The organism is Streptococcus uberis, from assembly GCF_900475595.1.
Taxonomy (GTDB): Bacteria; Bacillota; Bacilli; order Lactobacillales; family Streptococcaceae; genus Streptococcus; species Streptococcus uberis.
Genome location: NZ_LS483397.1, coordinates 1477463 through 1535133 on the forward strand (window position 1 = coordinate 1477463; position 57671 = coordinate 1535133).

The window sequence follows — 57671 nt, forward strand, 5'->3', positions numbered from 1 at the left end:
TCCCTTTCGACTACGGATCTTAGCACTCGCAGTCTGACTGCCGATTATATCTACTTGGCATTCGGAGTTTATCTGAGATTGGTAATCCGGGATGGACCCCTCACCCAAACAGTGCTCTACCTCCAAGAGACTTAACATCGACGCTAGCCCTAAAGCTATTTCGGAGAGAACCAGCTATCTCCAAGTTCGTTTGGAATTTCTCCGCTACCCACAAGTCATCCAAGCACTTTTCAACGTGCCCTGGTTCGGTCCTCCAGTGCGTTTTACCACACCTTCAACCTGCTCATGGGTAGGTCACATGGTTTCGGGTCTACAACATGATACTATGACGCCCTATTAAGACTCGGTTTCCCTACGGCTCCGTCTCTTCAACTTAACCTCGCATCATATCGTAACTCGCCGGTTCATTCTACAAAAGGCACGCTCTCACCCATTAACGGGCTCGAACTTGTTGTAGGCACACGGTTTCAGGTTCTATTTCACTCCCCTCCCGGGGTGCTTTTCACCTTTCCCTCACGGTACTGGTTCACTATCGGTCACTAGAGAGTATTTAGGGTTGGGAGATGGTCCTCCCAGATTCCGACGAGATTTCGCGTGTCTCGCCGTACTCAGGATACTGCTAGGGCTAAAGTCAATTTTAAATACGAGGCTGTTACTCTCTTTGGCTTACCTTCCCAGGTAATTCTTCTATTAACTTTATGTCCCACTTCGCAGTCCTACAACCCCGAGGAGTAAACTCCTCGGTTTGCCCTCCTGCCGTTTCGCTCGCCGCTACTAAGGCAATCGCGTTTGCTTTCTCTTCCTGCAGCTACTTAGATGTTTCAGTTCACTGCGTCTTCCTTCTCATGACCTTAACAGTCATGGATGACATGCATTACATGCCGGGTTCCCCCATTCGGACATCTCTGGATCAGCGCTTACTTACAGCTCCCCAAAGCATTTCGTCGTTAGTCACGTCCTTCTTCGGCTTCTAGTGCCAAGGCATCCACCGTGCGCCCTTATTAACTTAACCTTATTTCCAGTCCTTAGACCTTCTTGATTTTTTTTAATATGTTCGCGTTTATCTTTTTTTCGGTTTATTTCTTGTTACTTTTCTACAATCATTTTCATGATCGTGGAATTTGATATAGATATTCAATTTTCAATGGACTATACTAAGATACAATGAAACTTCACTTCTATTAAGGTCAGTTGAACTGTATCCTATGGAGCCTAGCGGGATCGAACCGCTGACCTCCTGCGTGCAAAGCAGGCGCTCTCCCAGCTGAGCTAAGGCCCCACAGTTTGTCTCTGCGTCTTGCAAGACCTCTCAAAACTAAATAAGACTTAACCAACGTGTTCCTTATCCTTAGAAAGGAGGTGATCCAGCCGCACCTTCCGATACGGCTACCTTGTTACGACTTCACCCCAATCATCTATCCCACCTTAGGCGGCTGGCTCCTAAAAGGTTACCTCACCGACTTCGGGTGTTACAAACTCTCGTGGTGTGACGGGCGGTGTGTACAAGGCCCGGGAACGTATTCACCGCGGCGTGCTGATCCGCGATTACTAGCGATTCCGACTTCATGTAGGCGAGTTGCAGCCTACAATCCGAACTGAGATTGGCTTTAAGAGATTAGCTTGCCGTCACCGGCTTGCGACTCGTTGTACCAACCATTGTAGCACGTGTGTAGCCCAGGTCATAAGGGGCATGATGATTTGACGTCATCCCCACCTTCCTCCGGTTTATTACCGGCAGTCTCGCTAGAGTGCCCAACTTAATGATGGCAACTAACAATAGGGGTTGCGCTCGTTGCGGGACTTAACCCAACATCTCACGACACGAGCTGACGACAACCATGCACCACCTGTCACCGATGTACCGAAGTAAAGCTCTATCTCTAGAGCGGGCATCGGGATGTCAAGACCTGGTAAGGTTCTTCGCGTTGCTTCGAATTAAACCACATGCTCCACCGCTTGTGCGGGCCCCCGTCAATTCCTTTGAGTTTCAACCTTGCGGTCGTACTCCCCAGGCGGAGTGCTTAATGCGTTAGCTCCGGCACTAAGCCCCGGAAAGGGCCTAACACCTAGCACTCATCGTTTACGGCGTGGACTACCAGGGTATCTAATCCTGTTTGCTCCCCACGCTTTCGAGCCTCAGCGTCAGTTACAGACCAGAGAGCCGCTTTCGCCACCGGTGTTCCTCCATATATCTACGCATTTCACCGCTACACATGGAATTCCACTCTCCCCTTCTGCACTCAAGTTTGACAGTTTCCAAAGCGAACTATGGTTAAGCCACAGCCTTTAACTTCAGACTTATCAAACCGCCTGCGCTCGCTTTACGCCCAATAAATCCGGACAACGCTCGGGACCTACGTATTACCGCGGCTGCTGGCACGTAGTTAGCCGTCCCTTTCTGGTTAGTTACCGTCACGTAATGGATTTTCCACTCCCATTACCGTTCTTCTCTAACAACAGAGCTTTACGATCCGAAAACCTTCTTCACTCACGCGGCGTTGCTCGGTCAGGGTTCCCCCCATTGCCGAAGATTCCCTACTGCTGCCTCCCGTAGGAGTCTGGGCCGTGTCTCAGTCCCAGTGTGGCCGATCACCCTCTCAGGTCGGCTATGTATCGTCGCCTTGGTAAGCCGTTACCTTACCAACTAGCTAATACAACGCAGGTCCATCTCATAGTGAAGCATTTGCCCCTTTTAAATAGGGTACATGTGTACCCTATTGTCATGCGGTATTAGCTATCGTTTCCAATAGTTATCCCCCGCTATGAGGTAGGTTACCTACGCGTTACTCACCCGTTCGCAACTCCTTAGACCAGTGCAAGCACCAGTCCTCAGCGTTCTACTTGCATGTATTAGGCACGCCGCCAGCGTTCGTCCTGAGCCAGGATCAAACTCTCATTTTAGTTTGAACTTACTCGTTCGTTTCTGTCGCTGACAGATTTATTGTGTTTCTTAATTGACAGGTAATATGCGCTAACATATCACCCTCACGTTTGGTTTCTTTGTCTTATTCAGTTCTCAAAGGTCTTTGGTCTCTTGCGAGACAACTATTATATTCTATCAGGTCAAATAGTTCTTGTCAACAACTTTTTAAATTTTCTTTTCTTTTTCAGAAAAGCTATTAATTGACAACTTCACTAGTATATATTAAAGAGAAAATACTGTCAATAATCTTTTACTATTTTTTCAAAAAAAATCCCCTATATAACCATACATGTTATATAGGGGCTATTCAATTAGTTATTTTATTTTGCTTCAATAAGACCTAAATCTCCATCTTCACGACGGTATAACACATTTGTCTCGCCATCTTCTGAATCAGTATAGATAAAGAAATCGTGTCCTAGAAGTTCCATTTGAAGTCGTGCTTCTTCAACATCCATCGGTTTAAGAGTGACATTTTTTGTACGAACAACTTTAACTTCTGATCCTTCTTCGACTTCTTCTGTTTCAAATTCACTTCTGAAAACTTGACCCGTCGGAACTTTTTCACGATGTTTTTTGGCTATTTTTGTCTTATTTTTACGTATTTGTCTTTCAATTTTATCAACAACTAAATCAATAGAACCATACATATCTTGAGAAACATCTTCTGCTCTTAATATCATTGAACCAAGAATAATAGTAACTTCTACTTTCGCAGTTTTCTCACGATAAACTTTTAAATTGACACGAGTATCTATTTCATTATCTTCAACAAAATATTTTTCAATTTTTGCTAATTTTGCTTCCACATAATCGCGAATAGCTTCGGTTACTTCGATATTTTCTCCACGAATACTGAATTTAATCATAAGATACCTCTTTTCTTGCGCTTGAAGCGCTTTCCTTACTATTATTATACCGTTTTCATGAAAATTTGCAAGTTTTTATCGTGCAATACTGATGCTTTTTATCTTTTGACAACCAGCTTTTTCTAGTAAGGAATAAATATGATAAATCGTACTACCTGTAGTATAGATATCGTCAACAATTAAAATGTTTTCTGGAATGGTTTTCTCAATTTTATTTAAGTAGAAGGGATTTTCGCTTTGTTCTCTTTCACGTTTATTGAGGTGTGAGTGTCTTTTCCCTTCTCTTTTTAATACAAGATCGGTGTAAGTAAGTTTTTCAGACTTTAAGATTTCCTCTACCTGATTATACCCTCTTTCATAGTATCTCTTTTGACTAATTGGAACTGGAACAAGTACATAACCTTTATAGTCATTCTTGATTATTTTAGCTATTTTTTTGGAAAAGACTGACTTCAAGATATAATCACCTTGAAACTTGTATTTTGCGAAATAGTCTTTCATTTTGTCATTATAAACATACAAAGCTCTATGGTTGACTTGGTAACCTTTTTCAGACCATTTTAGACAATCATGACAAATTGATTCTTCACCAACTTTATAGCATCTTGGACAAAATTGTGATTTGATTGGTTGTAGTGCCCATTCACAATCCTTACAAAGTAAGAATTCCTTTTGTTGAAAACATAAGATTTCCAAAAGACTTAGTTCTTGTTCTATCCATTGGTTACAAATAAGACAGCTATTGTCCATATGCCTCCCTATTCATCCTGATAATTTCTTTTTTGGCTTTTAACATATCTATGCTAATTCCTTGATGTAAGAAAAATAGCTGCCCCGTTGGGCGATCAAGAGATCTTCCAACGCGTCCCGAAATTTGTATAAGGCTAGACGCATTAAATAATTTGTGATGAGACAAAAGCACAAACACATCTACACCTGGAAAGGTTACGCCTCTTTCTAGGATTGTTGTCGTGATTAAAATAGATATTTCTGATTTCCTAAATTGTTCAATTATCTGCTTTCTATGATCGGATTGACTTGAAACATAGGCAATCTTTTCATTCCTCAGTTTAGTTGCTAATAAACGAAAAAACTCCTCACCCTTATCTATAATGGGATGAAAAATTAATAGTGGGTAATTTGTTTTTCTTTGCCTTCGAATCATGTTCAATAACGGAATAGGGAGACGCTTTTTTTGTAATGATTCTTCCAAATTAAGGATAAGTTTAAATTTAGGGACAATCAAGGGTTGATTATGGAATCGTCTAGGTAATGTTAGTTTCTCAATATCACCTCTTTTCACTTTCAAATCAAGCTCTTTAGTCGAGGTAGCCGTAAGATAAAGGATTTCACCCTCCTCTTTTAAAGCTGAAGTAACAGCCCGACTCAAGATGCTATTCCCCACGAACGGGAATGAATCAACTTCATCAATAACCATTAAATCAAAGGCCCGATAAAACTTTAACAACTGATGCGTCGTAGCAACGATTAAGGGACTTTTGTGATAGACTTCTGATTCTCCATGCATCAGCGTAATTGGACAGGTAAAATCATTTTTTAAGCGACCGTACAGTTCAATACAAACATCAATACGCGGACTAGCTATACAAACCCATTTTCCTTCATTAAGATAAGAAGTTATTAATCCATAAATCATCTCCGTTTTGCCTGCACCAGTAACAGCATGCACCAGTCGCTTTTGTTTTTTCTTTGATTCTGAGACAAGCTGACGCGATATTTTTTCTTGAAATGGTGTTAATTGTCCCATCCACTTTAGAGCCTGAGTGTTAGGAAATGGCCTAGCCGGAAAAGTATAAAGGTGAGAATGACTCTCATTTCGACCGAAAATAATACATTCCCTACAATAGTAGTGACCATTAGGTAACTTGTTTTTATTTGAAACAGGCATATGACATCTGCCACAAAACCACTTAGAACCCTCTTTGTACATACTATCTTGAACACTTGCATACTGCAATAACTGTTTTGGAACTTGGTAAGGAGTGAAGCGACGACCATCGTAAACATTTAATTCATCCATATCTATATATACGAAAAATTTTGCTAAAATATAAAATTTTCGGTAAAATTTTTGTTATGGAATCCTATAAAACAATTAAAACAAACGGCCAATCCGAAGATATCATTAAAAAATCTCGCTTTATTTGCGATATTTTTCGAATCCAAAGCGAAGAAGAAGGCAAAGAACTCCTTTCATCTATAAAAAAAGCACATGCTAAAGCAAACCATTCTTGTTCAGCAATGATAATTGGTGAACAATCGCAAATCAAACGTTCAAGCGATGACGGCGAACCTTCTGGCACAGCTGGCATTCCTATTTTATCTGTTCTCGAAAAGCAAGAACTAACCCAAATACTTGTAGTCGTAACACGTTATTTCGGTGGTATCAAACTAGGTACTGGTGGTCTGATTAGAGCATACTCATCCGTAGCAGCAAATGCGATCAAAAAACTTCAAATCGTGGAAGTAAAGGAACAAGTAGGCATCCAAGTAACCTTAACCTATTCACAATATCAAAGTTTCCCCAACTTTTTACAAGAGCATGACCTAAGTGAACACGAGACTAGCTTTTCTGAGCATATTAGCACAAATCTATATTGTGATCCTGATAAAAAAAATGAGCTCATAGAACACTTAGTCAATTTTTATCAAGGTAAGATAACTTATAGTGATCTGCCTAGCAGAATTATTGAGGTTCCTCTTTAGGCCAATGATAAGCCTTTCCTATCACGCCAATAAGATTAAACTATTTTACTTTTTCATCTTAAGAGACTATACTAAACTTGAAAACTATAGCTGACTTAAGGGGGGAATATGATATACAATAACATCACTGATTTAGTTGGGAAAACACCCATCATCAAACTAAACAACTTGACAGATAAGAATGCTGCAACTGTCTACGTCAAATTGGAATCCTTTAATCCAGGTTCAAGTGTCAAAGACCGTATCGCACTCGCAATGATTGAAGCAGCAGAGAAAGAAGGTAAAATTAAACCTGGCGATACCATCATCGAACCAACAAGTGGAAATACAGGTATTGGATTAGCTTGGGTTGGAGCTGCTAAAGGCTACAAAGTCATCATTGTAATGCCAGAAACCATGAGCCAAGAAAGACGCCAGTTAATCCAAGCTTATGGCGCTGACCTAGTCTTGACACCTGGTAGTGAGGGGATGAAGGGGGCCATTGCCAAGGCTGAAGCCTTAGCAAAAGAAATTGGAGGATGGGTACCTTTACAGTTTAGTAACCCTGCCAATCCAAAAATCCATGAAGAAACTACTGGTCAGGAAATCCTGGAGGCCTTCGAAGGTATTGGTTTAGATGCATTTGTAGCCGGTGTAGGAACTGGTGGAACAATCACAGGTGTCTCTCATGCACTGAAAAAACATTTACCACATCTTGAGGTTTATGCTGTTGAAGCTGATGAATCTGCTATCTTATCTGGTGAAAAACCAGGACCTCATAAAATTCAAGGCATCTCTGCTGGATTTATTCCTGATACTCTAGATACTTCTGCTTATGATCATATCATTCGCGTCTCTTCTACCAACGCTTTGAAAACAGGACGACTTGTTGGTGGAAAAGAAGGTTTCCTTGTTGGTATTTCTGCTGGGGCAGCAATCTATGCCGCAATAGAATTAGCCAACGAATTAGGGGCCGGAAAAAATGTGTTAGCACTTTTACCAGATAATGGTGAACGTTATTTATCAACTGACTTATATCAATTTGATAACAAAAAAGCTTAAAGGATAATTATCCTTTAAGCTTTTTTAAATGTCTCCAGACCTTCTTGTATCCAAATTGGCAATTGTTCCTCTAAGGGTTTAAAGCCAATTTTTAATTTACTATTCGAAAAACGATGTCTATGTGATGTTTGTTGCTTCTCTGCTTCAAGAGTTCTCAGTGAAAGACTTGCTTTTTGATTATATTCATCATAATCCACAACTTGCACTAAGACTTTTTGACCGACTTTTAAGAGGTTATTGATATTATCAACATAGCCTGTTTTTATTTCTGAGATGTGAATAAGTCCTGTCGTATTATTTTCTAGGGCAACAAAAGCACCATACGTTTTAATCCCAGTTATTGTGCCATGTAACTTGTCGCCAATTTTCATTAATCAATCACCTCAATGGTTTCAATGACAACATCTTCTTTTGGCTTATCTTGTGGCCCAGTTTCAACTGAAGCAATCTGATCAAGCACTACAAAAGAAGCTTCATCTAACAATTGACCAAAAACGGTATGTCTTCTATCTAAATGTGGTGTGCCACCATTTTCAGCATAAGAGGCTGCTATAGGACTTGGCCAACCACCACGTTCTAATTCTTTCTTAGCATATGGTATTTTGGAGTTTTGAACAATAAAGAACTGACTTCCATTGGTATTCGGACCTGCATTTGCCATTGAAAGTGCTCCTCGCAAGTTGTATAGTTCTTCAGAAAATTCATCTTCAAAACTGTCACCGTAAATAGATTGTCCACCCATTCCAGTACCTGTAGGATCTCCGCCTTGAATCATAAATTCTGGAATGATACGGTGGAAAATAATACCATCATAATAGCCCTCTTTGGCTAATCCAATAAAGTTAGCAACTGTTTTTGGAGCTTGTTCTGGAAAAAGTTGAAGTGTCATTTGACCATGATTGGTTTTTATAATGGCTTTTGGTCCTTCAGCATTTTCTAATTGTAATTGTGGGAATTGTAACTCTTTTTCAATCAATCCTAGTTCCTCTAAGGCATATTGAATGCCATCTTCTTCTACTTTTTTTGTGATAAAATCTGCTTTTTCTTTTGTTAAGGGGTGAGAAATTTCCATGGCTACACTGATGCCAGCATAATCAAATAATTCTAAATCATTACGTTCATCCCCAAAGACTAGAATATTTTCAGGTTTCAGCCCCAAGTGTTCTACTACTTTAGAAACTCCCAAGGCTTTAGATGTCCCTTTCAAGACGACATCTGATGAATTATCATGCCATCTGACTAATCGTAGATGCTCAGCTAAATCATCAGGTAACTGTAAAGCATCCCCTTTTTCTTCGAAAGTCCACATTTGATAGATATCATGTTTTTCATTGTAATTTGGGTCAACTTCTAGACCTTCATAAACATGATCAATGGTGTTGCTCACCAAGTCATTTCTTACTGAAAGAACTGCTTCATGGCGACCAGCCATTCCATAGTGGATACCAACAGCGTCAGCCCATTCCTTATACCTGACAACAATTTCGTCTGGAATTGGCGCTTGGAAAATGATGTTTTTCTGATTATCTTTCGCATAAGCACCATTTAACTTTACGCAATAATCAGCGTTTAAATCTTGAACTTCTTTTGGAACACCATAACGCGCTCTTCCTGAAGCTATGCCTGTCAATATCCCTTTTTCTTTTAATTTTGCAAAAACGGTTTTGATCGATTCTGGCATATAGCCTGTGTCTTTTACGCGTAAGGTATCATCTATGTCAAAGAAAACCATTTTGATTTTTTTGGCTTTATATTTTAATTTTGCGTCCATTTTAACCTCCACTTGATAGCTAATATTATACCATTAATTATCATCTTGTGGCACTAAGTGGTGTCTGAAAGCATAGACGACTGCTTGTGTTCGATCGTCGACTTCTAATTTGGACAAGATATTGGAGACGTGTGTTTTGACTGTTTTTAATGATATAAACAGTTCATCAGCAATGGTTTGATTATCATAACCCTTTGCTAACAGGTAGAGAATATCATACTCTCTTGCAGTTAATTCATCATGTAAATTTGGTTTTCTGTCATGAGCCTTTATTTTCTTGTCGACTTCTGTCTCAATAGCTAGCTGACCTTTAGCAACTTTTTGAATAGCATTTAATATTTCAGCGGCACTTGATGTTTTCAACATATAACCCTTGGCTCCCGCATCAATGACAGGGTATATTTTTTCATTATCAAGGTATGACGTCAAGACTAAGATTTTAGCCTCAGGCCACTCTTTTAATATTTCTAAGGTTGCTTCAACACCACCTAATTCTGGCATGACCAGATCCATGACTAAAACATCTGGCTTTAGCTCTAATGCCAGTTCGATTCCCTGTCTTCCATTGGATGCTTCAGCAATGACTTCAACATCTTTTTGCATGTTCAGGAAACTTTTTAAACCTAACCGAACCATCTCATGATCATCAACAAGTATCACTTTTATTTTATCCATTGCTTTCCTCCGACATTATAGGTAATCGAATATCCATCGAAACTCCTTTTCCCTTTTGGCTAATTAAGTTAAACGTCCCAGCTAAGTCATCTACACGATCTCCAATATTTTTAAGACCATAACTTAAATCTCTAACTTCATCCATGTCAAAGCCAACACCATTATCAATCATTTTGAGTTGCACTTCGTTTTTTGTTTGTTTCAAGTATACTTCCAATTGACTTGCTTTGGCATGTTTTAAGGTATTACTGATGAATTCTTGTGCTATTCTAAAGAGATTGTCTTCAACTGCTTTAGGTAGTTTACTGATATTCTCCTTATAAATAACCTCAATATCACTTTTATCTGTCAACTCTTTTAGAATCATATCAATACCTTCTCGTAGTGTTCTATTCGCTAACTCTGTTGGACGTAAGTGTAGTAATAAAACACGAAGGTCTTTTTGAGCATTCTGTAACATAGCTTCTACGGTTAGGATTTGATTGTTCAACTCCTCTTTTTCTAAATGATCCAGACTCATTGAAATACCTGATAAAATCATAGAGGATGCAAAAAGCTCCTGACTCACGGTATCATGTAGGTCTCTGGCAATTCGTTTTCGTTCGCGTTGAACAATTTTTTGGGTATCTAAAATATAAGCACTTTCTTTTTTTTGAAGACTGTTCGTCATATGAAACATCTTTTTAGAAAGCCTTATTAAATTAATATTTAATTCAGAGGTCTCTTCCAGTTTTATTGGTTGATTATTTAAGATTCTACGTAAATTTTGATTAATGCCTCGTTTGCTAATATCTTCTAGTAATATCCACAATAAAAGTAACAAAAGGGTAACTGAGACAATCAATAACAGTATCGAAAAAAACAGTTTTTCAAAGCGCCAAAGATTTAATTTCAAATACTGAAAATCAATCCCTAAATTGTCCATAACGACAAAGACAATAGATAAGATTGTGATAGTCGAATATAACCAAACAAGGAGATAATAATGTTTTTTCATCTTCGTACTACCTCAACATTTCCAGCAATCGTATTCACTATGATTTTTACTTTTTTATGAGCATCACAGGATCCTTCATAACCTAACTTGATTGACTCATTCCGTAAATCATATTCTTGGCAACCTAAGAAAACAACAGATGCATAGATTGAAGAGACATCTAATTGAGCCGAGACATCAATAGGTATAACAACTTTTGTATTTCCAAAGATTTTCCGTATGATAATGACATTATCCTGTCCCGTCACAATAACATTACTCAGATCAATGGTATCATTCCCACTAATTCTGATAATATTAATGTCATCGAATGCATAATAATCACTTTCATAGGCAGCAGCCCCAATCCACTGGTGTTTTGTTTTTTTGACATCAATACCTTCTTGACTAAATCGAATCAGAGCGAAGCGATTCTTTTTTTTCACTTGTGAGAAATGATTGATAAAAACGTAAATAATGGCAAAAAGAACTGCTAAAATGATGTAGGGATTCAACATAAAAATGAGAAACAGCAACAATAAACAAACGGTCAGTATAAAATTATTGCGATCATCCCGATTGTAAAAGCGTAAGGCCGATAAAATAATAACAACAATAAAAATAAAGCTAGCAACATCATTTGCTAGTATGGTCATTATTCCCATTGCCAATAAGATACATTCGACCAATAAAAAAAATTGAAATTTTTTCATGCGACTCCTTCCACTATTCCCTTGTCATTTTATCAGAAAAAACTAAAAAATTCATCCTATAAAACAAATAAAAACCACCACTAAAGCATCTTATTACTTTAATAGTGGTTTACTTTTTTATGGATTGTGATTTGGATCAAGTCCCGCATTTGTCGAAGAAGAAGAACTTGATGGTGTTGTTTCTGAAGAAATTCCTGAATCATATGTCGATGAACTACTAGAAGATGAAACTTCACTTGAACTTGATGGTGTTGAGCTGTTCGACGTTTCTGTAGCGGCATATAATCCTAAACTAATTTCACTAGAATCAGAAAGAGAAATGCTTGAATAAGCGTAAGGGGTTTGCTCTGAGACAATCATGGATTTCTTTTCACCACTTGAACCATTAGTATAGTAAGTCTTGATCCGGTTTGTGTTAATGCCTAAAGCAGTCAATTCGTTTAATGCTTCTTGGTAAGTATATCCTGTTAAATCTGGCATTGTAACAGTTCCACTTGATGCCACACTTAAGGTAATTTTTGACTTACCATCCGGATTGAATTTTTCACCTTTATCCGGCGTTTGGCTAATAACTGTATCTGCTTGATAGTCATTTGTGTTGATTCGTTTAATTTTGATTTTAGAACGAGAAACACCATAAGTAGTCATCAGATTAGAAATAACATCTTGGTAATTTTGTCCTGTGTAATCTTCCATGACAAAACCTTTTTTCCCTGATGATACAAATATATCAATAGTGGCTCCTTCACGTTTTGCTGTACCAGCACTAGGATCTGTTTTAACAACATGACCTACCGCAACAGTTCCACTTTCTATTTTTTTGATATCTCCAACTTTAAATCCCATTGTTTTCAATTCAGCTTTAGCGACAGATAAAGTTGAACCATTTAAATTAGGAACTTTGACCGTTGATGGTTTCGTCAAAATAAGGAAGGTAAAGATTGCCACACCTACGACAAAGAGGGCAAAGAGAATTTTGAATAAAGTGCCTAAAAAACGACCTCGTTTTCTCTCTTTTTGTGGTTTTTGCAAGTAGTCTTGTTTTGCAGGCTCATTTGCCTTAGTTGCTGAAACTGTTGGAGATGATTTAGGGGTTACATTTGGTGTTGGAGAAACTTTTGGTAATGGCTTTGTACTGTCGCCATCCTCAAACACTAATTTTTTCTCACGGCTTCTATTATAGCTTAGAGCCGTCATTAAATCCCTGCTCATGTCAAATGTCGAAGCATAGCGATCACTTAGCTTCTTAGCTGTAGCTTTTATGACCACATTTTCCAAAGCTTGTGGCACCATTTTATTTTCATCTAAAATAGATGGTAATGGTTTTTGGAAATGTTGTAAAGCAATGGTAACTGCACTATCTCCATCATATGGAATATGTCCAGTCAACATTTCATAAAGCATGATACCCATTGCATATATATCGCTCTGAATAGTCGCTTTTGAGCCACGAGCTTGTTCTGGAGATAAATAATGCACACTTCCTAACATGGAGTTTGTTTGGGTTAAACTCGTTTCAGCAAATGCAACAGCTATACCAAAATCAGTTACTTTAACGACTCCAGATTTGGTTAATAAAATATTTTGAGGTTTTAAGTCCCTATGAACAATGCCCTTTTGGTGAGCAAGTGTCATTGCAGAGAGAACTTCCTCCATAATTCTAACAACTTCGTTGTTAGACAATGGAGCATGATCTTGAATGTATTTTTTCAAGTCTGCACCATCGACGTATTCCATTACTAAAAACTGCTGTCCGTCTTCTTCACCTATATCTCGTATGGCTACAATGTTCGGATGATTTAATTCTGCCATCGCACGCGCTTCTCGTTGAAAACGTGCAACTGCAACCTGATCTGTTTGATAATTTGTACGTAATACCTTAATAGCTACGTCCTCATTATCTAATATCAAGTCATTTGCTAAATAAACATCCGCCATACCACCGCGGCCAATTGATTTTAAGATGCGATAACGACCAGCAAATAATTTGCCAATCTGTATCATTCGGAGTCCTCACTTTCGTAATGAACCAAAGCGATGGTGATATTATCCAAACCTCCTCTAAGGTTAGCTAATTTAACAAGTTCTTCATTCTTTTCGTCTAGACTAATATCACGGGAAAGTATCTCAGCAATTTCTGCATTAGAAACCATATTCGTTAAGCCATCAGAATTGATGACCAAATAGTCATTTTTTTCTAGAACTTTTAGTCCCAAATCAGTTTCTAAAGGAGAAGCTTGACCAATTGATTGGGTGATAATATTTTTTTGAGGATGTCCAGTGGCTTCTTCTTCTGTGATTTGACCAGCTTTGACTAATTCATTGACTAAAGAGTGATCACTAGTTAATAAGGTATATTGGCCATCTTTTACTAATCCTATTCGAGAATCACCAACATGAGCAAAGATAGCATTATTATCAACTAGGACGACAGCTTCAACCGTTGTTCCCATCCCTTTATAATCTTCCTTTTGCCCCATTTCATAGACACGCTTATTTTCAGATTCAATTGTGGTTAACAACCAATCTCTAATCTCACTTAATTCAGTTAATTCTGTTTGAACCCACTCTCTCCCAAGATCAGTTACTGTCATTTCGCTAGCAATATTTCCGGCACGATGCCCCCCCATACCATCAGCTAAGACAACAAGGGTTATTCCCTTTTTATTATCAAATTTATTGATAAAATCTTGATTATTTGAGCGTTTTTGCCCAATATCTGTAATTAATGAAATTTTCATATATGTGTTTCTGACTGAGTCAGTCTCCTTCTAAATACTACAAGACTCTTCTGATTTGAGCGATAAAAAAGCCATCAGTTTGAAATTGCTCAGGGGTAATCACTAAACAACCGTCCTTCACAATTTCAGCTTGTGTATGTTTCAGTTTTATTTGTTCAAAATTAGGATGTTCTTTTAAAAAACGTTTAATAACTTGAACATTTTCTTCATCAAAAATAGTGCAAGTGCTATAGGTTATTATACCACCTTTACGTATTGTTTGACAAACACTAGACAGTATCTCTAATTGAACCGCTTGTAATTGCTTCAAATCTTGCAAATCTTTGTTATATTTTATATCCGGTTTTCGCCTGATTAAGCCAATACCTGAACAGGGGGCATCTACCAAAATCTTATCAAAAGAATCCGGCCCAAAAACCTTATGAACTTGTCGAGCATCCAACAAACGAGTTTCAATTTTTTCGGAAAGTCCTAATCGTTCCGCATTTTCTCTCACTAAATCCAGTTTATGTTCATGAATATCTAAAGCAACAACTTTTCCTGTTTTTAGATATGAAGCCATATGACTCGTTTTGCCACCTGGAGCACTGCAAGCATCTAAAACGATATCGTTTTCTTGAATGGCTAAAGTTGGTGCAACTAGCTGACTACTTTCATCCTGAATAGTAATATCACCCCTTTGAAAAAAGTCATGCAAGGCCATATAACCATTTTCTTTTGTTAACCCACAAGGTGATAAAAGAGACATTTCTGCATCCAAGGCCTCTTTTATGATTTCCATTTTATCAAGATTTATTACACGAAGACTTATTTTACTATTCAGAGACAAGCTTTCCATTATTTTTAATGCTCTTTCTTCTCCAAATTGATCAATTAACTTAATAACTAACCATGTTGGAATGGAGTAAAGAATGGAGTAGCGTTTGTTTTTCCTTTTAATAAGGCTTGGATCCGGTAAAGGGTGGTTCGTTAGTTGTCGCAAAACAGCATTGACAAACTTCTCAGCACCACGGTTATTTCCACGGTTCTTTGCAATATTGACAGCATCGTTTACGATAGCATGTTGCGGAACCTTGTCTAAATAAAGCAATTGATAAAGACTAATCATTAGCAGATAGTAAACCCACTTATCTAAACGATTTCGGTCTTCAATCACGTGTGACAAATGCCATTCCAAAGTTAATTTACGAGAAACAGTCCCATAAACAATTTCGGTAATTAAGGCCTTATCTTTAGCATTTAAAGCTTGGTGGTTTAAGTGTTGATTCAGAGCTAAGTTAGAATAAGCCCCGTTATCAAAAATATCTTCAATTGCCATCAAAGCTTTGCCACGTGCTTCTCGTTTCCAATTATTGGCCAAAATAATCTCCTACTTTAATATCTCTTCCTAAACCATTTAGGTAATCTTTAATCGTCATCTTCGGTTTTCCAGAAGGTTGAACAACTCTCAAAGATACAGCCCCACTTCCTGTTGCAACAATAAGACTATCTTTAGTTTTTTCAATAACTTGACCTGGTGCACCCTGCCCTTCAATCGCCAAAAGTTCATAGATTTTAAAGCGCTCGCCATTGAAATAGGTATGGGCAATAGGCCATGGATTCATCCCTCTTACCTGATTAAAAATGGCTCTAGCAGATTTTGTAAAGTCTAGTTTTTCCTGTTCTGATGTGATATTGGGTGAAAAAGTAGCTTCTGCATGATTTTGTGCAACTGGCTTCAATTGTCCAGATAAGTAGTCTGGTAAAGTCTTGATAAGCAAGTCTCTGCCCAAAATTGCTAATTTATCAAACATGGTTCCCACATTATCATCTTCTAATATCGGTGTTGAAGCTTTAGCAATCATATCTCCTGCGTCCATTTCTTTCACCATTTCCATAATGGTAACACCCGCTTCTTCTTCGCCATTGATGAGAGCGTAATGAATCGGCGCACCACCTCGGTATTTGGGAAGTAAAGAGGCATGGACATTAACAGCAAATGTAACGGAATCCAACAATTTAGTTGGTAAAAATTGACCGAAGGCTGCTGTAACAATACCATCAGCATCCAAAGACATGATACTTTCTAACTCCTGTGACCCAGACAATTTTTCAGGTTGATAAACAGGTATATGATGCTCTAATGCCACTTCTTTTACTGGCGACATCTTAATTTCTTTTTTACGTCCGACTGCTCTATCTGGCTGTGTCACGACAGCTAAGAGTTGATAAGAAGGATTTTCAATCAACCCTTTTAAGACGGTAGCAGAAAAGTCGGGAGTTCCCATAAATATGATTTTTGTCATGATATTCCTCTGTCGTTTTTCATTTTTTTCATTATATCATAGATTAAACAAACAAGACTTTATTAGCATCACATGAAGTGTTGGGGTTCTTGATCAATGATAACTTTCAGCTGTTTTTGACTAGTTTCTTGGCTCCAATCAAGTATTTGATTTAAAGTGGCTTCAAGATGTTCTTCAAAACGATATTTCAATAGAATTTGATAGTGATATAAACTGTGGGTTCTCGAAATAGGTTTGGGTGTTGGTCCTAAGATTTGGATTTTATCACTCAATCCTTCTTTTAAAATGGAAAGAACCTGATAGGATTGTCTCATCACTTCTTGCTCGTCCTTGTGGGATAAGGTTATTCCAACAGTGAAAAAGTACGGCGGATATGCCATTTGATGGCGCATTTTCATCTCATAATGATAAAAAGCTTCGTAGTCTTGTTTTTGTGCTAATTGAATGGCGTAATGCTCTGGATTATAAGTTTGAATCAAAACTTCACCATTTTTCTCAGCCCTACCAGCACGACCTGAGACCTGAGTGAGTAATTGAAAGGTTTTTTCAGAAGATCTAAAGTCTGGTAAATGTAGGGAGGTATCAGCATTCAAAACGCCTACTAAAGTGACATTAGGGAAATCCAAACCTTTAGCAATCATTTGAGTTCCCAATAAAATATCTGCTTCTTGACGACCAAATGTTTCTAATAATTTTTCATGACTACCTTTTTTTCGAGTCGTATCAACATCCATTCTTAGAATTCTAGCTTCTGGAATAACTTCTTTCAGCTCATCATATGCCTTTTGTGTTCCTGTTCCATAGTAACGAATGCTCGAACTTTGACAATTAGGACATTTCCTTGGAATGGCCTTTTGAAAACCACAATAATGACAATTCATCGTTTTCGTATCCATATGCAAAGTCAAGGAAATATCGCAATTAGGGCATTCGTCTACAAAACCACAATCCCGACACATAATAAAACTTGAATAACCTCTCCGATTTAACATTAAAACGACTTGTTCTTTCTTTTGGATCCGATCCCGAATTTTATCAATCAAAAGAGGCGTATAATTACTGACTTCTTGCTTACCAATATAATCTCTAAAATCTACAATCTCTACTTTAGGGATGCGAGCCAAGGGATTTGCTCGTTGACTTAAGCGTAAGAAATGATAGACACCTTTGCTGGCTCTAGCCCGACTTTCGATACTTGGAGTTGCAGACCCTAAAACCAGTACGGCTTTATGGTATTGAGAACGAATTAAAGCAACATCCCTTGCATGATACCTTGGGTTTGACTCTTGTTTGTAAGTCGACTCATGTTCTTCATCAATAATAATGGCTCCAATGTTTTCTAAAGGAGCAAAAATAGCTGATCTTGCACCAACAACAACTTTAGCTCTGCCATCTTTCACCTTCTGCCATTCGTCAAATTTCTCTCCATCGGAAAGGCCTGAATGCATAATGGCCACCATTTTCCCAAAGCGAGAAATAAAACGATTGGTCATTTGAGGCGTTAAGGAAATTTCCGGTACAAGAACAATTGCCGTCTTTCCTTGTTTCAAAACTTGATCAATAATATGCAAATAAACTTCTGTTTTCCCAGATCCTGTTATACCTTCTAAAAGGAAGGGTTTGCTTTCTTGCCCAATTTTTCGGCAAATAGCTTGCGCTGCTTGAGCTTGCTCCTCGTTTAAACTTAAAAATTGACTACTTTCTACCTTGTTAAAATAGGCTTCGCTTCGTTGGACTTGTACCTCATAGATATCCAAAAGTCCCTCGTCAAGAAAATACTTTAGAGTCTCTCTCGAATAATCCTGAAGCAGGTCAGCCACTTTTCCGTCCTTAGCATCTGATAACAAAGCATCTTTCAAAGCCTGCTTTTTCTTTGCCCTAGCTGGAATAAGGTGTTCTTCTAGCCGAACTTTGTTTACTTTATACCATTTTTCCGTTTTAATGTTTTTTCTGTCATTAGCAAGATAAGTCAAGGCTATCTTCTTTTGCTTATGTAAGGAAATGCTTTTCTTGATTTGTTCTTCTGTCAATTGAGAGTAAAGAATTCTTTCTTTTTCACCAAAAATAAAGATTCTTTCATCCTCAGATAATAATGGCGTCGCGCTTAATTCTTTATCATAATTGGAGTTAAGGAGATTAGGAATCATTGCTTTGAGCAGTGAAATTTTGTATGAAAAGACGGTTTTTCGTAATTTATCTGCTAATTGAAGTTGTTCCTTGTTTAGGACTGGTTCGACATCTAAAAGTGAATGGATTTCTTTTAGATGACTTGTTTCATCAGTTTCTGAAAAACCAATAACAAAACCTTGTAGCAGGCGATTCCCATTTCCAAAGGGAACGTGTACTCTTGAACCCAGATTAATAATCTCCTGAAAAAAATCTGGAATGCTATAAGTAAAGGGTTTATCTGTCTGCATTAAAGGGACATCAACAATAATTTGTGCAGTTTTTGGCATTGCGTCCTTCTTTCTATTGACATTTGCTTTGGAAAAGTAACATATGAAAAAACCTAAGATTTAATAACCTTAGATTTTCTCTCCTTCTTCTTCTTTTTCTTTAGCGATTTGTTCTTTTATTTTACGCTCTTCTTCTTCTTTTGCCAAACGATCCGCTTCAATTTTCGCTCTAACAGCCGCACGTTTTGCTGATGGATCTGGGTGAATCACAACATTACCAGATTCTATTTCTTCTAATGCTCGTAAAGTGGATTTAACAGATTTAAAACTTTGTGTCGCTTTCGCGCCTGCTTCTAACTCATGAGCTCTTTTTGCTTGAAGTATCACTAGTGAATACTTTGAAGGCACTTTATCAAGTAAGGTATCAATGGAAGGTTTTAACATCATAATGGTTTACTCTTTTCTATTTTTAACGAATGGGTTTTGTTTGTTTAATCATTTTATCGTAGCGTCCAATGACGCGCTCAACTCGAAAATGTTCTGTTTCGATAATGCGCTTCACACGTTCAGCGGCTAAGGGAACTTGATCATTAACAACCGCATAATCGTATTCGCGCATCATTGCAATTTCTTCTTTAGCTTTTTCAATCCTTTGAGCAATAACTTCTTTGCTATCAGTTCCTCGGCCAACTAATCGATCTTGTAATTCTGCCAAATCTGGAGGTGTTAAAAAGATGAAAACACCATCTGGAACTTTAGATTTTACTTGGAGAGCACCTTGTACCTCAATTTCAAGAAAAACGTCAATGCCTTTATCCAAGGTTTCATTAACATATGATAATGGAGTACCGTAATAGTTCCCTACATATTCAGCATACTCCAACATTTGACCTTGCTTTATTAACTCTTCAAATTCTTCACGTGTCCGGAAGAAATAGTCAACACCATCAACTTCACCTGGCCTCTGTGCCCGTGTTGTCATTGAAACAGAATATTCAAATTTATGATTTGGTGTCGAGAAAATTTCTTTCCTAACCGTCCCTTTACCTACACCTGATGGCCCCGAAAAGACGATCAACAAACCACGTTCAGACATTATACTCTCCTTAATAATTGCTTTCTAATAGTTTAACAAAATCATATCTGTTTTTCAAGATAATATTACAGTTAAGCCTTCTAAGAATCAAAAAAGAGGATAGTATCCTCTTTTCTTATTTGGCATAATCGATTGCTCTCATCTCACGTATTACGGTCACTTTAATATTACCAGGGTAATCTAAATTGTTTTCAATTTTTTCACGTACTTTATGAGACAGGATAACGACTTCATCATCTGAAACTTTTTCCGGTTGCACCATAATGCGAATTTCTCTACCAGCTTGTAAAGCAAAGCTATTTTGAACGCCGTCAAAGCTTGTAGCAATCTCTTCTAAATCACGGAGACGTTTAATGTAATTCTCCATGGATTCATTACGCGCACCAGGTCTAGCTGAACTCAAAGCATCTGCTGCTGCAACAATAACTGCAATGACAGATTCCGGTTCTACATCTCCGTGGTGACTGGCAATCGTGTTGACAACAACTGGATGTTCCTTGTACTTGCGTGCAAATTCCATACCAATTTCGACATGGCTACCTTCAACTTCACGGTCAATGGCTTTACCCATATCATGTAAGAACCCAGCTCGTCTTGCCAAGGCAACATTTTCACCTAGCTCACCTGCAAGAATACCAGCAAGTTTACCAACTTCGACTGAGTGTCGAAGAACATTTTGACCATACGATGTTCTGAATTGCAATCTACCCATAATCTTAATTAAATCGGGATGTAGATTAGGAGCTCCGATTTCATAAGCAGCAGCTTCGCCATACTCACGAATGCGGTTATCCATTTCCAGACGATTCTTTTCGACTAATTCTTCAATTCGAGCAGGATGAATCCTTCCATCTGAAATGAGAGACTCGAGGGTCATTCGGGCAATTTCACGTCGAATTGGATCAAATCCTGATAAAACAACGACTTCTGGTGTATCATCAATGATAACATCAATACCAGTTAAGCTTTCTAAAGTACGAATATTACGACCTTCTCGGCCAATAATACGACCTTTCATATTGTCATCTGGTAAATGGACACTGGTAATGGTTTGCTCTGTGACATACTCGCCTGCCACCCTTTGCATGGCTTGAGATAGCAAATCTTTAGCTGTTTTATTAGCTCGATCTTTGATTTCTCTTTCGGCATCACGAATTCTGCTAGCAATTTCCTGAGTGAGTTTAGTCTCAGTTTCCATCAGAATCACTTCTCTTGCTTCTGCAATGGTCATTGCCGCAACACGTTGTAATTCTTCTTTTTTTACTTCTTCGAGTCGTTCGACTTCTGTTTGACGCTCATCAATATGTTTAGATTTATCGGTCAGACTTTGTTCTTTACTATCTAGAACTTTTTCTTTACTTGTTAAATTCTCATCTTTTCGGTCAAGAGAAAAGGCACGCTCATTAAGTCGTGTTTCTAATTGTTTTAGCTCTTGTCTTTCAGATTTAAATTCTTGCTCAATTTCTTCACGATATTTTCTTGCCTCTTCTTTTGCTTCTAACAGCAGTTCTTTACGATTCGCTTTGCTTTCACGCTCTGCTGATTCTCTAATATGATCAGCTTCAGCAACAGCTTTACCACGAATATTTACCGCATCCTGCTCAGCATTTAAAAGAGTCAAGTCAGCACTTTCTTTCGCTTTTTTTAATTTAAGCGAAATCATTGCATAACCTATGATCAAACCAATGAGGGCACAAACAATTAATAAAATAATATTAATCATCTTTTTACCTCAATTTATAATTAGTTTTCCTTTATAGAAAGCTACATTTAGTTTATCACAAATTAAGCTTTTAGACAATTATGATTCTTAAACTTTGACAGCCTTTTCAATTTTAAAAAAAGTTACTTGATAAAGGATTGAACCAAGGAATCCATGATGTATGCTTCTAAATCAGAATAGTTGTTCTTTTTTAATCGAGTGAGTACAACACGCCAAGAAATTGGGTGTTCCATTGGTATGGAAATAATATTTTTCATAGGGTATAAATCCATGATTGGTTTAGGACATATTGTTAATATCTTATGATTGATCATAGTTGAATTAATCATAAAATCCCAGGAAGCAGATGTCAGAACAATATTGGGTCTCACATGTTTGCGTTCACAAGATTCAAGAACCAAGTGATGAACCATAAAAGATGAGTCAAACAAGGCTATATTTTCCATATTTAAATCTTCCCAGGTTATGACATTTTTTTGAGCTAATTTGTGTTTTGGCGAAAGACAAACACATAATTCGGAACGTTGAATTTCGTTAATTTCTACCAAATTATCTGCAATTCCAGTCGGTGAAAGCAAGACAGCTATGTCAACATTTCCTAATAACAACTCATTTTTTAAATTATAGGCACCTATTTCCTTAATATTAAATTGAATTCCAGGATTTGAAAGAATCATTTCAGGCATCACTTTAGAAAAAACCACAGACAAAATTAAAGGAGGAATTCCTATATTAATGCTACCTTTTGGCGTTTTTGTGACATTATGAAGATTATTAAACATTTGATCATAAGATTCAAGTACTTTTTTGGCATCCTGATAATAGCTTTCTCCTAGATAGGTTAAGCCAGTAATTCTCCCTCTAGTTCTTTTAAAAAGTCTAACATTTTCTCGTTTTTCAAATTCTGTGATCATCATACTTAGTGTGGGTTGCGAAATATATAACATCTCAGCAGCCTGGCTGAGATTAAATTGGCATTCAACTATTGCTAAGAAATATCTAATCTGTTTAATGTCCATTTGACTTACAGTATACCTTTCAATAAAGAATTTAAAACTGATTATGACATAAAAAATCTTAAAAAACTAGCTAGACACTATCAAAAAATTTTATATCCCTATAAAAATTCCATATTTCACTTCTCATAAAATTATTGATATCTTAGAAATGAAGAAAGCACTTTCTATTTATGCAAAGGAGTCGTCATATTATGGATAAAGTCGTTATTGTCCAAGCTCTAAGAACACCAATTGGTGCATTCGGAGGAGCTTTTAAAGATGTTAATGCCGTTACATTAGCTACCACTGTTATAAAAAAAATGTTGGATAATACCCAGCTCCCTCCTCATCACATTGATGAGGTTATTATTGGCAATGTTCTTCATGCAGGTCTCGGCCAAAATATCGCCCGTCAAATTGCCATTCACTCCGGAATTCCAAACGAAAAAACAGCTTTTACAGTTGATATGGTTTGTGGTTCTGGTCTAAAAGCAATACAATTAGCAGCCCAGAGTATTTTATTAGGTGATGCGAAAATCATTATAGCAGGTGGCGTCGAAAACATGTCCCAAGCACCCTACGTTTGTCAAAGTAACCGATTTGGCAGTCGACTGGGAAATAGTGAATTAATCGATACACTTGTTCACGATGGGTTAACGGATGCCTTTAGTAAAACCCATATGGGGATTACAGCTGAAAACGTTGCAAAAAAATACCAAATTAGTAGAGAAGAACAAGATCAGTTTGCATTCAATAGTCAACAAAAGGCAGCTGAAGCACTTAAAAATAATCGTTTCAAAGAAGAAATTGTTCCAGTTACAGTAACTCAAAGAAAAGGAGACCCTTTAATCGTCTCACAAGATGAGTATCCAAAACCAAATTCGAGTTTAGAGAAACTCAAAAAATTAAGACCAGCATTTATGTCTTCTGAAGGGACTGTTACAGCTGGAAATGCCTCAGGCATTAATGATGGTGCTGCAATGGTCATGTTAATGACTGAAAAACATGCTAAACAATTAGGTTTAGAGATTTTGGCTTCTATCACTTCCTACGCTAGTGCAGGTGTTGATCCTGATATTATGGGAACAGGACCAATCCCAGCAACTCAAAAAGCCTTAGAAAAAGCCAATTTAAAAATATCTGATATTGGCTTAATTGAATCAAACGAGGCATTTGCTGCTCAATCTCTCGCCGTAATGATGTCATTAGAATGTCAAGCAGACAAGGTTAATGTTAATGGTGGTGCAATTGCATTAGGGCACCCAATTGGTGCAAGTGGAGCTCGTATTCTTGTCACCTTACTTCATGAAATGAAAAAACAAGATGTAACAAATGGATTAGCAACCCTTTGTATCGGAGGCGGACAAGGAACAAGTCTGATCGTAACTCAGGAAAAGTAAAGAGGAAAGTAGGTAAGTAGGATGTCAAAAGAAATTACAATTAAAGAAGCCATCACTCATATCAATGATGGTGATACGTTAATGGTTGGCGGCTTTATGACAAACGGAACAGCCGAGAGACTCATTGATGCTCTCGTAGAAAAAGGGGTTAAAAACCTAACCCTAATCTGTAACGATGCTGGTTTTCCAGACAAAGGGGTTGGTAAGATGATTGCCAAAAAACAATTCAATACTATCATCGCTTCACATATTGGATTAAACCGTGAGGCAGGTCGACAAATGAATGAGGGTGAAACAACCATTCACCTTGTTCCTCAAGGAACACTGGTTGAAAGAATTCGTTCAGGAGCTTTTGGCTTAGGTGGAGTTTTGACACCTACAGGTATAGGAACACTTGTCGCTGAAGGAAAAAAAGTCATTTCGGTTGATGGGAAAGAATATCTTTTAGAAACACCACTCTATGCTGATGTCGCCTTAATTTTTGCAGATAAGGCTGATAAATACGGTAATCTTCAATATAGAGGTTCCGAAAATAACTTTAATCACCTCATGGCAGCAAACGCAAAGAAAACCTTTGTTGAAACTAGACAACTCGTTGAAATCGGAGAGATGGATCCAAACTTTATTCATACACCTGGTATATTTGTTGACTATATTATAAAAGGAGAAACAGCATGACAGTAAATGACATTACCCTTTCAAAAGAAGTCATTCAAGAAAGAATTGCCCGCCGAGTTGCTCAAGAGTTAGAAAATAACTCTTTGGTAAATTTGGGTATCGGTTTACCAACAAAAGTAGCTCATTATATTCCAAAAGATGTTACGATCACCTTACAATCTGAAAATGGCTTCATCGGTTTAACAGGACTAAAAGACAAGGAGATTGATCCTACGATTGTTAATGCAGGTGGGCAACCCATTGGAATTGCTCCCGGTGGAGCCTTCTTTGATAGTTCAACTTCTTTTGGTATTATTCGAGGTGGGCATGTAGCAGCAACTGTTCTTGGTGCACTCCAAGTGGATAAAGATGGTAATATAGCAAATTATTTAATACCTGGCAAAATGGTACCAGGTATGGGGGGTGCCATGGACCTTTTAGTCGGTGCCAAAAAAGTTATTGTCGCCATGGAACATACCAATAAAGGGAAGGCAAAAATTTTGAACCAATGTACCCTTCCATTAACTGCAAAAGGAGTCGTTGACCTTATTGTAACCGAATTAGCTGTCATGGCTTTTCGTCCAGAAGGGCTATGTGTCCTCGAAATTCATCCAGATTACACCTTTGACTATGTCCAATCAGTTACAGAAGTAGCACTAATTGATAAGACACAAGAAGAACTATTAGCATAAAAAAGGAGAAATGAAATGAAAAATTCAAAACAAGTGGTTTTCGTTACAGGTGCCGCAAGTGGCATTGGCAAACAAATAGGTGAAACCTTCTTAAGAGAGGGAAAGACAGTTGTATTCACCGATATTAATCAAGAAAAACTGGAAAAATTGGTATCAGACTATCAGGAACAAGGATTAGATGCCGATTCAGCCTTATGCGATGTAAGCAGTGAAGAAGCAATTAACCAAGCCATTGATCATGTCATTCAAAAATACCAAAGATTGGATATCTTGGTTAATAACGCAGGACTTCAACACGTTTCGCTTTTAGAGGATTTTCCCACAGATAAATTTGAGTTCATGGTAAAAATTATGCTAACCGCGCCATTTATTGCTACAAAACGCGTCTTTCCAATAATGAAAAAACAAGGCTTTGGTCGTATTATTAATATGGCTTCCATAAATGGAGTCATTGGATTTGCTGGTAAAGCAGCCTATAATTCGTCAAAACATGGACTTTTAGGATTAACAAAGGTTAGCGCATTGGAGGGGGCATCTTCAGGAATTACAGTTAATGCTGTATGCCCAGGTTATGTAGACACTCCTCTTGTAAGAGGACAATTTCAAGACCTTGCTAAAACACGTCAAATTCCTTTAGAAAATGTCTTAGAAGAAGTCTTATATCCACTTGTTCCACAAAAAAGACTTATTGATGTCCAAGAAATTGCAGATTACGTTTCTTTCTTAGCTAGCGATAAGGCTAAAGGCATTACCGGACAAGCTTGTATTTTAGATGGTGGCTACACTGCCCAATAACAGTTTGTGACAAGAGGTGGAAACGGTTCTATCCATCTCTTTCTTTTTACAAATGGAGATAAATTATGACAGAAATTATTGCTTCATTAGGTGTCCTTTTAGGAGTTGCTCTCATCGTCTACTTCTCATTAAAAGAGATTAATATCGTCATTGCCGCCCCCATTGCAACAAGTTTTGTAATCCTTTTTAACCAGATGGATCCGCTACTGTCTCTATTAGGCAAAGAAAACAATCACTATATGGGAGCTTTAACAACTTATATCCTCAACTACTTCGCTATTTTCTTGTTGGGTTCCATTTTAGCCAAATTAATGGAAGGTAGTGGTGCTACAACAGCCATCGCAAATGGAATTCTCCTTAAAATTGGTCATGACAGTCCTTATAAAGTTCTTCTCGCTATTTTTATGATTAGCTCCCTTCTTACATATGGCGGTATCAGCTTATTTGTTGTTATGTTTGCCGTCATCCCCCTAGCAAGAAGTTTATTTAAAAAGCTTGATTTAGCCTGGAATTTAATACAAATTCCCTTATGGTTAGGTATTGCAACATTTACAATGACTATCCTACCTGGAACACCTGCTATTCAGAACGTCATTCCCATCCAGTATTTAAACACTTCTTTAACAGCAGCCGCCATCCCTAGTTTGATTGGATCTTTAGCTTGTATTTTATTTGGTTTATTTTATATGAAGCTTTGCTTAAAAAGGAGCTTAGAAAAAGGAGAACATTACGCCACTTATGCTAAGGACGGTGAGACAAGTCTAACAGAAAAAGTTCTCCCATCATTTCTAGCCAGTATTGCACCACTTGTTTTACTTATTCTGATTGCCTTGTCTGGAAGTATTTTGGGTGGAGAATTTTTAAAGAAAAATATTATTTATTTGGCTTTATTAGCATCCATTTTATTAGCAACTTTTCTATTTAATCCCTATATTAAAGATATGAAAGCAATCATCAATCTTGGGGCAAGTAGTTCGATTGCACCTATATTTGCAACAGCATCTGCTGTCGCCTTTGGTGCTGTTATCATGGTAGCTCCAGGTTTTAAGCTTTTTTCAGATCTGATTCTGAATATCCCTGGAAATCCACTCATTAGCTTGACTGTTTTAACCTCCGCCATGTCAGCCATAACAGGTTCTTCTTCAGGTGCATTGGGTATTGTCATGCCAAATTTTGCTCAATTTTATTTAGATAAAGGCGCAGACCCTGAAATGATCCATCGTGTTGCTGCCATTGCTTCTAACATTTTTACGATTGTCCCTCAAAGCGGTGTTTTTCTAACCTTTTTAGCTCTAACCGGACTCAATCATCGCAACGCCTTTAAGGAGACTTTTATTACCGTTTCTGTTGGCACTTTGCTAGCACAAATTTGTGTCATCTTATATGGTGTCCTCTTCTCATAACTTTTTTAAACAGAACAATCAAAAAGAACTTTCAATTTTTAGAGAATCCTCAATTTTTCTTCTGTTTTATGTTAAGATGGATGGAGAAGAAAAAAGGAGATTAACTATGACTAAAGAAGTAATTGTTGAAAGTTTTGAATTAGACCATACCATTGTTAAAGCCCCTTATGTACGATTAATTTCAGAAGAGTTTGGTCCTAAGGGAGATATTATCACTAATTTTGATGTTCGCTTGGTTCAACCAAACCAAAATTCCATTGAAACAGCTGGATTACACACCATCGAACATCTCTTAGCAAAACTGATTCGCCAACGTATTGATGGCATGATTGATTGTTCTCCCTTTGGTTGCCGAACAGGTTTCCATTTAATCATGTGGGGAAAGCATAGTTCAACAGAAATTGCAAAGGTCATCAAATCAAGCTTAGAAGAAATTGCTAACGGCATTTCCTGGGAAGATGTTCCAGGTACTACCATTGAATCTTGTGGTAATTATAAGGACCATAGCTTATTTGCTGCAAAAGAATGGGCAAAACTAATCCTATCTCAAGGCATTTCGGATCAAGCTTTTGAACGACATCTTGTTTAACATATCAAAAAGAAGTTGATAGTCCATCAACTTCTTTTTTAGTCACTCAGTAATCGAGTTTGCCTCAGAAACTAATCGATATTTTTTAGCAAATTGTTTTGCAGATAATATTTTGAAGTTGGTTGCATCAATGTAGTCACCTAAATAGGCATTTTGATACATGTGGTAACCCGCAAAACCTCCGCCAGCCGCTGAACCTACTAATCCAATTTTGACATTATTTTCAAGACTGGGATTATAGCCAACCATTAAAACGCGAACATGGTTATCAATCCATTGAAAATAGTTTTTTTCAAAAGCAGACTTGACCCATTGGGGTTGACTACCTTCCTTTGAAACTTGCCAAACCTCAACCATCTGATTCTTAAAGATTGCTTTCATACTATACTCCTACCCATTAATCAAATAGTTAACATGCATTTGATGTTCCACCAGTACCATAAGGTGAGCATGATTTTGGCTTTGGTAACTTAGTACCATTTAATTGTTCTAAAGTGGGCGAATTAGCAAACCCTCCAAAAAGTCCTTGGAGAGCTGCTCCAAGATTTCTACCTCCCGTAATTAAAGACAAATCTTGCTCATTCAGTTTTTTATCCTTTGACAATTGCACTATAGTTTCTCCTTTCAAATTACTTTTTACCATCACAAACAAATAGTATCAAAAAATGGGCCATGTTTTTCATTTTTGCCCAAAAGGTTGAAATGTGACCTGAATGGTAATAAATGTATTGTTTATTATTATTTTATTAACCATTTTAGAATTTGCATTCACTAAAAAAAACATACAGTTCAAACTGTATGTTTTTCAATTTTTTAATATTAATAATCTAAACCATCAGCATAACCACTTGCATTTCCAACAAAATATCCTGTTTTACAGTTGATTGAAAAGAGGTAGGTCCCATCAGATTTAAACATATTGTAGTAACCATTGCCATTGATAATATTGACTGGTTCTAAGTAATAGTTATTGCCAGTAAAGTAGCCTCTTGCCTGAGAAGTAGCGATAATTTTCTCCAAAACACCAGGATTAAATAACCAAGCAGCATTAGTACTATCTGCAATAGCAGTATTATTGTAAGGAACGCGTGATAAATTTCGTTGAATACCTGACGCTGCAGTGCCATAAGTGCCACCAGTAGCAGGTGCTTGAGCACCCGTAGTTGCTCCTGAGGTAGTAGTTGCAGACTGAGCCGCATTAGCTTGTTCTGCTGTCGCAGCATCCTGAGCAGCTTTTTGTTCAGCATCTGCTTTTGCTTGAGCATCCGCCTTCTCTTTTTCGGCTTTGTTTTTGTCATCAACCTGTTTACGACCATCAGAAACCACTTCTTGAAGCAACTTATCCAGAGTTGCATTGCCTGTCTTAAGGCTATCAGCAGTCAAATCGTCAAAATTGGCATCAGACTTAATGGTTGCAGCAGTTTTCTGGCCGTCTTTAATGGCTTCTGTTGAAAATTTGCCATTCACCGTTTGAATAGCAGTAATTTGTTTTTTCAATGACTCCCATTTTTCCTTAGCCTTATCATAATAGGTAGTGTTTTTTAAGGCATCAAGTTTCTTTGTCAAGTCATCAAGATGAGTCATTTCACTATTCTTTAATTTAGTCATCTCATCGTCCAGATAAAATGCCTTCAAGCCCTTATCAAATGCTTTATAAGCTTTTTTAGCAAGACTAGCTTTTGAATCCTTTGAACTACTTTGCTGACTAGAAGCCTTAGTATTTGTAGTGCCTGAATCGTTTTGTTTAAGGACATTTAGGCCAAAAGCTCCGCCAACAAGCAATAAAAGAAGGGATAACAGAGCAAGCAAAAATTTCTTTTTAGATTTCTTGTTGCCACTTCTCTCAGAATCAAGAAAAGCAACCTGATCATCCTCTCTCGAAGAATCCACAATTGGCACCACAGGTTCAACCTGATCGAAAACCGGTTTTTGATCTTCCTTTATCTCATCGGTAATGCCGTGAGACACATGATCATTCCTTTTAGAGGATAAAGCAAGATCCTCCTCAGCCTCAGTTTCTAACTTTTGTTCCTCTGAAGTCTGGTTAAAAAAACCAGTTTTTGCTAATTCCTCACGTTGCTTTTTGATAAAATTATCCAAGCTAGCCGTATCTAAAGACTCTACCTCAGAAACTTTAGTTTCAAATTTTTGAGAAGCCACTTCTTGACGGTGTTGTTTAATATATTTATCAAGAACACTATCATCTTCTGTGATACCAGCCTTTAACTCTGTATCCTTGCGGACGGCTTCTCCCACAGTCATCTGCTTAGCTTTATCAATAGAGATACCTTGTTCTTCATTTTGCAGTTCAAAATCTTTATTCTCTTCTGACACGTTTTTACCTCTCAGTGTGATTTCGTTTGATACGTTCACCAAAAAATTGATATAATTCAACTTTCATCGTTCCATTATAAAGCTTTCTTTTTTTGTCAGCTTGCCGACCAAATTTCTTTTCAAAAGCTTCATCACTGGTCAAAATAAATTGACTCCATGTTTTCAATGGTTTAAAGGTTTGACCCATTTCATTATACAAAATGTCAACAGCTTTGTCATCAAGCAACCGTTCTCCATATGGTGGGTTTGATACAATGACACCATTAACCTTATCCGTTCTGAAATCTTGAAGGCGCATTTGTTTAAAGGTAATAACATCTGCAAGACCTGCTTCTTCAGCATTCTTTTTAGCAATCTCAACCATTCGACCATCAATATCAAATCCAGAAATATCTAATTTTATATCATAATTGGCCAATGATTCCGCCTCATCTCTTACACTATTGATGTCGTCTTTATCAACCCAACTCCATTCTTCGAATGCAAAAGAACGGTTAAATCCTGGAGCGATATTCATTCCAATCAAGGCAGCTTCGATACAAAAAGTCCCTGAACCACAAGTAGGATCAACTAATGGCTTATCTGGATACCAATTACTCAATTCTAAGATGGCCGCAGCCATATTTTCTTTTATTGGTGCACCACCCTTTTGAGAACGGTAGCCTCGTTTAAAGAGACTGGATCCCGTTGTATCAATCATAATAGTAGCTTGATCTTTTAAAATGGAAACCTCAATGTTGAACTCTGAACCAATTTCCTGAAGGGGAACACCTTCAGGTCTATGATAATGTTTTTGTAATTTTTTAACGACAGCCTTTTTAGAAATAGCTTGAACACTAGGTTCATTATGCAATTTTGATCGAACGCATCTCGCTTTAGAAATTGGAAATTTTGCCCCCAGTGGCAAATAGTTTTCCCAGTCTAATGCATAAACTCCTTGAAAGAGTTCTTCAAAGGTTCGAGCGGGAAATTGCCCTACAATAATTTTAATTCTATCAGCTGATCTTAACCAAAGATTTGTTTTAGCAATGGCCTTAATATCACCTTCAAAATAGACTTTACCATTGTCAACCTGGCAATCAAAACCAAGCGCTCTCATTTCTTTACCAACAACGGACTCAAGTCCCGCAGCCACTGTTGCTACTAATTTAAAGTGTTTTTTCATATGATCATCTTTCTTTTTAATCAAATAAAAGCTAGCATGAGCTAGCTTAACCTATTATGCAATTTTCTATAAGCCATGTTTTGTTCCAGAAATAACTAGGGATTATTTCCTTCGATAATCATCTGTCTACTGATTAAACAGTCAGGATAGTTCGTTCGTTTCCAAACTATCCCATGCCCCGACCAAAGTTTGGGTTGCTAGCTTGAGGGGTTTACCGCGTTCCATTTTTTACGTTTCCATAAAAACTTCGTCACTGTGGCACTTTCAAGGTTACTTTAGCATATCAAAAGACTTAGCTATTTTACCTGCCGTAATGTATTTTACATCCCTAGGCTTATTGTTTCGCCTAGCACAAACACTACTGGCATCACAGCCAGTGCTAGCATGGACTTTCCTCATAGTATTACAATACTACGCGATTATCCAAAAATTGCATGGAAAATGTTATTCCGTAATTTGCTTACCAAAAACTTCTTTTTCTAAACGACTAATCCGTTTTAAAATATCAAAATTGGTAGCTGATTGAGCTACGCGAGTGGGTTGAACCATAGCATGTCTATTTTCAGTCGATGGGGACTTTGGATGAGTATTTTGATTTTTTAGGCGTTCGATTTCAGCCTTTAGTTCTTCTATCTCAGAAATATAGGTTTCGTAATCTTGAATCACATTATCTAAAAATTCATCAACTTCCTTTTTATTGAAGCCACTCATACTTGTTTTAAATTCTTGTTCAAAAATGTCCTTTGGACTGTAAATTATACTTGCCATTCTCTTTTCTCCGACCGGTAGTTCTTTTTATATCAACAAGGTGATATCATTATTAATGATACAGAAAAAAAGAGTAAAAAGCAAGTATTAAGATAGGAACAATTCTTTAGAAATCGTTACCTTCCTCGTAGATTTCATTTAAACGATCAAATGTTAAATAATGTATACGATACTGTGGCAATTCTTTCATTTTCATCACTAAATACTTCAAATTGGTTTCATTTTCACTATCATAAAAAAGATAAGCACCTTCTGTATTTGCCATTAAAAACTCATGATAAGATTTAAATTGAGAAGGATTTTCGTATTGGGGGTATGAATATTTGACAAAGTCAACTGTTTTAAAGGCAGCTAACTTTTCTAGATTTGACTCATTCCAGTTTTCCCCATGGTTTTCAAAGGCAAAAATGGTTGCTACACTAATAGGATAGGCTTTTTTTAAATCTTTCAAAACTTCTAAAGCCCAATATTCAAATCCTAAATTGCCAGTTAATATAAACCAATCAACACCCTCTTCAATCATTTTGACCATGTCTTTTTGAATGGCTGCTTTAATCACTTTTATGCGCGGATCTTTATCTGAGAAAAGTCCCAATTCGAAACTCTTGTAACCCGTTACCAGAATCGCAGTCATATTGTGTTTTCCTTTCAAAAAATATGTTATAATAGTGATGCTTAAATTTTTCATTAAGTACATGCATCTATAGGAGAAAAATGGTAAATTATCCTCATCAACTTAAAGGAAAAAAAGCAAATCCAACTCCATTTAAAACAAAAAAATCAACGGTGGACTTTGCCAATCGTGGCATGTCCTTCGAAGCAGCAATTAATGCAACAAATGATTATTATTTGTCGCGTGGAATTGCTGTTATTCATAAGAAACCGACTCCAATTCAGATTGTAAAGGTTGACTATCCCAAAAGAAGTCGAGCCAAAATTGTCGAGGCTTATTTTAGACAAGCATCAACAACAGATTATTCTGGAGTTTATAAAGGTCTCTATATTGATTTTGAAGCCAAAGAAACGCGTCAGAAAACGGCTATGCCAATGAAAAATTTTCATTTGCATCAAATTGAACACATGGCCTCTGTTTTAGATCAAAAAGGGATTTGTTTTGTCCTTCTTCATTTTAGCACTTTAAAAGAAACCTACTATCTCCCAGCCAAGGCTTTGATTGATTTTTTTCAAATCGATAAAGGTAATAAATCAATGCCTCTCGATTATATCAAAAAAAATGGCTATGAGATTATTCAGGGGGCATTTCCTCAGGTTCCTTATTTAGATATTATTGAACAAAATTTTTTAGGCGGTGATTACAATTAAAAATCCAACAGTACAAAAATGGTTAAAATATGCCCTTGCAGCAATCCTTAGCCTAGTTATCTTCACTATTATTATCGGTGGACTTTTATTTCTATTCTATGTAGCAACAGCTCCTAAGTTATCTGAAACTGAGCTAAAATCTACTAATTCGAGTTTAGTATACGATGCAAACAATGAATTGATTGCTGACCTTGGCTCTGAAAAAAGAGAAAATGTCACAGCAGATAGTATACCATTAAATTTAGTCAACGCCATAACCTCAATTGAAGATAAACGTTTCTTTAATCATAGAGGTGTTGATTTGTATCGTATCCTTGGTGCTGCTTGGCACAACCTTACAAGTAACAGTACTCAAGGAGGGTCAACATTAGATCAGCAGTTGATAAAACTAGCTTACTTCTCAACGAAAGAATCTGACCAAACATTAAAACGTAAAGCACAAGAAGTTTGGCTCGCTTTACAAATGGAAAGAAAATATACGAAACAAGAAATATTAACTTTCTATATCAATAAGGTTTATATGGGTAACGGCAATTATGGCATGTTAACTGCTTCAAAATCTTATTTCGGCAAAGATTTAAAAGATTTATCATTTGCCCAATTGGCTTTATTAGCAGGTATTCCACAAGCACCATCTCAGTATGACCCTTATACACAGCCGGATTCTGCTACAAAACGCCGAAATGTTGTTCTTCAACAAATGCTTTCAGAGAAAAATATTTCTAAAGCCGATTATGATGCAGCTATCGCAACACCTGTAACAGATGGCTTACAACCACTAAAACAAACATCAAGTTATCCAAAGTCAATGGATAATTATTTGAAACAAGTGATAGCCCAAGTCAAATCTGAGACTAATAAGGATATCTTTACAGCTGGTCTAAAAGTTTATACCAATATCCTTCCTGATGTACAACAACGTCTTTATGATATCTACAATACCGAAGACTATGTTTACTACCCTGATGATCAAATGCAAGTTGCTTCAACTATTGTTGATGTCACTAATGGTCATGTCATTGCTCAATTGGGTGGGCGACATCTGGATGAAAATGTTTCCTTTGGAACAAACCAGGCCGTTTTAACGGATAGAGACTGGGGTTCAACAATGAAACCAATCTCCGCTTACGGACCTGCAATTGAGAGCGGTTCCTATAACTCAACTGCTCAATCCACTAATGACTCCATCTATTACTGGCCAGGAACAACAACTCAATTGTATAACTGGGACCGTAAATATAACGGTTGGATGACTATTCAAACAGCTATTATGCAATCACGTAACGTCCCTGCTGTTAGAGCTTTAGAAGCAGCCAGTCTAGATTATGCCAAATCATTCCTTAGCGATCTTGGCATCAACTACCCTCAAATGCATTATTCTAACGCCATTTCAAGTAACACTACAAGTAGTGAACAGAAATATGGCGCTAGCAGTGAAAAAATGGCAGCTGCCTATGCTGCTTTCTCAAATGGTGGTATTTATTACAAACCTCAGTATGTTAATAAAATAGAATTTAACGACGGTACCACAAAGGTTTTCGAAAATAAAGGCAAGCGTGCTATGAAGGAAACCACTGCCTACATGATGACTGATATGTTAAAAACTGTTTTAACATACGGAACAGGTACTGCAGCTCAAATTCCTGGTGTCGCTCAAGCTGGTAAAACAGGAACTTCTAACTATACAGACGATGAACTGGTTCAAATTGGAAATACTCTCGGCTTATACACTGATTATGTTGGAACAATGGCCCCAGATGAAAACTTTGTCGGATATACCAACAAATATGCTATGTCTGTATGGACAGGTTATAAGAATCGTCTGACTCCAGTATATGGAGATGGCTTATTGGTGGCATCAAAAGTCTATAAAAATATGATGACCTACCTAACAAATGGATATAGTGAAGACTGGATAATGCCTAGTGGTTTATACCGAAGTGGTGGTATGCTTTACCTAAGCGGTGGCACTTATACAAGTGGTTATACTAATAGCTCCGTTTACAACAATATCTACAGCGGAAATAGCAGTTCAGCCAGCCTTTCAAATGATACAAGTGCTTCAAGCAGTGATGAAACGTCTTCAGCATCTTCAGATGCAAGTAGTTCAGCTACTGGCGGAAACGGAAATACAAATGGTAACAGTAATTCCAATTCTACTCCTGCCAATAACGGTAATGGTAATGGAAACAATAAAATTAACTAAAAAAAATCGGATGTATTTCCGATTTTTTTTAGTTGGCTAAGGCCCCCATTGGATCCCAAGGTGCTAATACTTGTGGTTGAGACTGGTATGCTGCTAGTTCTTCTGCTGAGAGAAGGTCTTTTCTGACAACGATTTGATAGGTATACTGATCCATCCAGTCATCAGAGGCCACAAAGTAACCCTTTTCTCCAACTTTCTCACCCCATGAATTTTCAACTTTCCATTTTATGGCTTTGCCTTCTTCATCTAAATCAACCCCTGTAAGGACCATCGCATGGGTCATAAGGCTTTCGCTATAGTCTAAACGTCCGGCTTTATCTTGAGTCAATTCGATGTCCATACTTGATGAAAAATCATAGGTATTTGTGGCTAAGATGCCATTTTGTCTATCGGATACCTGACCGACGTCAGAACCAAACCAAACACTCTCACCCAATTGCATTTGTTTGATGGCAAGTTCTTTCAAACGATCCATTTCTAAATTTAAATAACGTACCTGCGGTCCACCAACAACATTTCCTAACATATCGACAGTATATGATTTACCAAATGGTTTATCAGCTGTTGGCGCATTGATGACTGATACGTAATCTTCTAAATGGAGTCCAACATATTTTTGATAAAAAGCCTGAGGCGTCATCCCTTTTTCACAATGGTAATGATTATCCTTATCTCGATAGGCGAAGTCTACTGTTTGGGGCGGCAAACCAAGATTCATGGCTAAAAAGTTGAAAATTTCTTGAAGAAATGATTCTTTTTTCTCCTGAATCTCATGCTGACTAGCACCACTTTGAATAAGTTCACGCAAGACTTGGGCATCTTGACGAAGTAATTTATTGAGTAAATTATTAAGTTCTCTACTGTTACTTGAAGAAACAGATTCCGGATATTGCGATTTTGGCACAACCCCATATTTTTCAAATAAGGCTACAACCATATCCCACTGACCACCATCTTGTTGAGGGGTATCAAGTAAAAATTTAACCTTTCGACTCTTTAAATCTTGATCAGCGGTTGCAATAATTTGCTCCATAAACCAGTTTGATTTCTCGTATTTATCCCAAAAAAAGGTGTGGGCTTGAGATAACTCAAACTGATCTAAATGAAAATCTGAAATCATCTTATGACGAAAAGTATTTAAAGCTGCAAACATCCAGCATCTGCCTGACGCTTTTTGATTAGAGACTTTATCCTTTGTCAAATCTAGGGAAAATGTAAAATCATTGTCGATATCAGCTTGTCTGGTTTTCAAAGATTTCAACAAGCCGTTATGAGTAATGGCATTTTCAACTGCTTGATATTTAGCAGTCTTTCGATAGTTTTCATATAATTGGTCTGTAAATTCGTTACTGATTTCCAAAACAAATCCTCCTTTTTCATTCTATTATAACGCTTCAAGCATTTTCTTCAACCAAAAAAGTTAGGCTAGCCTAACTTTTCTATCTGTCCTGTTATTTCCAAAAATCATCAAATATAGTGATAGGGAGATGACGCTTATGGAGTCCTTTATACCACCAAGATTCGATTTTTTCTTGGGCTTCTTTAGAGATTTCTTTCCCTTCAAGATAATCATCGATATCATTATAGGTGACGCCGAGTGCAACTTCGTCAGCTAGACCAGGTTTATTTTCTTCTAAATCAGCTGTTGGAACCTTCTCATATAAAGAGGCATCTGCACCCATCTCTCTCAACAAAGCTTTTCCTTGTCGCTTATTAAGACGGAAAAGAGGTAAAATATCGGCGCCACCATCACCAAATTTTGTAAAGAATCCAGTGATATTTTCAGCAGCATGATCGGTCCCAATAACTGCTCCGCTTGTTTGACCGGCAACAGCATATTGACTAATCATACGCTGACGAGCTTTAATGTTACCTTTATTAAAATCAGTAATCTCTATTCCTGCTGCTTTTAAGGCTTCAACTTGACCATCGACAGCAGCCTTAATATTGATTGTTAATGTTTGATCCGGTCTGATAAAAGCTAATGCTTTCTGAGCATCTGCTTCATCTGCTTGAACACCGTATGGCAAACGAATGGCAATGAAGCGATAGCTCTGATCACCTGTTTCTTGACGTAATTCTTCAACAGCGAGTTGCGCTAATCGACCGGCTAAAGTAGAGTCCTGACCACCGGATATCCCTAAAACTAAGGTTTTTAAGAAAGGATGTTTTAAAAGATAGGCTTTTAAAAATTCAAGGGAACGACGAATTTCTTCCTTAGGAACAATAGTAGGCTTAACCCCAAGTTCCTTAATAATGTCATTTTGTAGGCTCATTTAAGACTCCTTCTCCCAGTATTTTTGTCTTTTGACGAATATTAGCAATTAAATCCATCTTATTTTGCCAAACATCACGTGCTAAATCCACTGGATAATCTTGCGGATTTAAGACACGTTTGTACTCGTCCCAAAGCTTATCAAATTCTTTTCTTGCATAAGATTGAATCTCTTTTAGTTCAGGAAGTTGATAAACGAGTTTCCCTTCTACAAAAATATCAACTAACAATGGCACAGCTTCGAAGTTTTTAACCGTTTTATTAATATAAGTGTAGGTTGGATGAAACATCTCAATCTCATCCAAGTCATTGACATTGATATCAGTAAAGGTAATATAGTCCCCTTCTGACTTGCCTTTCTCCAAACTTGTAATACGCCAAACTTGTTTTTTTCCAGGTGTTGACACTTTTTCAGCATTATTAGACAGTTTAATGGTATCAACCATTTGACCATTCTCATCTTCCATGGAAACCATTTTATAAACGGCACCAAGTGCAGGCTGGTCATATGCCGTAATCAGTTTTGTGCCCACTCCCCAAACATCAATTTTAGCTTTTTGCATTTTTAGATTAAGGATGGTATTTTCATCTAAATCATTTGAAGCATAAATTTTTGCATTTGGAAAACCTGCTTCATCTAACTGTTGACGCACTTTTTTTGAAAGATATGCCAAATCCCCAGAGTCTAAACGGACACCTAGAAAATTGATGGTATCACCTAGTTCCTTTGCGACCTTGATAGCAGCAGGAACTCCAACTTTTAAGGTATCGTAAGTATCGACAAGAAAGACACAATCTTTATGTGTTGTCGCGTAAGCTTTAAAGGCATCATAGTCATTACCATATGCTTGAACCAAAGCATGAGCGTGTGTTCCTGAAACAGGGATACCAAAAATTTTACCCGCACGAACATTACTTGTAGCATTAGCACCACCTATAACTGCAGCACGAGTCCCCCAAAATGCAGCATCAATTTCTTGCGCACGGCGAGAACCAAACTCTAACAGAGGCTCGTCTTCAATTACGGAGCGAATACGGGCAGCCTTTGTCGCAATTAAAGTTTGAAAATTGACGATATTCAGAAGGGCAGTTTCAACTAACTGACACTGACCTAGAGGTCCTTCCACTTGCACAATTGGTTCATTGGCAAACACCAAGTCTCCTTCTTTAGCTGATCTAACGGTTAGATTCAATTCTAAGTCTTTTAAATAGTTTAAAAAGGCTCCTTTATAACCTAATTCTTCCAAATAAGCAATATCACTTTCAGAAAATCTTAGATTTTGAAGATATTCCACTAAGCGTTGTAATCCAGCAAAAATGGCATAGCCATTTTCAAAAGGCTGTTTACGAAAATAAACTTCAAAAACTGCTCGTTTATTATGGATACCTTGATCAAAATAAACCTGCATCATATTGATTTGATATAAATCAGTATGGAGTGTCAAACTATCATCTTTATACATTTGGATGTACTCCTTTGAATTATTATTCCTATTATACCATAATTTAAAATAGCCATTATCAGAACCGCTTAAGAATTCTAGCAAAAAAAGAATTGAGGAAACTCAATTCTTTATGATTTTGTCTTAAATTTTAAATTACAGTAAATACCAAATACGATAATCCATATGGTTGCCCCGATAGCACCAATATAAGTTGACTCTTGTAAGAATAAGGATACAAAAACAAAAGCAAAGAAAGCTAAAGTAATTGGAGTCGTGAGTTTATATTTTGGCATTAAGAATCCATCTGGCATAAAATCAGAAGAGTGACGATAACGCCAATGCGCAACCATAGTTAATGCATAAATCGCAATGTAAACTCCTGATGAAGAGGCTGCAATCAAGGAAAAGGCATCTGATACACCGGGTATAATACTGATTAAGGCAGAAATACCAACCACAACTGCTGAAGCAATAATGGCTCTACTTGGTACTCCTTGACGAGATAAGGTATTTAATTTTAAGTTATCAGTGAAGGCATTTGCGTTTTCATTAGCAATTTGATAAAGGTGTCTACCTGTTGAGTATAATACTGAGTTTAAGGCAGAAGCTGACGATGTCAAAACAACAAAGTTAATGAGAGCTGCAGCCCATTTGATTCCTAAAAGTTGAAATACCATGACAAAAGGCGATTTATCAACGGGTAGATCTTGCCATGGAATAATAGCCATGATTGAAATGAGAGATCCAACATAGAAAATGACGATACGCACAGGAATGTCATTAATGGCTTTTGGTAAAACTTTTCTTGGATTAGCTGTCTCAGAAGTCGTAATACCAACAAATTCGATGGCTTGATAGGCAAAGAATACCATTTGGAAGCCCATAAAGAAATTTAGCTTACCTTTAGGGAATAAGCTGAAATGATTACTAATATTGGATAAGGCTGCATGTCCATGTGGCGTTTCGAAACCTGTTGTTACCATGAATATTCCTGTCACAATCAAGGCCATAATCGCTACAATTTTGATCATCGCAAACCAAAACTCTGTCTCACCAAAAATTTTAACGGCAATCAAATTGACTGATGCCAAAACACATAAAGCAATAATTTGAATCAACCAAGAATGCCATTCCGGAAACCAGTATTGCACATAAGAACCTAAGGCAGTAATATCAGCCATTCCGATAAAGATGAGTGAAAGCCAATAAGATAGACCTGAAAAATAACCCCATCCTGGACCGATGTATTTTGTAATAAAGTTGATGAATGTATGCTGATCTGGATCATAATATAACATTTCTCCAATAGCACGCATCATCATAAACATAAAAATACCAGTGATGATATATACTAAGACAATGGATGGACCTGTCAATGATATTGCACGACCAGCTCCTAGAAAAAGCCCTGTACCAATTGTACCTGCAATAGCAATCAGTTGAACATGGCGGTTTTGCAAGCCCCTTACCATGCCATTTTCTAAGTCATTATTATCATAATCTTCTGTCACATTTTTGGACATTTCATTCTCCGATCTCTGAAAAATATAACTATTATACCTTTTTTTCAGAATATTTTCAACATTGCTAATTTAGAAAATAAGAGAGCCCAATAAGCTAAGACTCATTGGACTCCAAAAATTAGGCCATATTCTCGATATAATGATAAACACCCTGGCCAGCAATCGCACCTTCACCTACAGCTGTTGTAATCTGACGCAAGTTTTTTTGACGAACATCACCAATGGCAAAAATTCCTGGACGTGTTGTATTCATTTGATCATCAGTCAAAATCCAACCATCTTGATCACAAATACCAAGATCACTTACCATACTTGAAACTGGAATCATTCCGACATAAATGAAGACACCACCGAAGTCATGGTTAATGATTTGACCAGTCTTCACATTTTTGATGAGGACATTGGATACCTTTATGTTATTTCCTTGGATTTCTTCAACGACAGAATCCCAAATAAAGGAAATTTTGTTATTAGCAAATGCTCTATCTTGTAAAATTTTCTGTGCTCTCAGCTCATCACGACGGTGCACAATCGTTACAGATTTAGCAAACTGTGTTAAATAAATGGCTTCTTCAACAGCAGAATCACCACCACCAACCACTAACAAATCCTGGTTACGGAAAAAAGCACCATCACAAACTGCACAATAGGAAACACCACGACTGGTAAACTCATCCTCGCCTTTAACATTGAGCAACTTGTATTTTGCACCTGTCGCAATAATAACTGTTTTAGCTTCATAAGTTGAATCGTCCGTAATGACACGCTTAACCTCACCTGCATCCTCAACTTTTTGAACAATGCCATAAATATGTTCAACTGAAAATTTTTCTAGAGGTTCATACATTTTCATGGACAATTCTGGACCAGAGATATTATCATAACCTGGATAATTTTCTATTTCTGAGGTATTGTTCATCTGACCACCTGGGGCCCCTTGCTCAATAATACCCACCTTTAAATTACTTCGAGCAGCGTAAAGAGCTGCAGTCATACCAGCTGGTCCTGAGCCGATAATTAATGTATCATACATACTATTCTCCTTTGTTTTTTCCTGTCATCATTTTAACAAGCCCCATTTTTTTATGCAATTATTATGATTTTAAAACTAGCAAGATACTCATCACAGCAAAAGAGACTATTGGAATTAATAATATAGCTATCATTAGCATATCATATAAAAAAGCCTGTTTTTCAATAGCGGTTTTATCTTTTTTTGATCTAGCTCTCAGTAAGATCCAAATCAAGCAAATACCTAAAACCAGACAAATGGATAAAAAGAGACCTTGCAAATAAAGGCTAAATAATTCAACTAACATGTGTTTTACCTATACATTCCCAAACATTTTACTTTTTCATAACAGTACAAGAAAAGTCCAGGGTACCCTAGACTAGTCTATTATAACAAAAGTTATCTCTTAATTATAGGTTTTTGAAAACTTGTTAAAAAATTCTTTGGTTCTTACTTCCTTAGGTTGCTTAAAGATTTGCTCCGGGCTACCTTCCTCCAAAATTTTCCCATTTTCTAAGAAAAGAACTCGGTCTGCAACTTGGGCAACAAATTCCATATCATGGCTGACTAATATCATCGTTTGACCCGATTTAGCAGCTTCCAATATCGATTTTTCAACTTCACCAACTAACTCCGGATCTAAAGCGGAGGTGGGCTCGTCTAACAAGAGAATTTCTGGCTTCATTGCCAAGGCTCTAGCTAGAGCAACCCTTTGCTTTTGTCCCCCTGAAAGATGTCTAGGATAATGATTTTCACGATCAGATAAACCAACTTTTCGCAATTCTTCTCTGGCAATTGCTGTCGCTTCTTGATCAGTCATTTTTTTGACAATGACGAGACCTTCTTTCACATTCTCCAAGGCCGTACGGCGTTCAAACAAGTTAAACTGCTGAAAAACCATAGCAAGCTTTCTGCGAAGAATCAATACCTCATCATTTGTAATTGTTGCAAAATCAACCAAAAAGTCATCCATTTGAATAGAGCCATGATCAGGTTTTTCCAGGTAATTGAGACTTCGTAAAAATGTCGATTTTCCTGCACCTGATGCACCTACCAAGGCAATAACTTCGCCTTTTTGGATATCCAAACTAATAGCATCTAAAACCTTTTGACCTGAGAAATATTTACTTAATTCTTTAATAGATATCATTAGCGTAAATCTCCTATTGTATTCTCGTTTAATGTCACAGGATCACCTATTGCCATCGTTTTTTCCAAATAGCTACCAAATTGCTCAATCGCAATACTAATGACCCAATAGACTAAAGCCACTGAAATATAACGTTCAAAATAGCGATAATCTGCTCCACCAAGAATTTGAGCCTGAGCAAACATTTCCACAATACCTGCATTGAAGGCCAATGAAGTTCCCTTTGTTAAGCCAATTAGGCCATTAATTAAGGTAGGTGTTGCAACAACAGCAGCATTAGGGATAATCACTCTTTTATAAACTTGAAACGGAGTCATTCCCAAACTGCGAGCAGCTTCTATTTCTCCACTATTAACAGATTGAATAGCTGCTCTTATCGTTTCACTGGTGTAAGCTGCTTCATTAAAAGCAAAGGCAACAATGGCAAAGATCGATGCCGGTATGGCATTAATATTCCAATTTAATCCATATGTCAGATTTAAGTATTTTAACAAAAGTGGAATCCCATAATAGGTTAGCATGAGCTGAACCAAAATAGGAGTCCCTCTTAAGAAGCTAACAAAAATAGCTTGAATAGGGTAAAGGAATTTTGTTCGATTGATTTTAACAATGGCAAAAAGAAGAGCCAAGATTAAACCAATCAATGCGCCTACTAAGGTTAAAAAAAGCGTAATTGGCAAGCGATTAATAATATCTGGTAAAGCACCTAATACTGATCGCCAACTAAATAACTTTCCCTCAGGTACATAACTAACTAATGTGTCAAACCATTTCCAACTACTTGCTCTTAGAAAATAAGACATAATTCCCCCTTGTATCATCACAATATTATCTTAGTTTAGCATTTACCATAAATACTGTAAAATAGAAAGAAGTTATTGAAGCAATAGTTAAAGCCTATCACAGAAGTGATAGGCTCTAAACTTATTTCAACTCTGAAACAAAGTCACCCTCAAAAAATTTTTGACTTAATTTTTTAAGTTCACCTGACTTCTTCAATTGAAGTAACTTTTTATTAACAAAACCTTGCAATTCTTTTCCTTTAGCATCATCTGCAAAGATAAAGTATTCTAAGCCATCTTTGTCATCACCAACTTTTTCAGTCAATTTGGTAATTGTTAAATCGTAACCTTGATCCTTAATAGCAGTTTTTAATGAAATGGCATCATAGAAAAGAAAGTCTAATTGGTCATTTTCAAGCATTTGCAAACGTTGGGTAAAAGGGGTAGAACCAGACGCATAGGTGATGTCGATTGGTTTTTTATCTGGATGTTCCTTATTCCATTTCTCTAAAACTTGCATATAATTAGCACCAGACATCCCTTGAGTCTTTTTGCCAGATAAATCGTCTAAACTGTTAAACCCTTTATCTCCTTTAGTGGCTAAAGCGTAATTTGATTTTGAGATTGGTTTAGAAAAAAGATATTTTTGAGCGCGTTCAGCACTATAACCATAATCATTTGCAGCTATTTGGTAACGACCCGCATCAATACCTGAAAGAATTGATGGAAAGGCCACTGTTTCGATTTTAAGTTGATATTTTTTGGAGCCTTTAAAAACTTTTTTTAGGACCTCAATATCATAACCTGTGTCTTTATTGCCATCTTTATAGGTAAAAGGCTTTGTTGCTGAATCTGTTCCGACAACAATAACCTCTTTAGAAGCTGCATGGACCCTTGAGAAACTGATTAAACTGACAAGGGCTAAAGCTGCTATAATCATTGATTTTCTGAATGTTTTCATTGTAATTCTCCTACTTGTTGATAGTAAACATTTTAGCAGAAGCCCATGCCTTTGAATAATACCATTTTTCTATCAAGGTAATTAGCTATTTATATGACAAAACGCACCCCATTTAAAACCGGATGCGTCATCTTTTAAAAACTTTGTTTCTTTGCTTTACGGGCAGCTCTACCTTTGGCTCGACTTTCAGCGCGACGTTCCTTACGGCGCTTCTCATCAACCACCCATTGAATCTTTTTCTTATATGCTGGTTTTACTTTTTTCTTTTTCTTTTTAACCAAGCCAATCATTTCAGTATCTAGTTTTTGATAGGATTTTTCCCTATTTTGACGGCGATCTCTATCGTAACTATCTTGAAATTCCCCATCTTTTAGGACCTTAGGAACAAAAGCAATTCCCATTTTTTCAAGTTCTTTAATATCAGAATCATCACTTGGTTGATATAAAGTGATGGCAGTTCCTGGAAGTCCATTTCTTCCAGTTCGTCCAACACGATGCACAAAGAAAGATAAATCTTGGGGAATGGCATCATTAATGACATGACTAACGCCTTCAATATCTATCCCTCGAGCAGCTAAATCAGTTGCAACAATATACTCGAAATCTAATTTCTTAACTTGATTCATGATACGTTTGCGTTCCCTAGGTGGGACGCCACCATGAATTTTGGCAACTTTTAAACCGTTAGAAATCAAAAATTGATGGAGTTCATCCGCACGTTCTTTTGTATTCACAAAAATCATAGCGAGATAAGGTTGCATGGTTTTCAAAGTCATTAAAATTTGTTCATTATTATTTCGACCTTTTGTTGACAGCAACCAATTATCAATCGTATCAGAAATGACAGTTTCCGTTTTGATTTGTTCCATTACCGGATTCGATAGATATTTCTTAAGGAAAGGCTGCAATTTTTGAGGAATAGTTGCTGAAAAAACGAGAATTTGAACGGACTTAGGTAAGGTTGAAGCTATCTTATCAACTGTATCTAAAAATCCCATATCCATCGTCATATCAGCTTCATCAACAACAAATGTTGCTGCCTTGTGAATAGCTAAATGTCCAGATTGAACCAAATCATAGATTCGTCCAGGCGTTCCCACTACAATATGAGGTTGTGAAACCTGTAATTTTTCAATTTGACGAAGTTTATCTGTTCCGCCAACATAATTAGCGAGTCGAATTTCCTCTTCAGAATAAGACGCAATTTGTCTAGCTGCCTCAAAAATCTGTGTGGCCAATTCTCTACTTGGAGCAGTTATAACTGCTTGAACATCCTGACTATTTTCCTTCAGCTTTTCAAAAATAGGCAATAAAAAAGTGTGCGTTTTTCCAGAACCGGTTTTTGATTCGCCAACTAAATCTCTACCCGAATTAACAATAGGTATTAATTTTTTTTGGACTTCTGTTGGCTCTTGAAAACGAATGGCATCCAGGGCTTTCTGAATGTATTCCTTAAAATTATAATCTTTAAATGACATAGTGACCTCTTTTTCTTTCCTATTATAGCATGATTGCTAGGGACAAGCAAAATGCAGTGCATCTGCACTGCAAATTAGCCTTATAGATATAAAATTGCTAAAACAATTAAACTTGACACTGCACCAACTGACCATAGAAAAGCATCCACTTTCCATTCTGACCAACGCTCTGCTTTGCCTGACAATCCACCTAATTCAAGATGGTGGTGAAAAGGTGTCATTCTAAAAATACGACGACCTTCTCCAAATTTTTTCTTTGTGTATTTAAAATAAGAAACTTGCAACATCACTGAACTTGTCTCAAAAACATAGACTAAACCAATGACAAGCAGTGTCCATTCCTGCCTTAATGCAATGGAGATAGCTGCCAACATTGCACCTAAAGCTAGGCTACCAACATCACCCATGAAGACTTTGGCAGGCTTATGATTAAAGATAAAAAATCCTAATAAAGCTCCAATCATGATGCCGCACAATAACAAAACATCATATTGGTTTTGATGGATTGCAATCACACTATAAGTCAGCAAACTAATAACAACTGAAATAGAGGCAAGGCCATCAATACCATCCGTTAAATTTACCGCATTGGAAAAACCAACAACCCAAAACAAGACAAAGAAAATGTACAATAGTCCTAAGTGAACAGGAAATCCAAAAACATTTATGGCATCAATACCACTTGGTCCAACATGAAGAAAATAGAAAATCAAGCCACCTACAATCTGTAAACTTAATTTTTGAATTGGCGTTAATCCCTCATTGATTTGTTTGAAAATTTTCAAAAAATCATCTAGAAAGCCAATAAATCCATAGATGAGAACAATAGCTAAGATACCAGTGATAAGCCCTATGCTTTTTCCATGGCTAAAAAATAGAATGGCAAATAGAAAAGAGACAAAACTTGCCACAAGGAGAAAGACTGTCCCCCCCATTGTTGGAGTCCCAGCTTTTGCTAAATGTTGTTTAACATCTTCATGCATTTGCTGTCCACCAATTTTTTTCATTTGATAGAACTTAATAAAGTGTGGCATGATTAAAGCAGTCAATAGCAATGAAATCAGACCTGCTATTAGTGTTAAAAACATATTAGTCTCCTAGTGTAATTTTAATTTTCTTAATATCTTTTAGGGATTTTCCGACATCGATATTCTGATCAGTAACTCTTCCCTTGGACGAACCTTTATATTGTACCTCAATACCAGTCCATTTGGCAAACTTTTCGACATTATTTTTTGTCCACCCATACATATCAGGCAAGCTATCAAAATGATTGGTTAACAATAGAACTTGTTGATTCTCCCTAATTTTACTATCTTTTGCCTCAGACATTTTAATAATTTTATCTCCAGTACCAAGCACAACTGGTTGCACTAAATTACGACGTAACTCATCAGAAGTGTTTCCTGGTTTGTTCCCAATAAAATCTGGCAAACGGTAGTCTGTTTCTTGTCCCTTCTCACTAGCCACTGGCTTGCTTAAGGTATCTTGCATTAAGTAGGCTTCTTCTAAAACAGGATTTACCACATCTTGCCAGAACATTCCACTCCAATGCTCTGGTTGTTGTATGGTTACATACATGATAAAATCAGGATTTTCTGTAGGAACCATTGCTACGACTGAGAAGACATAATTGGTCTGTCCACCGTCCAAATACCCACTACCATCTTCGGATGCAATTTGGGCTGTACCAGATTTGACAGACACTGACAGATTCCCTACTTTTATAATTGGACCTGATGATGGCGCATATAAGGTACCAAAGACTGGGTCTGTACCAACATTTACCATATAGTCCCTTGTTTCACTGGCAGCCTTCTTAGAAACAGGTTTACCCACTACTTCTTTTTTAGCAGTTCGATAAGTCGCCGTGTTAGGGTCATAAATTTGACTGATGAATTGTGGCTCAAGCATAACACCATCATTGGAAATAGCTGTAAAGGCTCTGAGCATTTGAATCTGCGTCACACTAATTCCCTGTCCAAAAGCACTCATGGCCTGGGTGACGATATTGTCAGATGGGAATATACCAGCTTCTTCATCGCCAACACCAAAACGTGTTGGGAAGCCAAATTTGAATTTACTTAGATAATGTAACCATTTTTGATTTCCCATTTTTTGTTCAAGTTTAGTCATTCCAACGTTACTTGAATATGAGAAACCTTGAGCATAAGTCATGTACTGACCCGTAGAAACACCTTCGTTAATAGACCAGTCTTGAATTGTGGCGTCAGCAATGGTGATGCCGTTGGCATTGCTATAAACATCGTTTGGTTTGAAAACACCGTCATCAATTGCTGAAGCAAGTGTCATCACTTTCATGGTCGAACCTGGTTCAAAGTTGGTTTGATAAAGAGCACTTTTCCAGTTGTAATTTTTATTATTCAAGCCTTCTAAAGTATCTGCATTATAACTTGGTCTTTGAGAGGTAGCTAATATTTCACCCGTTTTGGCATTGATTAAAGTAGCACTAGAAAGCACACCATTTGTTTTTTGTTGGAACACATCCATTCGTGTTTCCAAGAATGTTTGGATAGGTTCTGAAATGGTTGTGTAGACATCCTTACCATCAATTGGTTTTTTAATGGTTTTACCAGTACCAAGCAAGGTATTCCCATTTTTATCTTTCTCATAGATAATGGTTCCATCTTTACCAGATAAGATAGTGTTTAATGCCGATTCAAGTCCTGTTTTTCCTACTAGACTCTTACTTCCATCTTTTTTCTCCTGTAAGGAGGCCAAGCCAATCAATTCAGAGGCAAAGGTTCCATTTGGATACATTCTTCCAGGACTAGTTGAAAAAGCAACTCCCTTGATTTGATTTTTTTCCATCTCATCTCGGATTTTAGTCATTTTGCTATAAGAAATTCCTGATCCAGCAGTTCCAAAGGATACCTGGAAGAGTCCTTTTTGTTCTAATTGCTTGGTTACATCGGACTTTTTCATTCCTAATTGCTCATTCAAAATTTTGGCAACGGTATCGTATTGAGAGGATTGAACATAAAGTTTTTCGCCGGTAGCTGAAACAAATGATTTATCTAAGATAGCATAAATACTATAGGTTGTTGAATCAACTGCTATAGCAACTCCATTACGATCATATATTGTTCCACGTTTTGCTTGAACAGTTACCGTTTCTTGATAAACTTTTTTTGCCCCTTCAGATAAATTGACTCCAAATTTTGAATCAGTACCAATGATAATGACAAAATTGATAATAAAGACAAAAAACAAAAAAATGGTCAAAATCATCATGTTTTGGCCAACATGAATACGGTTTTTGACTGGAGTTTTCCGATCTCTAACCACATAATCTATAAAATACTTTTGAAATTTTTTCATTGATTAATCAACCTTCTTAATATTATCATTACGGTTACTTAATCCAGCCTTACCAGCAATATCTACAATGCGATCACGTCTTGATAATTCATTGACTTCTTGCTTAGCATTGTTCAATTCAGTTTTTTTGTCACTGATTTGACTATTTAAAGTGGTTATATCTTGTTGCAACTGTAATCGACGACTTTGCATATAGATAATACTAACAGACATGATGATCGCTGTAATAATCATGGCACTATAAAAAGCCTTCTCGATACGTGAGAAAGTTCTTATCCTTTTTTGAAGGGCATTTGTTACTGCTTGCGTTCTTGTTTCATTATTCATAAGTTTACATCCGAACTTTTCTGGCCACTCGTAATTTGGCTGAGTGAGCCCTATTATTTGCTAATAATTCCTCTTGACTCGGTAAAATCGGTTTTCGTGTGACCAATTCAAATTTTGGTTGCATGTCTTCAGGAATAAATGGTATTCCTTTAGGAACATCAACTGTACTAGCTTCTTTAAACAACTGTTTTGTCAATCGATCTTCTAGCGAATGGAAGGTAATAACAGAAATACGACCATTTAAAGCTAACATAGTCATTGCTTCTTGGATAGATTCATCTGCTGCACCTAATTCATCATTAACCTCGATGCGAATTGCTTGAAAAATTTGTTTGGCTGGATGACCCTTTTTCTTCAACTCTTTTGCTGGTTTAGCTGACTTAATAATTTCTGCTAGCTCCGCCGTGGTTTCAATTGGTTTGATAGCACGCGCTTGTTCAATTTTTCGGGCAATTTGTTTAGAAAATTTATCTTCCCCATACTTAAAGAAAATACGAACTAAATCTTGAAAAGGGTAGTCATTAACGACATGATAAGCTGTCAAAGCCGCATCTGAATCCATACGCATGTCCAAAGGTGCATCTTGTTTATACGAGAAACCACGTTCTCTCTCATCCAATTGCGGACTTGATACACCTAAATCATATAAAATGCCATCGATTTCAGTGACTCCTAATGCATTTAACTCCGATTTTAAGTGACGAAAATTTGCTTTGATAAAAGTCACCATTCCTCTGTCAACATAAGACTTCAAAAAAACCTGGGCATTATCAATTGCTTTTTGATCTTGATCAAAACAATACAAATGTCCATTGTCATTTAATTTAGATAATAGATAAGAAGAGTGTCCAGCTCCACCTAGAGTAGCATCTACATAGATACCATCGGGTTTTATGTCTAACATGTCTACTGTCTCATGGAGTAATACAGTGATATGGTGAAATTCTTTTGTCATACCTTTAATTCTATCATATTTTAAACATTAAGAAAACAAAAAGGAGGACTGTAAGCGCTAGACTTACATCCTCCTAAAATGACTATTCTCGAATTTGTCCATTCCCATTAATATAATATTTACTACTTGTTAGTGCTTCTAGCCCCATTGGACCTCTTGCATGCATTTTTTGAGTTGAAATCCCAATTTCTGCACCCAACCCAAATACAAAGCCATCTGTAAATCGAGTCGAAGCATTAACATAAACAGCGGCTGCATCAATTTCCTCTTGAAATCTTTCTGCTGCTTGAATGTCTCTCGTTACGATAGCTTCAGAATGGTGACTAGTATAGCGATTAATCCATGAGATGGCTTCATCCAATGATGAAACGATTTTCACCGATAAAATATAATCTAAAAATTCAGTAGCATAATCATTTTCAGTTGCTTTAACAGCATGTTTAAACAGTGAATACCCTTTATCATCTACTCGGAATTCTACCTTATGAACAGCTTCAATAGCTTCCTCAAGTAAAGGGATAAAGTTTTCAGCAACTTCTTCATGAATGATCAAACTTTCTGCTGCATTACAAACACTAGGTCTTTGTGTTTTAGCATTAATAACAATACTTTTAGCCATTTCCAAGTCTGCCGTAGCATCTACATAGATGTGAACATTACCCACACCTGTTTCAATCACAGGAACTTTGGCTTTTTCCTTCACAGTTTGGATTAATTTTGCTCCTCCACGAGGGATCAGGACATCAACATATTCAGTAGCAGACATTAAAGCCTCAGCTAAATCATGTGAAGGGTCTTCAAGTAATTGAACAGCATCAGGATTATGCCCCAAACGGATTAAGGTCTCCCGGATGACTTGAACGAGAGCCATATTAGAATGTAAAGCATCTCGGCCTCCCCTTAAGATTATAGCGTTATTGGTTTTGAAAGCTAATGAAAAGGCATCTACAGAAACATTTGGTCTACTTTCAAAAATCATTGCAATAACACCAAGGGGGACACGCTTTTGAACAATTTTTAAGCCATCAAGATTAGTATAGCCTTTAATCACTTGCCCAATAGGATCTTCCAATTCAGCAACTTGCAATACGCCTTCAGAAATCCCCTTAATACGTTCTGCTGTCAATTTCAAACGATCTACCATGACCTCTGAAATCCCATTTTCTTCTGCTTTTTGAAGATCTTTTTGATTCTCATCAATAATAAAATCACTTTTTTCTATCAAATCTTTTGCCAACTGCGTGAGCATCTGATTTTTCTCAATTGTTGATAAGCCTAGTAAATCATAACTGGCTTGTTTTGCCTTTTTTCCAAGTTCTTCAATGATTGTCATCTTTAATTCCCTTTCTCTTGTACAAACCAGGTTCCAATTTCTTTCCCTTCAAGCACTCTCAGAATGTCTCTAGGATTTTTACCATTCATTAAAACCATTTGTCCATTATTGGCAAAAACCATTTGTGCCGATTGAATTTTACTCAACATGCCGCCAGTTCCAAATTTACTTCCTGCACCACCTGCTGATTTAATAATCTCATCTGTAATTTCAGTCACGATTGACCTTAATTGTGCATCTTCATAAATGGTTGGATTTTTGTCATATAGACCATCAATGTCGGATAACATAATCAGTAAGTCCGCTTTTGTAATTTCAGCAACGACAGCTGATAAACGGTCATTATCACCGAATTTTGTGGCATGATCCATTTCATCTACGCTGACTGCATCGTTCTCATTAACAATTGGAACAATCCCCATTGCCATTAAAGTCTCAAAAGCATTGGTAACATTTGCCAGACTTTCTGGGAAAATGACGACATCTCTTGTTAATAGAATTTGTGACACATTAGTCTGATAGTGGGAAAAAATTTGAGAGTACAAACTCATCATGGCGACTTGTCCAACACTTGACACTGCTTGCTGTTTCGCCAAATCGCTTGGCCTTTTGTCCATTTTCAAAATATCCAATCCAAATCCCATCGCACCTGATGATACAAGGATAAGGTCTTTTCCTTTATTTTTTAAACTTGACATCACAAAAGCTAGTTGGTCAATTTTTTCAAGATTAATCTTACCATCTTCCTGAACTAGGGAACTGGTGCCGATTTTTATTACAATTCGTTTTACTTGGTCAAAATTTCGTTTCATCATAAGAAAATTATAGCATAAAAAACAGCCTCTAGGACTGTTTCAAAGACTTTATCACTTTATTTTAGAATTCAAAAAAACGATTGAGTTTCTTCCAAAAAGATTTTTGGAGGTAAACTTGAATCAAAGCTAGTATGACAATTAAAAGGAAAGTCAATGCAAAATTGATTGCAAATGGATTTTGAGTTCTCATTGATAAGAAGATGGTTAAAGCAATTACTGCTCCTCCAACCATCATACCTACAAACATGACGAACATGGCAAACCATTGATTACCGCCACGAGTAAAGAGTTGGGAAACATCCTGCCAATTCAAATTTAAATAATGACAATCCTTTTTATACATCAATTGTCCTTGGATAAATGCTGTCGATAAAAATCCTACAATCAATGCTATCAGTAATAATAGTGAGAGTTTTAAGACAAAAAGTGCCAGGATACTATAGATAAGGAGTGGAAGTAATATTTGAATTGTCATAAGGAGCAAGAATTTATCTTTTAAAAACTTCTCAAATGAAATGGGTAAACTTTTGAAAAAATAGAGATTTTCTTTTTCAAGCGATATTGCTACTCCAATGATAGAGGTAGGAAGTGTTGACATGCTCCCTAAAATCATCCCTATTAAAAATGTTATCCCAAAGTAATCACTTCCCAAGAAATTGGCAATAAAGCCACGTGCATTATATACAGGGAAAAACATGGATACAAAGAAAATGAGTGGTGTCAAAAAAGTACTGGTCAAGAGGCTTGCATTTTGTATTGTAAAGAGATGATGTTTTCTTAATAATTGCTCTAATGATTTTTCAGGATCTTTTGAACCATCAGTTTGTCTCTTCTTCCTTGTTACTTTTAACTCAGTATATAAAATATCATCATAATACTTAGGCATAACCTGTTTAATAATGCCATAAATCATGAGAATGATGATGAGCATTGGGATAATAAAATGCACTAAGCTATCTAGGGAGAAGGGATCCTTAATCACATGGTAAAAACCCTTAAAGTAAGGAACTTGACCCCTATCCTGAATGTGACCATCTTGACTCATTCTTGTATTATTAGTGGCATTTAAATATAAAATAAGGCCAATTGAACCAATTGATGAAAAAAACATCATCAAGCTTGAGACGAGCTTACGGTGTGGACTTGCTAAAATCAATTTCCCAATAATTGCATTAAGATAAATAGCAAGGACATTAGAGGATAGTAGCAAAAGTAAAAAGATAACAATTGCTAGTGGTATCGCTAAAAAATGACCAAGTATTTGCCAATACGCAATCACCAAAAGAGAGAGTAATGGCATCAGAAATAGTGATCCTATCCCAAGTGATGATAAGATTTTTGCTATATATAACTCAGTCGGTTTTATAGGTAAATGAACATAAAGTTTAACATCATTACTCTCATAAAAGATTGTATAAAGTGTTGTGAAGGCGGAAATGGTCCCCATAACAAAAAATAGAGCGATATAAAAACTAAAGATGCCTGGATTTTGATTAAAATCAATACCAATAAACATAAAGAGATAGATGACCAAAAACAGCAGAGTCAGCATCAACTGACTTTTTATCATTTCTTTATAGGCTTTAAAATCTTTTTTGGAATGTTTAGCTTGCTTCTTTTTAAGTGCCGTCATCCCTTGAGGATTAGAGTAGAGCACATTTATTTTGACCAATTCCCATATTGTTGACCAATTCATATCTTATCCTCCTCATCAGAGTGTCGACCTGCCAATTCTAAATAGATGGTTTCTAAATCTTTTTCAGGATGACTTTCTTTTAAGTCTTCAATCGTTCCAATAAAAATTATTTTCCCTTTTTTGAGAATTGCAATTCGGTCACAAAGTTGCTCAGCTACTGACAGGACATGTGTTGAAAAAAGAACGGAATTTCCAGCTGCCGCGTGCTCCCTCATCATCTCTTTCAGATCAAAAGAAGCCTGAGGATCCAATCCTGTTAATGGCTCATCCAGAATCCAAATGGACGGATTGGAGACAAGTGCACCAATGATTATTGTTTTTTGACGCATGCCATGTGAAAAACTATCAATAGTATTATTAGCTTCGGAAGTCATCTCGAAGAGCTGAGCAAGTTCGGCAATTCTTTTTTCTCTTTCATCACTAGGAACTCCATAAATTTTAGCTAAAAAATGCCAATATTCCATAGCAGTTAAATTTAAAAACAAATCAGGTGAATCTGGTACGTAACCAATCATTTTCTTAATCGAGTCTCGATGTTCAGATAAATGTTTGCCTTCTACCAATACTTCTCCGTAGCTTGCCTCAATGATTGACGTTAAAATACTAATTGTAGTTGTTTTACCGGCTCCATTATGCCCTATTAATCCAAAAATTTCGCCATCTTCAATGTTAAAAGTGACATCACTTAGGGCTTCTTTTTCACCATAAAGTTTTGAAACGTGTTTAAATTCTATCATTTTTTTCTCCCAATTTAGTCCGAAATATAAGCCGATAAAGCTGTCTTTAAATCCCAAAGCGACTGTGACAATCGACTATCATACTGTAAAAGATAATTATCAATTTGCGTATTCAGTTCTCTCGCAATAATAATTGGATTTTGATTCTTAATCAGTTGGTTGGAGGCTGATAAGAGATAGGACGACAGTTGCCGATTTTCTCTGTTTTCTGGATAATCATAGGCAATTTGTATTTGCTTGTATAAGTCCTGACGTGCCTTTTCCATAAGCTCCTCCTTTGTACTTTTAATCTAATACAACTCTATAAATCTATCTTAAGTCTTTCTCATTTTTTTGTCAATCAAAATCATTATTTCTTATTTTTTCACTTTTATAACAGAAAAAAAGCAAGATGATATTGAATCATCTTGCTTTTTGATTATTTTTATAATGATTTGTATAGGGCTGTAGCATTTTCTGTTGTGAAACCATATTCTTCAAAGATACGATTTCCTGGTGCTGAAGCTCCCCATGTGTCAATGGTTAAGGTTTTGCCAGCTAAGCCTACATATTTTGCCCAACCAAAGCTTGATGCTGCTTCAATTGCCAAGCGTTTTGTGATTGCGACTGGTAAAATCTCTTCTTTATAAGCGTCGCTTTGTGCATCAAAGATATTTTGTGATGGCATTGATACGACACGAACATGGATTCCTTCTTCTGCTAGCGCAGCCTGTGTATCCATGGCTAATTTCACTTCAGATCCCGTCGCAATGATGATACCATCCATTTCGCCTTTGGCTTCTGACAAGATATAAGCACCCTTATTTAAACCTTCTTCTGCTAACTCTTTTGTTCCCTCAAGAACTGGCAAGTTTTGTCGTGTTAACACTAGCATTGTTGGTTTATCTGTTTCTGCTAAGGCACGTTTCCATGCGGCATTGGTTTCATTACCATCTGCTGGACGAATGACGTTCAAGTTTGGCATTGAACGGACACTTGCTAACTGTTCAATAGGTTCATGAGTTGGACCATCTTCACCAACTGCAATGGAATCATGTGTCATGACATACATTGTTGGTAGATTTTGAAGAGCCGCCATACGTACAGCTGGTAAGAGATAGTTTGAGAAGACGAAGAATGTTCCACCGTAGACACGAGTTCCACCATGTAGAGCAATACCATTCATAGCTGCAGCCATGGCAAATTCACGAACGCCAAACCATATGTTACGTCCTTCATATTGACCTGGCTGGAAGTCTTTTTCTACTTTGACCATTGTGTTATTAGATGCTGAAAGGTCTGCTGAACCACCCCAGAATGATGACACTTGTTCTGAAATTTGTTGAATAGCTTCCTGACTTGATACACGACTTGCTTTTGATGTACCAAGTTCATGTGCTGCCAAGTCAACTGACACTGGCTCGTTTGCAAAAGCTGCTTTATAATCAGCTGCTAATTCTGGGTACTCTTTTTCATAAGCTGCAAAAAGCTCATTCCAAGCTGCTTCTGCTTGTGCACCTTTTGTTTGAATTCCTTCTTCGAAACGTTTTGAAACTTCTGCTGGTACTTCGAAGTCTTCAGCTGTCCATTGGTAA

General features: G+C 37.0%; 53 protein-coding genes, 1 tRNA gene, 2 rRNA genes and 1 other RNA gene (2 of these 57 running past the window's edge). 10 read left to right on the forward strand and 47 right to left on the reverse strand.

Going from position 1 to position 57671, the window contains the following annotated elements; all coding sequences use genetic code 11:
* The 6 genes from DQM95_RS07590 to DQM95_RS07615 form a co-directional block, all read right to left on the reverse strand.
* Window positions 1-1012 (reverse strand): 23S ribosomal RNA (locus DQM95_RS07590); it reaches 1889 nt to the left of the window's first position.
* 194 nt (window positions 1013-1206) lie between these two features.
* Window positions 1207-1279, reverse strand: a tRNA-Ala gene (locus DQM95_RS07595).
* A 73-nt stretch (window positions 1280-1352) separates the two neighbouring features.
* Window positions 1353-2901: ribosomal RNA gene (locus tag DQM95_RS07600) — 16S ribosomal RNA — on the reverse strand.
* Together the 16S and 23S rRNA genes with 1 tRNA gene alongside form the textbook arrangement of a ribosomal RNA operon.
* Before the next feature lie 342 nt (window positions 2902-3243).
* Window positions 3244-3792 carry a ribosome hibernation-promoting factor, HPF/YfiA family gene (gene hpf / locus DQM95_RS07605; RefSeq protein ID WP_037593419.1) on the reverse strand — a complete coding sequence of 183 codons (549 nt, stop codon included), beginning with the start codon at window positions 3790-3792 and terminating at the stop codon, window positions 3244-3246.
* 75 nt (window positions 3793-3867) lie between these two features.
* Complete coding sequence (locus DQM95_RS07610) at window positions 3868-4542, reverse strand: ComF family protein (protein WP_037593420.1); 675 nt, start codon at window positions 4540-4542, stop codon at window positions 3868-3870.
* On the reverse strand, window positions 4532-5833 hold the full coding sequence (locus DQM95_RS07615) for a DEAD/DEAH box helicase (RefSeq protein WP_037593421.1): 1302 nt from the start codon (window positions 5831-5833) through the stop codon (window positions 4532-4534). The genes DQM95_RS07610 and DQM95_RS07615 overlap by 11 nt, the downstream gene beginning before the upstream one ends.
* Window positions 5834-5889: 56 nt before the next feature.
* Between DQM95_RS07615 and DQM95_RS07620 the strand changes: the two genes are divergently transcribed.
* The gene (locus tag DQM95_RS07620) at window positions 5890-6519 is read left to right on the forward strand and encodes a YigZ family protein (protein ID WP_015911698.1); all 630 of its coding nucleotides are present in this window, start codon (window positions 5890-5892) and stop codon (window positions 6517-6519) included.
* A 108-nt stretch (window positions 6520-6627) separates the two neighbouring features.
* Entirely contained in the window at window positions 6628-7560 is a 933-nt protein-coding gene (gene cysK, locus DQM95_RS07625) for a cysteine synthase A (protein WP_037593422.1), read from the forward strand.
* Between the two features lie 14 nt (window positions 7561-7574).
* On the opposite strand, the gene DQM95_RS07630 is transcribed toward cysK, so the two are convergent.
* The 14 genes from DQM95_RS07630 to DQM95_RS07695 all read right to left on the reverse strand — a co-directional run bounded on the left by DQM95_RS07630 (window position 7575) and on the right by DQM95_RS07695 (window position 22955).
* Window positions 7575-7931, reverse strand: a complete 357-nt coding sequence (locus DQM95_RS07630) for a S1 RNA-binding domain-containing protein (protein ID WP_015911700.1) — start codon at window positions 7929-7931, stop codon at window positions 7575-7577.
* On the reverse strand, window positions 7931-9331 hold the full coding sequence (locus DQM95_RS07635) for a bifunctional Cof-type HAD-IIB family hydrolase/peptidylprolyl isomerase (RefSeq protein WP_037593423.1): 1401 nt from the start codon (window positions 9329-9331) through the stop codon (window positions 7931-7933). The genes DQM95_RS07630 and DQM95_RS07635 overlap by 1 nt, the downstream gene beginning before the upstream one ends.
* Window positions 9332-9364: 33 nt before the next feature.
* Window positions 9365-10006: a response regulator transcription factor gene (locus DQM95_RS07640; protein WP_015911702.1), complete on the reverse strand. Its 642-nt coding sequence runs from the start codon at window positions 10004-10006 to the stop codon at window positions 9365-9367.
* A complete protein-coding gene (locus DQM95_RS07645; protein WP_037593424.1) occupies window positions 9999-11003 on the reverse strand; it encodes an envelope stress sensor histidine kinase LiaS in 1005 nt (334 codons plus the stop codon). Before DQM95_RS07645 ends, DQM95_RS07640 begins: the two co-directional genes overlap by 8 nt.
* A complete protein-coding gene (liaF, locus tag DQM95_RS07650) occupies window positions 11000-11695 on the reverse strand; it encodes a cell wall-active antibiotics response protein LiaF (RefSeq protein ID WP_037593426.1) in 696 nt (231 codons plus the stop codon). The genes DQM95_RS07645 and liaF overlap by 4 nt, the downstream gene beginning before the upstream one ends.
* Before the next feature lie 117 nt (window positions 11696-11812).
* On the reverse strand, window positions 11813-13699 hold the full coding sequence (gene pknB / locus DQM95_RS07655; protein WP_037593427.1) for a Stk1 family PASTA domain-containing Ser/Thr kinase: 1887 nt from the start codon (window positions 13697-13699) through the stop codon (window positions 11813-11815).
* Window positions 13696-14436 (reverse strand): Stp1/IreP family PP2C-type Ser/Thr phosphatase, encoded by a 741-nt coding sequence (locus DQM95_RS07660; protein WP_015911706.1) that lies wholly within the window; start codon window positions 14434-14436, stop codon window positions 13696-13698. The genes pknB and DQM95_RS07660 overlap by 4 nt, the downstream gene beginning before the upstream one ends.
* 37 nt (window positions 14437-14473) lie before the next feature.
* Window positions 14474-15796: a 16S rRNA (cytosine(967)-C(5))-methyltransferase RsmB gene (gene rsmB / locus DQM95_RS07665; RefSeq protein ID WP_037593430.1), complete on the reverse strand. Its 1323-nt coding sequence runs from the start codon at window positions 15794-15796 to the stop codon at window positions 14474-14476.
* A complete protein-coding gene (gene fmt / locus DQM95_RS07670; protein WP_015911708.1) occupies window positions 15786-16721 on the reverse strand; it encodes a methionyl-tRNA formyltransferase in 936 nt (311 codons plus the stop codon). Before fmt ends, rsmB begins: the two co-directional genes overlap by 11 nt.
* Before the next feature lie 68 nt (window positions 16722-16789).
* Window positions 16790-19177 (reverse strand): primosomal protein N', encoded by a 2388-nt coding sequence (locus tag DQM95_RS07675; protein WP_037593431.1) that lies wholly within the window; start codon window positions 19175-19177, stop codon window positions 16790-16792.
* A gap of 69 nt (window positions 19178-19246) precedes the next feature.
* Window positions 19247-19564 carry a DNA-directed RNA polymerase subunit omega gene (gene rpoZ, locus DQM95_RS07680; protein ID WP_015911710.1) on the reverse strand — a complete coding sequence of 106 codons (318 nt, stop codon included), beginning with the start codon at window positions 19562-19564 and terminating at the stop codon, window positions 19247-19249.
* A gap of 22 nt (window positions 19565-19586) precedes the next feature.
* The gene (gene gmk / locus DQM95_RS07685; RefSeq protein ID WP_037593433.1) at window positions 19587-20213 is read right to left on the reverse strand and encodes a guanylate kinase; all 627 of its coding nucleotides are present in this window, start codon (window positions 20211-20213) and stop codon (window positions 19587-19589) included.
* Between the two features lie 115 nt (window positions 20214-20328).
* On the reverse strand, window positions 20329-21936 hold the full coding sequence (locus DQM95_RS07690) for a ribonuclease Y (RefSeq protein ID WP_037593434.1): 1608 nt from the start codon (window positions 21934-21936) through the stop codon (window positions 20329-20331).
* A gap of 122 nt (window positions 21937-22058) precedes the next feature.
* Complete coding sequence (locus DQM95_RS07695) at window positions 22059-22955, reverse strand: LysR family transcriptional regulator (protein ID WP_037593435.1); 897 nt, start codon at window positions 22953-22955, stop codon at window positions 22059-22061.
* 191 nt (window positions 22956-23146) lie between these two features.
* Between DQM95_RS07695 and DQM95_RS07700 the strand changes: the two genes are divergently transcribed.
* The 6 genes from DQM95_RS07700 (at window position 23147) to DQM95_RS07725 (ending at window position 28470) form a co-directional block, all read left to right on the forward strand.
* A complete protein-coding gene (locus tag DQM95_RS07700) occupies window positions 23147-24334 on the forward strand; it encodes an acetyl-CoA C-acetyltransferase (protein WP_046389604.1) in 1188 nt (395 codons plus the stop codon).
* 21 nt (window positions 24335-24355) lie between these two features.
* Entirely contained in the window at window positions 24356-25012 is a 657-nt protein-coding gene (locus DQM95_RS07705) for a CoA transferase subunit A (protein WP_015911715.1), read from the forward strand.
* Window positions 25009-25683: a 3-oxoacid CoA-transferase subunit B gene (locus DQM95_RS07710; RefSeq protein ID WP_015911716.1), complete on the forward strand. Its 675-nt coding sequence runs from the start codon at window positions 25009-25011 to the stop codon at window positions 25681-25683. Before DQM95_RS07705 ends, DQM95_RS07710 begins: the two co-directional genes overlap by 4 nt.
* A gap of 15 nt (window positions 25684-25698) precedes the next feature.
* A complete protein-coding gene (locus DQM95_RS07715; protein WP_046388303.1) occupies window positions 25699-26478 on the forward strand; it encodes a 3-hydroxybutyrate dehydrogenase in 780 nt (259 codons plus the stop codon).
* A 65-nt stretch (window positions 26479-26543) separates the two neighbouring features.
* Window positions 26544-27881: a GntP family permease gene (locus tag DQM95_RS07720; RefSeq protein WP_015911718.1), complete on the forward strand. Its 1338-nt coding sequence runs from the start codon at window positions 26544-26546 to the stop codon at window positions 27879-27881.
* Between the two features lie 106 nt (window positions 27882-27987).
* Window positions 27988-28470 (forward strand): S-ribosylhomocysteine lyase, encoded by a 483-nt coding sequence (locus tag DQM95_RS07725; RefSeq protein ID WP_037593440.1) that lies wholly within the window; start codon window positions 27988-27990, stop codon window positions 28468-28470.
* Window positions 28471-28512: 42 nt separating this feature from the next.
* On the opposite strand, the gene DQM95_RS07730 is transcribed toward DQM95_RS07725, so the two are convergent.
* From DQM95_RS07730 to DQM95_RS07760, 7 genes are all read right to left on the reverse strand, one after another.
* The gene (locus tag DQM95_RS07730; protein WP_037593442.1) at window positions 28513-28851 is read right to left on the reverse strand and encodes a hypothetical protein; all 339 of its coding nucleotides are present in this window, start codon (window positions 28849-28851) and stop codon (window positions 28513-28515) included.
* A 28-nt stretch (window positions 28852-28879) separates the two neighbouring features.
* Entirely contained in the window at window positions 28880-29080 is a 201-nt protein-coding gene (locus DQM95_RS07735; RefSeq protein ID WP_275039545.1) for a ComC/BlpC family peptide pheromone/bacteriocin, read from the reverse strand.
* Window positions 29081-29289: 209 nt separating this feature from the next.
* A complete protein-coding gene (locus tag DQM95_RS07740) occupies window positions 29290-30804 on the reverse strand; it encodes a cell division site-positioning protein MapZ family protein (RefSeq protein WP_037593448.1) in 1515 nt (504 codons plus the stop codon).
* Window positions 30805-30808: 4 nt separating this feature from the next.
* Complete coding sequence (locus DQM95_RS07745) at window positions 30809-31969, reverse strand: THUMP domain-containing class I SAM-dependent RNA methyltransferase (RefSeq protein ID WP_037593450.1); 1161 nt, start codon at window positions 31967-31969, stop codon at window positions 30809-30811.
* Between the two features lie 64 nt (window positions 31970-32033).
* An RNA gene (gene rnpB / locus DQM95_RS07750) (RNase P RNA component class B) lies at window positions 32034-32400 on the reverse strand.
* A gap of 13 nt (window positions 32401-32413) precedes the next feature.
* On the reverse strand, window positions 32414-32737 hold the full coding sequence (gene gpsB, locus DQM95_RS07755) for a cell division regulator GpsB (protein WP_015911724.1): 324 nt from the start codon (window positions 32735-32737) through the stop codon (window positions 32414-32416).
* 106 nt (window positions 32738-32843) lie between these two features.
* On the reverse strand, window positions 32844-33371 hold the full coding sequence (locus DQM95_RS07760) for a DUF1273 domain-containing protein (RefSeq protein ID WP_015911725.1): 528 nt from the start codon (window positions 33369-33371) through the stop codon (window positions 32844-32846).
* An 80-nt stretch (window positions 33372-33451) separates the two neighbouring features.
* Between DQM95_RS07760 and recU the strand changes: the two genes are divergently transcribed.
* Window positions 33452-34060 carry a Holliday junction resolvase RecU gene (gene recU, locus DQM95_RS07765; RefSeq protein WP_015911726.1) on the forward strand — a complete coding sequence of 203 codons (609 nt, stop codon included), beginning with the start codon at window positions 33452-33454 and terminating at the stop codon, window positions 34058-34060.
* Complete coding sequence (gene pbp1a, locus DQM95_RS07770; protein ID WP_015911727.1) at window positions 34047-36266, forward strand: penicillin-binding protein PBP1A; 2220 nt, start codon at window positions 34047-34049, stop codon at window positions 36264-36266. The genes recU and pbp1a overlap by 14 nt, the downstream gene beginning before the upstream one ends.
* Window positions 36267-36294: 28 nt before the next feature.
* On the opposite strand, the gene pepC is transcribed toward pbp1a, so the two are convergent.
* The 20 genes from pepC to tkt form a co-directional block, all read right to left on the reverse strand.
* Window positions 36295-37626, reverse strand: coding sequence for an aminopeptidase C (pepC, locus tag DQM95_RS07775; RefSeq protein WP_037593454.1), 1332 nt, complete (start codon window positions 37624-37626; stop codon window positions 36295-36297).
* A gap of 91 nt (window positions 37627-37717) precedes the next feature.
* The gene (gene nadE, locus DQM95_RS07780; RefSeq protein ID WP_037593456.1) at window positions 37718-38542 is read right to left on the reverse strand and encodes an ammonia-dependent NAD(+) synthetase; all 825 of its coding nucleotides are present in this window, start codon (window positions 38540-38542) and stop codon (window positions 37718-37720) included.
* Window positions 38526-40004 (reverse strand): nicotinate phosphoribosyltransferase, encoded by a 1479-nt coding sequence (locus DQM95_RS07785; protein WP_015911730.1) that lies wholly within the window; start codon window positions 40002-40004, stop codon window positions 38526-38528. The genes nadE and DQM95_RS07785 overlap by 17 nt, the downstream gene beginning before the upstream one ends.
* Before the next feature lie 110 nt (window positions 40005-40114).
* Window positions 40115-41509 (reverse strand): amino acid permease, encoded by a 1395-nt coding sequence (locus DQM95_RS07790; protein WP_015911731.1) that lies wholly within the window; start codon window positions 41507-41509, stop codon window positions 40115-40117.
* A 118-nt stretch (window positions 41510-41627) separates the two neighbouring features.
* Window positions 41628-42542 carry a thioredoxin-disulfide reductase gene (gene trxB / locus DQM95_RS07795; protein ID WP_037593458.1) on the reverse strand — a complete coding sequence of 305 codons (915 nt, stop codon included), beginning with the start codon at window positions 42540-42542 and terminating at the stop codon, window positions 41628-41630.
* Between the two features lie 61 nt (window positions 42543-42603).
* Window positions 42604-42828 carry a DUF4059 family protein gene (locus DQM95_RS07800; protein WP_015911733.1) on the reverse strand — a complete coding sequence of 75 codons (225 nt, stop codon included), beginning with the start codon at window positions 42826-42828 and terminating at the stop codon, window positions 42604-42606.
* 99 nt (window positions 42829-42927) lie between these two features.
* On the reverse strand, window positions 42928-43671 hold the full coding sequence (locus tag DQM95_RS07805; protein ID WP_015911734.1) for an amino acid ABC transporter ATP-binding protein: 744 nt from the start codon (window positions 43669-43671) through the stop codon (window positions 42928-42930).
* Complete coding sequence (locus DQM95_RS07810) at window positions 43671-44474, reverse strand: amino acid ABC transporter permease (protein ID WP_037593460.1); 804 nt, start codon at window positions 44472-44474, stop codon at window positions 43671-43673. Before DQM95_RS07810 ends, DQM95_RS07805 begins: the two co-directional genes overlap by 1 nt.
* Before the next feature lie 121 nt (window positions 44475-44595).
* Window positions 44596-45393 carry a transporter substrate-binding domain-containing protein gene (locus DQM95_RS07815; protein ID WP_111686039.1) on the reverse strand — a complete coding sequence of 266 codons (798 nt, stop codon included), beginning with the start codon at window positions 45391-45393 and terminating at the stop codon, window positions 44596-44598.
* A gap of 155 nt (window positions 45394-45548) precedes the next feature.
* On the reverse strand, window positions 45549-46892 hold the full coding sequence (locus tag DQM95_RS07820) for a DEAD/DEAH box helicase (protein WP_015911737.1): 1344 nt from the start codon (window positions 46890-46892) through the stop codon (window positions 45549-45551).
* An 80-nt stretch (window positions 46893-46972) separates the two neighbouring features.
* Complete coding sequence (mraY, locus tag DQM95_RS07825; RefSeq protein WP_046391550.1) at window positions 46973-47980, reverse strand: phospho-N-acetylmuramoyl-pentapeptide-transferase; 1008 nt, start codon at window positions 47978-47980, stop codon at window positions 46973-46975.
* A gap of 1 nt (window position 47981) precedes the next feature.
* Window positions 47982-50234 carry a penicillin-binding protein PBP2X gene (pbp2x, locus tag DQM95_RS07830; protein WP_015911739.1) on the reverse strand — a complete coding sequence of 751 codons (2253 nt, stop codon included), beginning with the start codon at window positions 50232-50234 and terminating at the stop codon, window positions 47982-47984.
* A gap of 3 nt (window positions 50235-50237) precedes the next feature.
* On the reverse strand, window positions 50238-50561 hold the full coding sequence (gene ftsL / locus DQM95_RS07835; RefSeq protein ID WP_037593465.1) for a cell division protein FtsL: 324 nt from the start codon (window positions 50559-50561) through the stop codon (window positions 50238-50240).
* 4 nt (window positions 50562-50565) lie between these two features.
* Window positions 50566-51516: a 16S rRNA (cytosine(1402)-N(4))-methyltransferase RsmH gene (rsmH, locus tag DQM95_RS07840; RefSeq protein WP_015911741.1), complete on the reverse strand. Its 951-nt coding sequence runs from the start codon at window positions 51514-51516 to the stop codon at window positions 50566-50568.
* Window positions 51517-51598: 82 nt separating this feature from the next.
* Entirely contained in the window at window positions 51599-52849 is a 1251-nt protein-coding gene (locus DQM95_RS07845; protein WP_037593467.1) for a glutamate-5-semialdehyde dehydrogenase, read from the reverse strand.
* 2 nt (window positions 52850-52851) lie between these two features.
* Window positions 52852-53664, reverse strand: coding sequence for a glutamate 5-kinase (gene proB / locus DQM95_RS07850; protein WP_037593470.1), 813 nt, complete (start codon window positions 53662-53664; stop codon window positions 52852-52854).
* A gap of 61 nt (window positions 53665-53725) precedes the next feature.
* A complete protein-coding gene (locus tag DQM95_RS07855; protein ID WP_037593473.1) occupies window positions 53726-55360 on the reverse strand; it encodes a hypothetical protein in 1635 nt (544 codons plus the stop codon).
* The gene (locus DQM95_RS07860) at window positions 55357-56097 is read right to left on the reverse strand and encodes an ABC transporter ATP-binding protein (protein WP_037593475.1); all 741 of its coding nucleotides are present in this window, start codon (window positions 56095-56097) and stop codon (window positions 55357-55359) included. The genes DQM95_RS07855 and DQM95_RS07860 overlap by 4 nt, the downstream gene beginning before the upstream one ends.
* Window positions 56098-56111: 14 nt before the next feature.
* Window positions 56112-56363: a bacteriocin immunity protein gene (locus DQM95_RS07865; protein ID WP_037593476.1), complete on the reverse strand. Its 252-nt coding sequence runs from the start codon at window positions 56361-56363 to the stop codon at window positions 56112-56114.
* Window positions 56364-56521: 158 nt separating this feature from the next.
* Window positions 56522-57671, reverse strand: the 3' portion of a protein-coding gene (gene tkt / locus DQM95_RS07870) for a transketolase (RefSeq protein ID WP_037593477.1). 836 nt of this gene lie beyond the right edge of the window; 1150 of the gene's 1986 nt are visible here — the last part of the coding sequence; the start codon falls outside the window, past its right edge; the stop codon is at window positions 56522-56524.

Bases quoted from the DNA above. Each gene is read 5' to 3' on its own strand.
- hpf (WP_037593419.1), bottom strand. From the start codon at position 3,792: ATGATTAAATTCAGTATTCGTGGAGAAAATATCGAAGTAACCGAAGCT.
- DQM95_RS07610 (WP_037593420.1), bottom strand. From the start codon at position 4,542: ATGGACAATAGCTGTCTTATTTGTAACCAATGGATAGAACAAGAACTA.
- DQM95_RS07615 (WP_037593421.1), bottom strand. From the start codon at position 5,833: ATGGATGAATTAAATGTTTACGATGGTCGTCGCTTCACTCCTTACCAA.
- DQM95_RS07620 (WP_015911698.1), top strand. From the start codon at position 5,890: ATGGAATCCTATAAAACAATTAAAACAAACGGCCAATCCGAAGATATC.
- cysK (WP_037593422.1), top strand. From the start codon at position 6,628: ATGATATACAATAACATCACTGATTTAGTTGGGAAAACACCCATCATC.
- DQM95_RS07630 (WP_015911700.1), bottom strand. From the start codon at position 7,931: ATGAAAATTGGCGACAAGTTACATGGCACAATAACTGGGATTAAAACG.
- DQM95_RS07635 (WP_037593423.1), bottom strand. From the start codon at position 9,331: ATGGACGCAAAATTAAAATATAAAGCCAAAAAAATCAAAATGGTTTTC.
- DQM95_RS07640 (WP_015911702.1), bottom strand. From the start codon at position 10,006: ATGGATAAAATAAAAGTGATACTTGTTGATGATCATGAGATGGTTCGG.
- DQM95_RS07645 (WP_037593424.1), bottom strand. From the start codon at position 11,003: ATGAAAAAACATTATTATCTCCTTGTTTGGTTATATTCGACTATCACA.
- liaF (WP_037593426.1), bottom strand. From the start codon at position 11,695: ATGAAAAAATTTCAATTTTTTTTATTGGTCGAATGTATCTTATTGGCA.
- pknB (WP_037593427.1), bottom strand. From the start codon at position 13,699: ATGATACAGATTGGCAAATTATTTGCTGGTCGTTATCGCATCTTAAAA.
- DQM95_RS07660 (WP_015911706.1), bottom strand. From the start codon at position 14,436: ATGAAAATTTCATTAATTACAGATATTGGGCAAAAACGCTCAAATAAT.
- fmt (WP_015911708.1), bottom strand. From the start codon at position 16,721: ATGACAAAAATCATATTTATGGGAACTCCCGACTTTTCTGCTACCGTC.
- DQM95_RS07675 (WP_037593431.1), bottom strand. From the start codon at position 19,177: ATGCCAAAAACTGCACAAATTATTGTTGATGTCCCTTTAATGCAGACA.
- rpoZ (WP_015911710.1), bottom strand. From the start codon at position 19,564: ATGATGTTAAAACCTTCCATTGATACCTTACTTGATAAAGTGCCTTCA.
- gmk (WP_037593433.1), bottom strand. From the start codon at position 20,213: ATGTCTGAACGTGGTTTGTTGATCGTCTTTTCGGGGCCATCAGGTGTA.
- DQM95_RS07690 (WP_037593434.1), bottom strand. From the start codon at position 21,936: ATGATTAATATTATTTTATTAATTGTTTGTGCCCTCATTGGTTTGATC.
- DQM95_RS07695 (WP_037593435.1), bottom strand. From the start codon at position 22,955: ATGGACATTAAACAGATTAGATATTTCTTAGCAATAGTTGAATGCCAA.
- DQM95_RS07700 (WP_046389604.1), top strand. From the start codon at position 23,147: ATGGATAAAGTCGTTATTGTCCAAGCTCTAAGAACACCAATTGGTGCA.
- DQM95_RS07705 (WP_015911715.1), top strand. From the start codon at position 24,356: ATGTCAAAAGAAATTACAATTAAAGAAGCCATCACTCATATCAATGAT.
- DQM95_RS07710 (WP_015911716.1), top strand. From the start codon at position 25,009: ATGACAGTAAATGACATTACCCTTTCAAAAGAAGTCATTCAAGAAAGA.
- DQM95_RS07715 (WP_046388303.1), top strand. From the start codon at position 25,699: ATGAAAAATTCAAAACAAGTGGTTTTCGTTACAGGTGCCGCAAGTGGC.
- DQM95_RS07720 (WP_015911718.1), top strand. From the start codon at position 26,544: ATGACAGAAATTATTGCTTCATTAGGTGTCCTTTTAGGAGTTGCTCTC.
- DQM95_RS07725 (WP_037593440.1), top strand. From the start codon at position 27,988: ATGACTAAAGAAGTAATTGTTGAAAGTTTTGAATTAGACCATACCATT.
- DQM95_RS07730 (WP_037593442.1), bottom strand. From the start codon at position 28,851: ATGAAAGCAATCTTTAAGAATCAGATGGTTGAGGTTTGGCAAGTTTCA.
- DQM95_RS07745 (WP_037593450.1), bottom strand. From the start codon at position 31,969: ATGAAAAAACACTTTAAATTAGTAGCAACAGTGGCTGCGGGACTTGAG.
- gpsB (WP_015911724.1), bottom strand. From the start codon at position 32,737: ATGGCAAGTATAATTTACAGTCCAAAGGACATTTTTGAACAAGAATTT.
- DQM95_RS07760 (WP_015911725.1), bottom strand. From the start codon at position 33,371: ATGACTGCGATTCTGGTAACGGGTTACAAGAGTTTCGAATTGGGACTT.
- recU (WP_015911726.1), top strand. From the start codon at position 33,452: ATGGTAAATTATCCTCATCAACTTAAAGGAAAAAAAGCAAATCCAACT.
- nadE (WP_037593456.1), bottom strand. From the start codon at position 38,542: ATGAGCCTACAAAATGACATTATTAAGGAACTTGGGGTTAAGCCTACT.
- DQM95_RS07785 (WP_015911730.1), bottom strand. From the start codon at position 40,004: ATGTATAAAGATGATAGTTTGACACTCCATACTGATTTATATCAAATC.
- DQM95_RS07790 (WP_015911731.1), bottom strand. From the start codon at position 41,509: ATGTCCAAAAATGTGACAGAAGATTATGATAATAATGACTTAGAAAAT.
- trxB (WP_037593458.1), bottom strand. From the start codon at position 42,542: ATGTATGATACATTAATTATCGGCTCAGGACCAGCTGGTATGACTGCA.
- DQM95_RS07800 (WP_015911733.1), bottom strand. From the start codon at position 42,828: ATGTTAGTTGAATTATTTAGCCTTTATTTGCAAGGTCTCTTTTTATCC.
- DQM95_RS07805 (WP_015911734.1), bottom strand. From the start codon at position 43,671: ATGATATCTATTAAAGAATTAAGTAAATATTTCTCAGGTCAAAAGGTT.
- DQM95_RS07810 (WP_037593460.1), bottom strand. From the start codon at position 44,474: ATGTCTTATTTTCTAAGAGCAAGTAGTTGGAAATGGTTTGACACATTA.
- DQM95_RS07815 (WP_111686039.1), bottom strand. From the start codon at position 45,393: ATGATTATAGCAGCTTTAGCCCTTGTCAGTTTAATCAGTTTCTCAAGG.
- DQM95_RS07820 (WP_015911737.1), bottom strand. From the start codon at position 46,892: ATGTCATTTAAAGATTATAATTTTAAGGAATACATTCAGAAAGCCCTG.
- mraY (WP_046391550.1), bottom strand. From the start codon at position 47,980: ATGTTTTTAACACTAATAGCAGGTCTGATTTCATTGCTATTGACTGCT.
- pbp2x (WP_015911739.1), bottom strand. From the start codon at position 50,234: ATGAAAAAATTTCAAAAGTATTTTATAGATTATGTGGTTAGAGATCGG.
- ftsL (WP_037593465.1), bottom strand. From the start codon at position 50,561: ATGAATAATGAAACAAGAACGCAAGCAGTAACAAATGCCCTTCAAAAA.
- rsmH (WP_015911741.1), bottom strand. From the start codon at position 51,516: ATGACAAAAGAATTTCACCATATCACTGTATTACTCCATGAGACAGTA.
- DQM95_RS07845 (WP_037593467.1), bottom strand. From the start codon at position 52,849: ATGACAATCATTGAAGAACTTGGAAAAAAGGCAAAACAAGCCAGTTAT.
- proB (WP_037593470.1), bottom strand. From the start codon at position 53,664: ATGATGAAACGAAATTTTGACCAAGTAAAACGAATTGTAATAAAAATC.
- DQM95_RS07855 (WP_037593473.1), bottom strand. From the start codon at position 55,360: ATGAATTGGTCAACAATATGGGAATTGGTCAAAATAAATGTGCTCTAC.
- DQM95_RS07860 (WP_037593475.1), bottom strand. From the start codon at position 56,097: ATGATAGAATTTAAACACGTTTCAAAACTTTATGGTGAAAAAGAAGCC.
- DQM95_RS07865 (WP_037593476.1), bottom strand. From the start codon at position 56,363: ATGGAAAAGGCACGTCAGGACTTATACAAGCAAATACAAATTGCCTAT.